At 73.4% G+C, this 56460-nt stretch carries 52 protein-coding genes and 1 pseudogene (1 of these 53 only partly in view); 22 read left to right on the plus strand and 31 right to left on the minus strand.

The window, feature by feature from the left end; genetic code table 11:
* From ACYVG5_RS09260 to crcB, 8 genes are all read right to left on the minus strand, one after another.
* A partial coding sequence (locus tag ACYVG5_RS09260) for an MCP four helix bundle domain-containing protein (protein WP_460683120.1) occupies window positions 1-940 on the minus strand: 940 nt, incomplete at its 3' end.
* Between the two features lie 64 nt (window positions 941-1004).
* Window positions 1005-2645 (minus strand): methyl-accepting chemotaxis protein, encoded by a 1641-nt coding sequence (locus ACYVG5_RS09265; RefSeq protein ID WP_222048269.1) that lies wholly within the window; start codon window positions 2643-2645, stop codon window positions 1005-1007.
* Window positions 2646-2688: 43 nt separating this feature from the next.
* Window positions 2689-3132: a chemotaxis protein CheW gene (locus tag ACYVG5_RS09270; RefSeq protein ID WP_460683121.1), complete on the minus strand. Its 444-nt coding sequence runs from the start codon at window positions 3130-3132 to the stop codon at window positions 2689-2691.
* A 1-nt stretch (window position 3133) separates the two neighbouring features.
* Window positions 3134-5656 (minus strand): chemotaxis protein CheA, encoded by a 2523-nt coding sequence (locus ACYVG5_RS09275; RefSeq protein WP_222048271.1) that lies wholly within the window; start codon window positions 5654-5656, stop codon window positions 3134-3136.
* 347 nt (window positions 5657-6003) lie between these two features.
* On the minus strand, window positions 6004-6762 hold the full coding sequence (gene otsB / locus ACYVG5_RS09280) for a trehalose-phosphatase (RefSeq protein ID WP_246630183.1): 759 nt from the start codon (window positions 6760-6762) through the stop codon (window positions 6004-6006).
* Between the two features lie 70 nt (window positions 6763-6832).
* Window positions 6833-8251, minus strand: coding sequence for an alpha,alpha-trehalose-phosphate synthase (UDP-forming) (locus tag ACYVG5_RS09285; RefSeq protein ID WP_222048273.1), 1419 nt, complete (start codon window positions 8249-8251; stop codon window positions 6833-6835).
* 29 nt (window positions 8252-8280) lie between these two features.
* On the minus strand, window positions 8281-8637 hold the full coding sequence (locus tag ACYVG5_RS09290; RefSeq protein WP_222048275.1) for a fluoride efflux transporter FluC: 357 nt from the start codon (window positions 8635-8637) through the stop codon (window positions 8281-8283).
* On the minus strand, window positions 8634-9041 hold the full coding sequence (gene crcB / locus ACYVG5_RS09295) for a fluoride efflux transporter CrcB (RefSeq protein WP_460683122.1): 408 nt from the start codon (window positions 9039-9041) through the stop codon (window positions 8634-8636). Before crcB ends, ACYVG5_RS09290 begins: the two co-directional genes overlap by 4 nt.
* On the opposite strand from crcB, the gene ACYVG5_RS09300 reads away from it, so the two are divergent.
* Window positions 9034-10146: a CaiB/BaiF CoA transferase family protein gene (locus ACYVG5_RS09300; protein WP_460683123.1), complete on the plus strand. Its 1113-nt coding sequence runs from the start codon at window positions 9034-9036 to the stop codon at window positions 10144-10146. The genes crcB and ACYVG5_RS09300 overlap by 8 nt on opposite strands.
* Before the next feature lie 26 nt (window positions 10147-10172).
* Here the strand turns inward: ACYVG5_RS09300 and ACYVG5_RS09305 are convergent, their stop codons facing one another.
* The 4 genes from ACYVG5_RS09305 to ACYVG5_RS09320 all read right to left on the minus strand — a co-directional run bounded on the left by ACYVG5_RS09305 (window position 10173) and on the right by ACYVG5_RS09320 (window position 14022).
* The gene (locus ACYVG5_RS09305; protein WP_222048279.1) at window positions 10173-10931 is read right to left on the minus strand and encodes an iron ABC transporter ATP-binding protein; all 759 of its coding nucleotides are present in this window, start codon (window positions 10929-10931) and stop codon (window positions 10173-10175) included.
* Window positions 10928-11956 carry an iron chelate uptake ABC transporter family permease subunit gene (locus ACYVG5_RS09310; protein ID WP_222048281.1) on the minus strand — a complete coding sequence of 343 codons (1029 nt, stop codon included), beginning with the start codon at window positions 11954-11956 and terminating at the stop codon, window positions 10928-10930. The genes ACYVG5_RS09305 and ACYVG5_RS09310 overlap by 4 nt, the downstream gene beginning before the upstream one ends.
* A complete protein-coding gene (locus ACYVG5_RS09315) occupies window positions 11946-12923 on the minus strand; it encodes an ABC transporter permease (protein WP_460683124.1) in 978 nt (325 codons plus the stop codon). The genes ACYVG5_RS09310 and ACYVG5_RS09315 overlap by 11 nt, the downstream gene beginning before the upstream one ends.
* A gap of 79 nt (window positions 12924-13002) precedes the next feature.
* Complete coding sequence (locus tag ACYVG5_RS09320; protein ID WP_222048285.1) at window positions 13003-14022, minus strand: siderophore ABC transporter substrate-binding protein; 1020 nt, start codon at window positions 14020-14022, stop codon at window positions 13003-13005.
* A 197-nt stretch (window positions 14023-14219) separates the two neighbouring features.
* Here ACYVG5_RS09320 and ACYVG5_RS09325 point away from each other — a divergent pair, with 197 nt between their 5' ends.
* Window positions 14220-14585, plus strand: a complete 366-nt coding sequence (locus tag ACYVG5_RS09325; protein ID WP_222048286.1) for a hypothetical protein — start codon at window positions 14220-14222, stop codon at window positions 14583-14585.
* Window positions 14578-14988, plus strand: coding sequence for a hypothetical protein (locus ACYVG5_RS09330; RefSeq protein ID WP_222048289.1), 411 nt, complete (start codon window positions 14578-14580; stop codon window positions 14986-14988). The genes ACYVG5_RS09325 and ACYVG5_RS09330 overlap by 8 nt, the downstream gene beginning before the upstream one ends.
* Here the strand turns inward: ACYVG5_RS09330 and ACYVG5_RS09335 are convergent.
* The 6 genes from ACYVG5_RS09335 to ACYVG5_RS09360 all read right to left on the minus strand — a co-directional run bounded on the left by ACYVG5_RS09335 (window position 14970) and on the right by ACYVG5_RS09360 (window position 21513).
* The gene (locus tag ACYVG5_RS09335) at window positions 14970-15473 is read right to left on the minus strand and encodes a flavin reductase family protein (protein WP_222048291.1); all 504 of its coding nucleotides are present in this window, start codon (window positions 15471-15473) and stop codon (window positions 14970-14972) included. The genes ACYVG5_RS09330 and ACYVG5_RS09335 overlap by 19 nt on opposite strands.
* Window positions 15470-16423 (minus strand): hydroxymethylglutaryl-CoA lyase, encoded by a 954-nt coding sequence (locus tag ACYVG5_RS09340; RefSeq protein ID WP_222048292.1) that lies wholly within the window; start codon window positions 16421-16423, stop codon window positions 15470-15472. Before ACYVG5_RS09340 ends, ACYVG5_RS09335 begins: the two co-directional genes overlap by 4 nt.
* A 56-nt stretch (window positions 16424-16479) precedes the next feature.
* Window positions 16480-16689 carry a hypothetical protein gene (locus tag ACYVG5_RS09345; RefSeq protein ID WP_222048294.1) on the minus strand — a complete coding sequence of 70 codons (210 nt, stop codon included), beginning with the start codon at window positions 16687-16689 and terminating at the stop codon, window positions 16480-16482.
* A 42-nt stretch (window positions 16690-16731) separates the two neighbouring features.
* Window positions 16732-18972, minus strand: coding sequence for an MMPL family transporter (locus ACYVG5_RS09350; protein ID WP_222048296.1), 2241 nt, complete (start codon window positions 18970-18972; stop codon window positions 16732-16734).
* 1 nt (window position 18973) lies between these two features.
* Complete coding sequence (locus ACYVG5_RS09355) at window positions 18974-19612, minus strand: TetR/AcrR family transcriptional regulator (RefSeq protein WP_246630210.1); 639 nt, start codon at window positions 19610-19612, stop codon at window positions 18974-18976.
* Between the two features lie 170 nt (window positions 19613-19782).
* Window positions 19783-21513, minus strand: a complete 1731-nt coding sequence (locus tag ACYVG5_RS09360) for a glycerol-3-phosphate dehydrogenase/oxidase (protein ID WP_222048300.1) — start codon at window positions 21511-21513, stop codon at window positions 19783-19785.
* Between the two features lie 73 nt (window positions 21514-21586).
* Between ACYVG5_RS09360 and glpK the strand changes: the two genes are divergently transcribed.
* Both glpK and ACYVG5_RS09370 read left to right on the plus strand, forming a co-directional pair.
* Window positions 21587-23119, plus strand: a complete 1533-nt coding sequence (gene glpK, locus ACYVG5_RS09365; RefSeq protein WP_222048302.1) for a glycerol kinase GlpK — start codon at window positions 21587-21589, stop codon at window positions 23117-23119.
* A gap of 98 nt (window positions 23120-23217) precedes the next feature.
* Window positions 23218-24084, plus strand: a complete 867-nt coding sequence (locus ACYVG5_RS09370) for a DUF559 domain-containing protein (RefSeq protein ID WP_222048304.1) — start codon at window positions 23218-23220, stop codon at window positions 24082-24084.
* Window positions 24085-24135: 51 nt separating this feature from the next.
* Here ACYVG5_RS09370 and pgm read toward each other — a convergent pair whose 3' ends face one another.
* Window positions 24136-25770, minus strand: coding sequence for a phosphoglucomutase (alpha-D-glucose-1,6-bisphosphate-dependent) (pgm, locus tag ACYVG5_RS09375; protein ID WP_222048306.1), 1635 nt, complete (start codon window positions 25768-25770; stop codon window positions 24136-24138).
* Between the two features lie 76 nt (window positions 25771-25846).
* On the opposite strand from pgm, the gene ACYVG5_RS09380 reads away from it, so the two are divergent.
* From ACYVG5_RS09380 to ACYVG5_RS09390, 3 genes are read left to right on the plus strand one after another with little or no spacing between them, the layout of a single operon-like run.
* Window positions 25847-29104, plus strand: coding sequence for a DEAD/DEAH box helicase (locus ACYVG5_RS09380; RefSeq protein ID WP_222048308.1), 3258 nt, complete (start codon window positions 25847-25849; stop codon window positions 29102-29104).
* Between the two features lie 35 nt (window positions 29105-29139).
* Window positions 29140-29376, plus strand: a complete 237-nt coding sequence (locus ACYVG5_RS09385; protein ID WP_222048309.1) for an AbrB/MazE/SpoVT family DNA-binding domain-containing protein — start codon at window positions 29140-29142, stop codon at window positions 29374-29376.
* The gene (locus ACYVG5_RS09390; protein ID WP_222048310.1) at window positions 29373-29786 is read left to right on the plus strand and encodes a type II toxin-antitoxin system VapC family toxin; all 414 of its coding nucleotides are present in this window, start codon (window positions 29373-29375) and stop codon (window positions 29784-29786) included. Before ACYVG5_RS09385 ends, ACYVG5_RS09390 begins: the two co-directional genes overlap by 4 nt.
* Before the next feature lie 19 nt (window positions 29787-29805).
* Here the strand turns inward: ACYVG5_RS09390 and ACYVG5_RS09395 are convergent, their stop codons facing one another.
* The 3 genes from ACYVG5_RS09395 to ACYVG5_RS09405 form a co-directional block, all read right to left on the minus strand.
* Window positions 29806-30153 (minus strand): DUF4190 domain-containing protein, encoded by a 348-nt coding sequence (locus tag ACYVG5_RS09395; RefSeq protein WP_222048311.1) that lies wholly within the window; start codon window positions 30151-30153, stop codon window positions 29806-29808.
* A gap of 62 nt (window positions 30154-30215) precedes the next feature.
* Window positions 30216-31085 carry an alpha/beta fold hydrolase gene (locus tag ACYVG5_RS09400; protein WP_222048312.1) on the minus strand — a complete coding sequence of 290 codons (870 nt, stop codon included), beginning with the start codon at window positions 31083-31085 and terminating at the stop codon, window positions 30216-30218.
* Between the two features lie 13 nt (window positions 31086-31098).
* Window positions 31099-31875, minus strand: a complete 777-nt coding sequence (locus tag ACYVG5_RS09405; protein WP_222048314.1) for a polyprenol monophosphomannose synthase — start codon at window positions 31873-31875, stop codon at window positions 31099-31101.
* A 157-nt stretch (window positions 31876-32032) separates the two neighbouring features.
* Here ACYVG5_RS09405 and ACYVG5_RS09410 point away from each other — a divergent pair, with 157 nt between their 5' ends.
* Window positions 32033-32302, plus strand: a complete 270-nt coding sequence (locus ACYVG5_RS09410) for a hypothetical protein (RefSeq protein WP_222048316.1) — start codon at window positions 32033-32035, stop codon at window positions 32300-32302.
* A 4-nt stretch (window positions 32303-32306) separates the two neighbouring features.
* Window positions 32307-33731 (plus strand): phospholipid carrier-dependent glycosyltransferase, encoded by a 1425-nt coding sequence (locus ACYVG5_RS09415; RefSeq protein WP_222048318.1) that lies wholly within the window; start codon window positions 32307-32309, stop codon window positions 33729-33731.
* Between the two features lie 264 nt (window positions 33732-33995).
* Here ACYVG5_RS09415 and ACYVG5_RS09420 read toward each other — a convergent pair.
* Window positions 33996-34895 (minus strand): annotated as a pseudogene (locus ACYVG5_RS09420) (glycosyltransferase 87 family protein); the annotation flags it as partial.
* Between the two features lie 242 nt (window positions 34896-35137).
* Between ACYVG5_RS09420 and ACYVG5_RS09425 the strand changes: the two are divergent.
* Window positions 35138-36751 carry a DEAD/DEAH box helicase family protein gene (locus ACYVG5_RS09425; protein ID WP_460683125.1) on the plus strand — a complete coding sequence of 538 codons (1614 nt, stop codon included), beginning with the start codon at window positions 35138-35140 and terminating at the stop codon, window positions 36749-36751.
* Here ACYVG5_RS09425 and ACYVG5_RS09430 read toward each other — a convergent pair.
* The 5 genes from ACYVG5_RS09430 to ACYVG5_RS09450 form a co-directional block, all read right to left on the minus strand.
* Complete coding sequence (locus ACYVG5_RS09430; RefSeq protein WP_460683126.1) at window positions 36734-37192, minus strand: GNAT family N-acetyltransferase; 459 nt, start codon at window positions 37190-37192, stop codon at window positions 36734-36736. The genes ACYVG5_RS09425 and ACYVG5_RS09430 overlap by 18 nt on opposite strands.
* 35 nt (window positions 37193-37227) lie before the next feature.
* Window positions 37228-38772, minus strand: a complete 1545-nt coding sequence (locus tag ACYVG5_RS09435; RefSeq protein WP_222048320.1) for a flotillin family protein — start codon at window positions 38770-38772, stop codon at window positions 37228-37230.
* Window positions 38769-39320, minus strand: a complete 552-nt coding sequence (locus ACYVG5_RS09440) for a hypothetical protein (protein ID WP_222048322.1) — start codon at window positions 39318-39320, stop codon at window positions 38769-38771. Before ACYVG5_RS09440 ends, ACYVG5_RS09435 begins: the two co-directional genes overlap by 4 nt.
* A gap of 81 nt (window positions 39321-39401) precedes the next feature.
* On the minus strand, window positions 39402-40766 hold the full coding sequence (locus tag ACYVG5_RS09445; protein ID WP_222048323.1) for a LamG-like jellyroll fold domain-containing protein: 1365 nt from the start codon (window positions 40764-40766) through the stop codon (window positions 39402-39404).
* A complete protein-coding gene (locus ACYVG5_RS09450) occupies window positions 40763-41368 on the minus strand; it encodes a hypothetical protein (protein WP_222048325.1) in 606 nt (201 codons plus the stop codon). Before ACYVG5_RS09450 ends, ACYVG5_RS09445 begins: the two co-directional genes overlap by 4 nt.
* 76 nt (window positions 41369-41444) lie before the next feature.
* Here ACYVG5_RS09450 and thiM point away from each other — a divergent pair, with 76 nt between their 5' ends.
* Genes thiM through thiD form a run of 3 tightly spaced genes read left to right on the plus strand, consistent with a single transcriptional unit; the run spans window position 41445 to window position 43710 of the window.
* Complete coding sequence (thiM, locus tag ACYVG5_RS09455) at window positions 41445-42251, plus strand: hydroxyethylthiazole kinase (protein ID WP_222048327.1); 807 nt, start codon at window positions 41445-41447, stop codon at window positions 42249-42251.
* Window positions 42248-42889, plus strand: coding sequence for a thiamine phosphate synthase (thiE, locus tag ACYVG5_RS09460; protein WP_222048328.1), 642 nt, complete (start codon window positions 42248-42250; stop codon window positions 42887-42889). Before thiM ends, thiE begins: the two co-directional genes overlap by 4 nt.
* Window positions 42886-43710 carry a bifunctional hydroxymethylpyrimidine kinase/phosphomethylpyrimidine kinase gene (gene thiD, locus ACYVG5_RS09465; protein ID WP_222048329.1) on the plus strand — a complete coding sequence of 275 codons (825 nt, stop codon included), beginning with the start codon at window positions 42886-42888 and terminating at the stop codon, window positions 43708-43710. Before thiE ends, thiD begins: the two co-directional genes overlap by 4 nt.
* 12 nt (window positions 43711-43722) lie before the next feature.
* Here the strand turns inward: thiD and ACYVG5_RS09470 are convergent, their stop codons facing one another.
* Both ACYVG5_RS09470 and ACYVG5_RS09475 read right to left on the minus strand, forming a co-directional pair.
* On the minus strand, window positions 43723-44418 hold the full coding sequence (locus tag ACYVG5_RS09470; protein WP_222048330.1) for a tetratricopeptide repeat protein: 696 nt from the start codon (window positions 44416-44418) through the stop codon (window positions 43723-43725).
* Between the two features lie 66 nt (window positions 44419-44484).
* Complete coding sequence (locus ACYVG5_RS09475) at window positions 44485-45810, minus strand: DNA polymerase IV (protein WP_222048331.1); 1326 nt, start codon at window positions 45808-45810, stop codon at window positions 44485-44487.
* 63 nt (window positions 45811-45873) lie between these two features.
* Here ACYVG5_RS09475 and ACYVG5_RS09480 point away from each other — a divergent pair, with 63 nt between their 5' ends.
* The 8 genes from ACYVG5_RS09480 to ACYVG5_RS09515 all read left to right on the plus strand — a co-directional run bounded on the left by ACYVG5_RS09480 (window position 45874) and on the right by ACYVG5_RS09515 (window position 56231).
* Complete coding sequence (locus ACYVG5_RS09480) at window positions 45874-46473, plus strand: class I SAM-dependent methyltransferase (protein WP_222048333.1); 600 nt, start codon at window positions 45874-45876, stop codon at window positions 46471-46473.
* A complete protein-coding gene (locus ACYVG5_RS09485) occupies window positions 46470-46928 on the plus strand; it encodes a cupin domain-containing protein (RefSeq protein WP_222048335.1) in 459 nt (152 codons plus the stop codon). The genes ACYVG5_RS09480 and ACYVG5_RS09485 overlap by 4 nt, the downstream gene beginning before the upstream one ends.
* A 6-nt stretch (window positions 46929-46934) precedes the next feature.
* The gene (locus tag ACYVG5_RS09490; RefSeq protein WP_222048337.1) at window positions 46935-47477 is read left to right on the plus strand and encodes a DUF488 domain-containing protein; all 543 of its coding nucleotides are present in this window, start codon (window positions 46935-46937) and stop codon (window positions 47475-47477) included.
* Window positions 47474-48994, plus strand: coding sequence for a type I restriction-modification system subunit M (locus ACYVG5_RS09495; RefSeq protein ID WP_222048339.1), 1521 nt, complete (start codon window positions 47474-47476; stop codon window positions 48992-48994). The genes ACYVG5_RS09490 and ACYVG5_RS09495 overlap by 4 nt, the downstream gene beginning before the upstream one ends.
* Window positions 48991-50163 (plus strand): restriction endonuclease subunit S, encoded by a 1173-nt coding sequence (locus ACYVG5_RS09500; RefSeq protein ID WP_222048341.1) that lies wholly within the window; start codon window positions 48991-48993, stop codon window positions 50161-50163. Before ACYVG5_RS09495 ends, ACYVG5_RS09500 begins: the two co-directional genes overlap by 4 nt.
* Window positions 50160-51062, plus strand: coding sequence for a restriction endonuclease (locus ACYVG5_RS09505; RefSeq protein WP_222048343.1), 903 nt, complete (start codon window positions 50160-50162; stop codon window positions 51060-51062). Before ACYVG5_RS09500 ends, ACYVG5_RS09505 begins: the two co-directional genes overlap by 4 nt.
* Window positions 51063-51109: 47 nt before the next feature.
* Complete coding sequence (locus tag ACYVG5_RS09510; RefSeq protein ID WP_222048346.1) at window positions 51110-52681, plus strand: HNH endonuclease signature motif containing protein; 1572 nt, start codon at window positions 51110-51112, stop codon at window positions 52679-52681.
* 115 nt (window positions 52682-52796) lie between these two features.
* Complete coding sequence (locus ACYVG5_RS09515) at window positions 52797-56231, plus strand: DEAD/DEAH box helicase family protein (protein ID WP_222048348.1); 3435 nt, start codon at window positions 52797-52799, stop codon at window positions 56229-56231.
* Window positions 56232-56250: 19 nt separating this feature from the next.
* On the opposite strand, the gene ACYVG5_RS09520 is transcribed toward ACYVG5_RS09515, so the two are convergent.
* Window positions 56251-56460, minus strand: the final stretch of a protein-coding gene (locus ACYVG5_RS09520; RefSeq protein ID WP_222048350.1) for a GmrSD restriction endonuclease domain-containing protein. Its footprint extends 621 nt past the window's final position; only the last 210 of its 831 coding nucleotides appear in the window; its start codon lies off the right edge, out of view; the stop codon is at window positions 56251-56253.

A 56460-nucleotide genomic window follows, 5' to 3' on the forward strand; every position in this document is an offset into this window, starting at 1 on the left:
CCTCCTCCGCCGCCGCCGACACCACACCCGACTGCGCGCTCGTCTCCTCCGCCGACGCCGAGATCTGCGCCGACGACGCCGACAACTCCTCCGACGACGCCGCCACCGCATCCGCCGACGCGGCGACCGTCGAGAGGACGCCACGCAGGCTCTCCTGCGCCTCGGCCAGTGACTGCGCCATCCGGCCGACCTCGTCGCTGTCCCGGGCCTCGGGCACCACCGTGAGGTCGCCGGCGGCCATCGCCTCGACCGAGGACTGCACCGATCGGACGGTCGACATGATCCGGCGGACGACCCAGAAGGTGAGCGCACCGGCGACCAGGACGGCGGCGATGGCCGTGCCCAGGAGGACCTTGATCGCGCGGTCGGCCATGGCAGCCGCCTCGGCGTTGCGGGCGGCAGCCTGCTCGGCCTGGGCGACGCCCTCGGCCTCGAGCCCGTCGGCCATGATCTGCAGCAGCGGCTGCAGCATCACCGACTGCACGCCCGCGAAGCCCGCGAAGTCCCCGCGGTCGGCGGCCGGGAACAGGTCCGTCGTCAGCAGGGTGAGGAACTGGTCCCGGGCGGACAGGAAGTTGTCCATGGCGGCCGGGTTGACGATGAACTGCTCGTAAGCCTCGTAGCCGGCCTGGAGGTCGGCGTTCTTCTCCTCCATCTGCTCGACGAGCTCGGCGCGCCGCTCCGGCGAGGAGACGGCGTACTCCAGCGTCCGGGCCCGGTGCGCGGCGTTGGCCCGCTGCACCTCGGCCAGGGCGGTCTGCGACTGCAGGTTCTCGGTGTAGATGGTCTCCTGGCCCGCGCGGAGCTCGGTGATGCGGGTGACGGCCAGCAGGTTGGTGCCGAGGACGACGACGGCGAGCAGCGCGATGACCGCGCCGATCTTGACGCCGATCGGTCGGTCGGTGAACCAACCGGCTCGCTGGCGGGGGGCGGTGCTCATGGCTTGTCTCCTGGGAGCGGGCGGTGGGGGAGCGGGCTGACGAGCGGTTGGTGCCGAGCGTGGATCAGTAGGTGAAGCGGGCGACCGTGGTGCGCAGGTCGCTGGCCATCCGGGACAGCTCGTCCACGGCGACGCGGGTCTGGCTGAGGGCCTGGGTGGTCGAGTCGGCCGCCGTGGAGACGCCGGTGATGTTCGAGGCGATCTCGGTGGACCCGCTGGCTGCTTCCTGGACCGACCGGGACATCTCGTTGGTCGTGGCGGTCTGCTCCTCCACCGCCGAGGCGATGGTCAGCTGGAAGTCGTTGATCGACCCGATGATCTCCGAGATCCGGCCGATGGCGTCCACCGCACCGGAGGTGTCGCCCTGGATGGCCTCCACCCGCCGGGCGATGTCCTCCGTCGCCCGCGCCGTCTCCTGCGCCAGCTCCTTGACCTCGTTGGCGACCACCGCGAAGCCCTTGCCGGCCTCCCCGGCCCGCGCCGCCTCGATCGTGGCGTTCAGCGCCAGCAGGTTCGTCTGCTCCGCGATCGAGGTGATCGCCTTGACCACCGCACCGATCTCCTGCGACGAGATACCCAGCTGGGTGATGGTCACCGTGGTGGCCTCCGCCTCGGCGACCGCGGTCGCGGCCACCCGGGCCGCCTCGTTGGCGTTCTGGCTGATCTCCCGGATCGAGGCGCCCATCTCCTCCGCACCCGCGGCGACGGTGCCCACGTTGCGGGACACCTCCTCGGCCGCCGAGGACACCACCCCGGACTGGACCGAGGTCTCCTCCGCCGACGCCGAGATCTGCGACGACGACGCCGACAACTCCTCCGACGACGCCGCCACCGCATCCGCCGACGCGGCGACCGAGGTCATGAGGCCCCGCAGGCTGTCCACCGCCCCGTCCAGCGACGCACCCATCCGGCCGAGCTCGTCCCGGGTGGTCAGGCCACTGCTCCGGGTCAGGTCGCCGGCGGCGAGACCCTCCGTGACGTCCTGCACCCGGCGGACGCCGCGGGCCAGGCCGGTGGCGACGAACAGCCCGATCGCCACCGCCACGGCGAGGCCGATCGCGAGGACGACGAGGGCGGTGGTCCGCTGGGCGACGGCCCCGGCCGCGGCGGCCACAGCCGCCTCCGCGGCCTCGGCCTTCTCCAGCTGCACGAGCGCGTTGACCTGCTCCTCGGTCTGGCTGGCCAGCGGCCCCACCACGGTCTCGTTCGCCACGATCCAGCCGGGGTAGTCCTTCACGGCGGCCAGCGGGCCGAGCACGGTGGTCCCGGCCTGGAGATAGGCCTGGAACTGCTCGTCCGCGGCCTCCACCAGCTCCAGCTTGTCCGCGCGCAGGCCGATGTCGGTGTACAGGTCCCGGGCCTCCTCGAAGCGGGCCGCGGCGGCGCTGGCCGCGTCCTGCGTCGCCACGGTCTCCTGCGGGGTGGCCGCCAGCAGCACGTCCCGGGTGGCGACCCGGACGTCCTTGAGCGCGCCGCGCATCGCGGCGGCGTGGGCCACCCCGTTGACGTTCTCCTCGTACATCCGCTGGGTGTCGGATGCGGCGGCGTTCATCGCCTGGATGCCCATCACACCCACTCCGCCGGCCACCAGGGCGGCCGCGGCAACCGCGGTCAGGACCTTCGTCTTGACCCCGCGGTCGCCCCACCAGGCGGTGGAGTCGTGATCGGTCCGAGCAGTGCTGGTGGTGCGGGTCGGGACGGGCATGGCTGGTGCTCCTGGGGCCTGGTGCGGGGAAGGGAAGGAAGGATCAGGTGCCGACGGCGCGGTTGACGTCCAGCGCGAGGAGCAGCTGACCGTCGAGCTTGTAGGCCCCGCGGATCAGGTCCCGGGCGCTGCCGTCGAGGGTGTCCGGCGGGGCCTCGAAGTCGCGGAGGTGGACGTCGACGACGTCGGCGATGCTGTCGACCAGCAGGCTCACGGCCTCACCGTGCAGCCGGACCACGATGACGACGGCCTCGGTGCCGGCCGGCCGGGCCGGGCGGCCGAGCCGCTCGCGCAGCTCGATGGCGGTGACCACCTGGCCGCGCAGGTTGATCAGGCCGGCGACGGCCGGCGGGGCCAGCGGCACCCGGGTGATGCTCTGGCTGCGGAGCACCTCCTGGACGTGCTCGACCTCCACGCCGTAGAGGTCGCCGTCCAGCCAGAAGGTGGCCAGCTGGCTGGTGGCCGGCATCGTCGTCGCGGTGATCACGTCAGACCTCCAGGAGGGGGGACGGCGCGCCGTCGAGCTCGCGCTCGAAGGCGGGGGACGGGAGAGGGGAGACGCCGGACGCCGCGAGGTCGGCGGCGTGCGGCAGGGCGGTGGGGGCCGCGTAGAAGGCCGGGTCGGCGGCGAGGATCGCGGCCCGCACGTCGAGCAGCTCGGTCACCCGCTCGCCGATGACGGCCGAGCCGAGCAGGCCCAGGTCGTCGATGTCGCTGTGCACCGAGGCCTCGCCGTCGACGATGTCGAGGATCTCCTCGACCACGATGGCGACGCTGCGGCCGTGGTCGGCGTAGACGATGACCTCGAGGACCTCGCGGTCGGTCTCCCCGTAGGCGCCCAGGTGCCGGTCCAGCCGGACGATCGGCAGGATCTGGCCGCGGTACTGCACGACCTCCCGGGAGCCGACCCGCTCGACGGTGTCGCTGCGCACCTGCTCCAGGCGGGTGACGGTGTCCAGCGGGATCGCGACCCGCCGGCCGCCGCCGATGGCGGCCAGCAGCATCCGCTGGCGTTCCTGCACGGCGGCGGCGGTCCGCGCGGCGGTCCGGCTCTCCTGTCGTTCGGCGGTCTCCGGGCGCAGGGCGCGCCGGGCCAGTGCCTGGACGTCGAGGATCAGGGCGACGGCGCCGTCACCCAGCACCGTGGCGCCGGAGTACAGGCCGATGGCCTTGAGCTGGCCGCCCACTGCCTTGACCACGATCTCCTCGGTGTTGATCACCCGGTCGACGACCAGGCCGAACCGGCGACCCTCGGAGCGCAGCACGGCGATGACGACGTGACCGTCGTGCCGGTCGGAGGTCAGGCCCAGGACGTCGGCCAGGTGCACCAGCGGCAGCAGCTCGCCACGCAGGCGGTAGACCGACGCACCGCCGACCTCCTCGACCGCCGCGGCGGCCTTCTCCGCGTCCAGGGCGACCAGTTCCTGCAGGCTGATCTGCGGGATGGCGTAGCGGTCACCGGCGCACTCGATGGTCAGCGCCGGGACGATCGCCAGGGTCAGCGGGATGCGCAGCCGGGTGCAGGTGCCCTTGCCGGGAACCGACTCGACCTCGATGGTGCCGCCGATGGCCTCGATGTTGGTCTTCACCACGTCCATGCCGACGCCACGGCCGGACACGTTGGTGACGGCCGCCGCGGTCGAGAAGCCGGGCAGGAAGATCATCTGCAGCACGTCGGCCGGGCTCATCCTGGACAGCGCGTCCGGGGTGACCAGGCCGCGCTCGACCGCCTTGGTGCCGATCCGCGTGGGGTCGATGCCGGCGCCGTCGTCGACGACCTCGACCACGACCTGGCCGCTCTCGTGCCGGGCCCGCAGGGTGAGCACGCCCTCGCCGGCCTTGCCGGCCGTCACCCGGGCGGCGGAGGTCTCGATGCCGTGGTCGACGGAGTTGCGCACCAGGTGCGTCAGCGGGTCCTTGACGGCCTCGAGCAGTGTCTTGTCCAGCTCGGTCTCCCGGCCCTCCATCTCCAGGCGGACCGACTTGCCGCACTGCAGCCCCAGGTCGCGGACGACGCGCGGCAGCTTGGACCAGATGTGGTCGATCGGCTGCATGCGCGTCTTCATGACGCCCTCCTGCAGCTCGCTGGCGATCAGGTTGAGCCGCTGCGACGCACGGACCAGGTCGGGGTCGGTCACCCGGCCCACGTACTGGACGATCTGGTTGCGCGTGAGCACCAGCTCGCCGACGAGCAGCATCAGGTTGTCGAGCAGGTCGACGTCGACGCGGATGGTGCTGTCGGCGACGGCCCGGCGACCGGGCTGCTGGCCCTTGCCGTCGGTCTCGACCACGCCGTCGACGGGCTCGGCCGGCGCGGTCGCCGGCCCGGCGACCGCCGGGGCCGGGGTCGGGGTCGGCGGAGTGGCCGCGGGCTTCTCCATCGGGACCTCCATCGGGGCGGGCACCTCGAGTACGGGTGCGGGTACGGGTGCGGGCGCGGGTGCCGGGGCTGCGGGGGCCTTCTTGGCCACCGCCCGCTTGGCGGGGGCCTTCCTGGGCGCCGCGGGCCGGGCGGGGGTCTTCTTGGCCGGGACGGGCGCGGGGGCCAGCTCGGCGCGCGGTGCCGGGACCGCGGGGGCCTCCTCCACGACCGGGACCTCGACCGGGGCCTCGACCGCGAGGGTGTCCTCCAGGGCCGCGCTGAGCACCGCGACGGTGGACGCCACGTCGACGGCGGTGCCCTCCCCGCCGTTGGCCTCGATGGCCGCGAGCAGTGCCCGGACGCAGTCGACCATCTGGAGCAGGGCGTCGGTGCGGTGCGGGGTCAGCTCCAGCGCGCCGTCCCGCAGCCGGGACAGCAGGTTCTCCCCGACGTGCGCGACCTCCTCGAGCCGGTTGAAGGCGAGGAACCCGCTCGTGCCCTTGATGGTGTGGATCGTCCGGAAGATGCTGGACAGGCGGTCCCGCGAGCGGGGGTCCTGCTCCAGCGCGACCAGGTCCTGGTCCAGCTGGTCGAGGTTCTCGTGACTCTCCACGAGAAACTCCTCGACGATGTCGTCCAGACCTTCCACGCCTGCCTCTTCCCCACGGTGTGCCACCGGGCCTGCCCCGGACTCGCTGGGTCTTTCGGCACGGCGACTCACACCTTGAGGTGAATTCTCGGCTCCGCACGCATTTCTTCGAATGGCCGGGGAATGCCTCTGAGTCGCCGTCGACCGGCGCCGGATAGCCATTTCCCAACATGTCGACAAAATGCGCACGGTGACCGTTCCCGCAGGTGAGGGTCCGTGACGCCCATGTGATCTGAGCAATCGGCAGGCGCGGCGGGGATGGTGACCGCAGGAGCGGACCGTTGATTACCGCATGTGGGGCGGCCGTGCGGGAAATGGCCCGGTGGGGCCGATGTGCCGGGTGGGACTCAGGCCGCGAGGCCGGCGACCAACCGGGCCAGGACCGCCTGCACGCCGGCCAGGTCGGCGACCCGGTGCCGGGCGGCCGTCCCACCCTCCCCGACCTTCACCGTCACACCGTCGGGCAGCGCACGGAAGGCATCTTCGTCAGTGACGTCATCGCCGAGGTAGAGCACGCCGGCCGCCCGCAGCTCGGCTGCCAGCCGCACCAGCGCCGAGCCCTTGTCGGCGTCGGTGACGGCCAGCTCGAGCACGTCCTTGCCGGGCTTGGCGGTGAGCGCGGGGTCCGCGCCGGGACCGGCGGCGACCTCGGCGAGCAGCCGGTTGCCGGCCGCGGGATCGGCGGCCGTGCGCACGTGCACCGCGACGCTGGCCGGTTTGACCTCCAGCCGGGCCCCGGGGACGGCGTCCACGAGCGGCTGCAGCGCGGCGGCCAGGGCGTCCCGGCGGCCGGCCAGCTCGGGAACGATCGGCCCGTCGAACTCGGCCCCGTGGCTGCCCACCCAGCGGAACGGGCCGGTCAGGCCGCTCGTCGTCCGGAGGTCCTCGACGCCCCGGCCGCTGACCAGCGCGACCGTGACCCCCTCGGCCGCGGCCAGCCGGGACAGCAGCGGGGCCGTCCCGGGCTCCGGGACGGCAGCGGCCGGATCGTCGCGCAGCCGGGCCAGCACCCCGTCGTAGTCACTGGCCAGCAGCAGCGGCCGGCGGCCGCACAGCTCGTCGAGCGCGGCGGCCAGCCCGTCGTGCAGCGCGCTCATGCCGTCCATGGTTCGATTCCGGGCTCGATCCGCTCCTCGGTCGCTGGCGCTCCCTGCGATGCTCCCTCGCCCGTCATCTTCACGCCTGTGCCTTCAGCGAGTCGAAGAACGAGTTCGCCCAGTGGTCGAGGTCGTGCCTGAACAGGTGCCGGCGCATCGCCCGCATCCGCTTGGCCGCGTCGGCCGGCTCGATCCGCAGCGCCCGCACCAGCTGCGCCTTCACCCCGGCGATGTCGTGCGGGTTGACCAGGAACGCCTGCTTGAGCTCGGCGGCCGCCCCGGCGAACTCGCTGAGCACCAGCGCACCGCCGAGGTCGCCGCGGGCGGCGACGTACTCCTTGGCCACCAGGTTCATGCCGTCCCGGTACGGGGTCACGAGCATGACGTCGGCCGCCCGGTAGAGCGCGGCCAGCTCCTCGCGCGGCATCGACTGGTTGAAGTACTGCACGGCCGCACCGGCCATCGAGCCGTAGACGCCGTTGATGTGGCCGACCTGCTGCTCGATCGTCTCCCGCATCGTCACGTAGTGCTCGACCCGCTCGCGGCTGGGCGTGGCCACCTGGACGAACACGGTGGACGGCGCCTCGAGCACGCCGTCCTCCAGCAGCTCCTCGAAGGCCTCCAGCCGGACGCCGATGCCCTTGGTGTAGTCGAGCCGGTCGACACCGAGCACGATCTTGTCCGGCCGGCCGAGCTCCTCGCGGATCTCCGCGGCCCGGGCCAGCACCTCCGGTGAGCGGGCCAGCTCGTCGAAGGCGGCGACGTCGATCGAGATCGGGAACGCCCTGGCGGTGACCGTGCGGCCCTCGTAGCTGATCGTGCTGCCCTTGGTGGGCAGATCGTGCAGCCGCCGGGCCAGGGCGACGAAGTTCGATGCCGCGCTGGGCATCTGGAAGCCGATCAGGTCGGCGCCCAGCAGGCCCTCGACGATCGCCGAGCGCCACGGCAGCTGGGTGAACAACTCGTAGGGCGGGAACGGGATGTGCAGGAAGAAGCCGATCGTGAGGTCGGGGCGCTGCTGGCGGAGCAGCGCCGGGACCAGTTGCAGCTGGTAGTCGTGCACCCAGACGATCGCGCCCTCGGCGGCGACCTCCGCGGCCCGGTCGGCGAACCGCTTGTTGACCTGGACGTAGGTGTCCCACCAGGCGCGGTGGTACTCCGGCTTCTCGACGACGTCGTGGTAGAGCGGCCACAGCGAGGCGTTGGAGAAGCCCTCGTAGTAGCGGTCCACCTCGTCCTCGGTGAGCGGCACCGGGACCAGGTGCATGCCGCCGGAGTCGAAGGGATCGGGCGCGTCACCGGCCGAACCGGACCACCCCACCCAGGCACCGCCGCGGCCGGCCACGAACGGTTCCAGCGCCGTGACCAGCCCGCCCGGGCTGCGCTGCCACCGCGTGCTGCCGTCGGGATCGGTGACCTGGTCGACGGGCAGCCGGTTGGCGACGACGACCACCGGGCTGTCGGCGTCGGACCCTGGACCGTGCGTGTCGTCTCCCATACCGGCTCCGACCCTACTGACCCGGCCGGTCAGCCGCGAACCAGCAGGTAGCCGGCCGCGGCCGACCCGAGGCCCAGCACCAGCGTCGCCGTGACGTACCCGGCGGCCCGCAACACGGCCCGCTCCTCCACCAGCCGGACGACGTCCCAGCCGAAGGAGGAGAAGGTGGTCAGGGTGCCGCAGAAGCCGGTGCCCACCAGCGCGAGCACGGCCGGGGGGACCTCGCGCAGCCCCAGCAGCACGCCCAGGACGGCGCTGCCGACGACGTTGACCGCCAGCGTGCCCGCCACGCTTCCCGGGCCGCGCCGGGCGACGGCGACCCGGTCGGCCAGCAGCCGCAGCGGAGCGCCGACCAGCGCGCCGAGGGCGACGAGCAGCGGCGTCACCGGTCCGCGACCGCGCGGCCCAGCAGCAGCCCGGCGGCCACCGCCAGCACGCCGCCGACCACCGAGGCCAGCACGTAGCCGGCCGCGGCTCCCCAGGCGCCGGCCTCGGCGAGCCGGACGGTGTCCACGGCGAAGGCCGAGTAGGTCGTCCAGCCGCCCAGCAGGCCGGTGGCGAGCAGGGGCCGCAGCCACGGGTGCGCCGGGTACCGGGGGAGCAGCACGGCGAGCAGGACGCCCAGCAGCAGGCAGCCGGTGAGGTTGACCAGCAGCGTCGCGGCCGGCCACGCACCGGCGGGGGAGGTCAGCGCCGCACCCAGACCCCAGCGGGCCAGCGCGCCGAGCGCCCCGCCGACCGCGGCGGCGAGGTAGCCGATCACGTCGGGCAGCATGCCACCCGTGGTCACCGGAACAGGGCCCCTGCGGGGCGTGCGGGTGCTCGAGTTCGCCGGGCTGGGCCCCGGGCCGTTCTGCGGGATGCTGCTGGCCGATCTGGGCGCCGACGTGGTGCGGGTCGACCGGCGGGGCAGCCGCGGCGGGCTGCTGGGCGCGCTGGGCGGCACGTCGCTGCTGGACCGCGGCAAGCGCTCCATCGCCCTGGACCTGAAGGACGCCGACGACCTCGCCGTCGTCCGGGCGCTGGCGGCGCGCGCCGACGTGCTGCTGGAGGGCTTCCGGCCCGGGGTGATGGAGCGCCTCGGCCTGGGGCCGGAGCCGCTGCTGGCGGCGCACCCGGCCCTGGTCTACGGCCGGATGACCGGCTGGGGGCAGACCGGGCCGCTGGCGCCGACCGCCGGCCACGACATCGGCTACGTCGCCCTCACCGGTGCGCTGGGCGCCGGCGGCCGCGCGGACGAGCGGCCGGCGCCGCCGGCCAACCTGCTCGGCGACTTCGGCGGCGGCGGGATGTTCCTGGCCCTGGGGGCGCTGGCCGCGCTGCTGCACGCCCGGGCGACGGGGGAGGGGCAGGTGGTCGACGCGGCGATCGTCGACGGCACCGCCGTCCTGACCACCATGCTGCACGGGATGCTGGCCACCGGCGCCTGGACCGACCGGCGCGGGGCGAACCTGCTCGACACCGGCGCGCCGTTCTACGACGTCTACCGCTGCGCCGACGGGCGCTTCCTGGCCGTCGGCGCGCTCGAGGAGCAGTTCTACGCGGCGCTGCTCGCCGGCCTCGGGCTGGCCGGCGACCCGGCGCTGCCCGACCGGGCCGACCCGTCGTCCTGGCCGCGGCTGCGCGAGCGGTTCACCGCCGTGTTCGCCACCCGCAGCCGGGCCGAGTGGTGGGCGGTGTTCGCCGGCACCGACGCCTGCGTCGCCCCGGTCTGGTCGCTGGCCGAGGCCCCGGCCGATCCGCACAACCGGGCGCGCGGCGTCTTCACCGAGGTGGGCGGCGTCGTCCAGCCGGCCGTGGCGCCGCGGTTCTCCGCGACGCCGGGCACCGTGGGCGCGGTGCCGCGGGTCGGGGAGCACGACGCTGAGATCCGGGCCGAGCTCGGCCGCTGCTGACCCCTCGTTCCACGTGGAACGGGGGGTCAGCCGTAGTACAGCGCGACCGGCTTGCCGTCGATCTCGCGGACGTCGACGGGCGTGTCGTAGACGGCGGCGAGCACGTCGGGGCGCATGACCTCGCGCGCGGAGGCGTCGGCCACGACGATGCCGTTCCGCATCGCGACGATCCGATCGGCGTAGGTGGCCGCGAAGTTGATGTCGTGCAGCACGATGACCACCCGCTTGCCGAGCTCGTCGGCCATCCTCCGGATGAGCCGCATGATCTCGGTCATGTGCCGCAGGTCGAGGTTGTTCAGCGGCTCGTCGAGCAGGACGTACTTGGTGTCCTGCGCGAGCACCATGGCGACGAAGGCCCGCTGGCGCTGGCCGCCGGAGAGCTCGTCGAGGAACCGGTCCCGATAGGGCTCGAGTTCGAGGTACCCGATCGCGTTCTCGATGTGCTCGCGGTCGTGCAGCGTGAGCCGCCCCCGCGAGTGCGGGAAGCGACCGAACTCCACGAGGTCGTGCACGGTCAGCCGCGCCGCGATGTGGTTGTCCTGGCGCAGCACCGCGAGGATCTTGGCGAGCTCGCTGGACGACGTCGACGCGACGTCCATCCCATCCACGACGATCCGGCCGGCCTCGGCCTGCAGCAGGCGGCCGACGAGGCCGAAGAGCGTCGACTTCCCGGCTCCGTTCGGACCGATGAGCGCCGTCACGCCCTCCCCGCCGAACGCGATCGAGACCTCGTCGACGACCGTCTGACGGCCGTAGCGCTTGGTGACCTTCTCGAGCGCGATCATCGCGCCCCCTTCCGCAGCACGAGGTACAGGAAGAACAGGCCGCCGGCGAAGTCGATGACCGTGGACAGGGTGCCGCCGAAGCCGAACAGCCGTTCGAGGACCAGCTGGCCGCCCAGCAGGCAGATCATGCCGATGAGCACGGCGGCGGGCAGCGTCCACACGTGGCGGAAGGACCCCGCGTAGGAGTAGGCGAGATTGGCGACGATGAGGCCGAAGAACAAGATCGGTCCCACCAGCGCCGTCGAGGCGGCGACCATGATCGAGACACCCGCGAAGAGGGCCATCACCACGCGCTTGTGGTCCACCCCCAGACCGACGGCGGCCGGCTCGCCCAGGGTGAGGACGTCGAGGGTGCGCAGCAGCGGCACGATGACGGCGCAGCCCAGGGCGACGAGGCCGGCGGTGAGCGCCAGCAACGTCTCGTCGGGCCGCGTGAGGGAGGCGAACATGGCGTCCGACAGCACCTGGAAGTCCAGCGGGTCGAGCATCCGCTGCATCCACTCGGTGAAGCTGCGGAAGAACGTGCCCAGCACGATGCCGACCAGCAGCATGAGGTGGATGGAGCGTCGCTTCCCCCCGAACAGCCAGGTGAACAGCAGCACGCTGAACGCCACCATCACCACCACCTGGACGAGCCACAGCGTGAGCTGGTCGAACGCCAGGAAGGCCGCCGATCCGGAGAAGAACACGATGACGGTGGAGATCAGCACGTAGAACGCGTCGAACCCCATGATCGAGGGGGTGAGGATCCGGTTCTGCGTGATCGTGTGGAACACCACCGTGGAGACGCCGACCGCCGTCGCGACGACGAGCATCGCGAGCACCGTGAGGCCGCGGATCTTCAGCGCGAAGGCGAGCGACCCGGGGACGTCGGTGAACAGGTAGCCGGCGGTCAGGGCCAGGACGACCGCGCCGAGCACGGCGAGCCGGACCCGCGGGCTCGCCCAGGAGGTGGCGAGCCGGGTGCGGTGCAGGCCGACGGTGGTCAGGGCACCGGACTCCGTGGGAACGGGGTCAGTGAGCACGGCTCCGCCTCCGCAGCAGCAGCCAGAGGAACAGCGCCGCCCCGACGATGCCGACGATGACCGACAGCGGGATCTCGTAGGGGAAGCGCACCACCCGGGCGATCAGGTCGCAGGCGAGGACGAACACGGCCCCGAGGCCCGCGACCCACGGAATCGCCCGGCGCACGTTGTCCCCGATGATGAGGCTGACGACGTTCGGGACGACGAGCCCCAGGAACGGGATCATGCCCGCCGTGACGAGGACGGCGGCCGTGATCACCGCGATGATCACCATGCCGACGGCGACGATCCGCCGGTAGTTCAGCCCGAGGTTGGTGGCGAACTCCTCGCCGAGACCGATCACGCTGAACCGGTCGGCGGCGAACCAGGCGATCACGACCATGAGCCCCGCGATCCAGAGGAACTCGTACCGGCCCTGCATGACCGTGGCGAAGCTGCCCTGCGACCACTGCCCCAGGGACTGCAGGAGGTCCAGGCGGTAGGCGAAGAACGTCGTGACGGCGCCCACGATGCCGCCGAGCATGATGCCGACCAGGGGGACGAGCACCAGCTGGCGAACGGGCACCACCCGGACCACCCGCAGGAACACCCAGGTGCCGAACAGGCCGAAGACCGCGGCCACGCCCATCTTCCCGACGACCGCCAGGCCGGGGAGGAAGACCATCGTGACGAGCATGCCGAGCGTCGCGAACTCGCTGACCCCGGTGGTGCCCGGCTCCACGAACTTGTTGCGCACCAGCATCTGCATGATCAGGCCGGCGATGCCCAGCGAGGCGCCGACGAGGACCACGGCGACCGTCCGCGGGATCCGGCTGGCGACCAGCAGGAAGGCGGCGTTCCCGTCCGCGCCGCCGCCGAGGACCGAGGTGGGGGACACGTCGGAGACGCCGACGAACAGGCTGGTGAGCGCCAGGACGACGCACAGGACGCCGATGAGCACCCCCACCCAGGTGCGGCGGGGCCGCACCGGGGCGAGGGTGCTCGTCGGCGTCCGGTCGAGCACCGTCAACGGGAGCCGCGAGGTCGCTCGGTGCGGGTCGGCACGGTCACTCCGCGATCTGCAGGACGTCGTCGATCATGATCTGCGCCGTCTCGATGCCGCCGAACACGACGTACCAGGCGGTCGGGTCCAGGTAGTGGATCTGGTCCTGCTGCGCAGCGGTCGTCTGCCGGACGATCTCGTTGTCCAGCACCGCGGCGGCCGCCTGCGCGCCCTCGGCGTTGATGGCGGCGTCCCGGTCGACGACCCAGAGGTGGTCGGGGTTGGTCTCGAGCAGGTACTCGAAGGAGACCGGCTCGCCGTGCGTGGCTGCCTGGATGTCCTCCACCACGGGCTGCACCCCGAAGGTGTCGTAGATCAGACCGCCGCGCGCACCGCGGCCGGAGGCGTCCGCGCCCGCCGGGGCCAGCGCGCTGAGCTCGCCGCCCGAGACCATGAGACCCAGGCCGGTGCCCGCGTCGGCGGTGACCTGCCGGGCCTCCTCGATGCCTGCCTCGATCTCGTCGACGGCTGCGGCCGCCTCGTCCTCGGCGCCGAGCACCTCGCCCAGGAAGGTGGCGTTGCGCTCCAGGGTCTCGGTGAACGAGCCGCGCATGCTCAGGTCGACGGTCGGCGCGATCTCGCTCAGGTCCTCGTACAGCGCGGCGGACCGCCCGCCGATGACGATGAGGTCGGGCTGCTGCGCCTCGATCTCGACGAGGTCGGCCTCGAAGAGCGTGCCCGCGTTGAAGGCGTCCGCTGCCAGGCTGTCCTGGAGGTACCCGGGCACCGAGTCGAGCGGGGCGCCCGCGACCTCGCCGCCCAGCGCACCGATGGTGTCGAGGCTGGCCATGTCGAAGACCACGATGTTCTCGGGGTTCTTGGGGACCTCGACCGTGGTCTCCTCGAGTTCCGGGTCGGCGTCCTCCTGGGCGGCGTTGACGTTGCGGTCCCAGGTGAAGCTGACGGTGCCGGCCTCGGCCGCGGCCGCGGTGTCGGTGGCGACCTCCCCGCCACCGCAGGCGCTGAGGGCGAGGACGGTCAGGGAGAGAGCGGCCACTCCGGTGGCACGGGACGTACGGCGCATCAGGACTCCATCGTCGGGCGTCGAGGCAGGAAAGGCTTGCCTCACTTAGCTGCGCCTAACCTTGCAGGCCGCCCGGCCACTGTCGCGGAACCGTGACCGTTTCGTTATGTGACGTGGGCCACGGTCGAGCCACCGTCGGCCCCCACCGGCGGCAGGGACACTGGGCGGGTGCCCGCCCTCCCTCCCGCGCAGCGCCGGTGACCCCCGGGCTGGTCGTCGCGGCCACGGTCGCCGCCGCCGCCGTGGCCGCCCTCGGCGTGCTGTCGACGGTCCTGGGACGGCGCATCGGCCTGGCCCACCTCGTCGGCGCGGGCGCACTGGAGCTGGTGCTCGTCGTCCAGGCCGTCGTCGCCGGGCTCGCGCTGGCCGGCGGGCACCGGCCGGCCGAGCTGCCGACCTTCGTGGCGTACCTGAGCAGCGTCGTGCTGCTGCCGGTGGCCGGCGTGCTGTGGGCACGGACCGAGCCCACCCGCTGGGCCGGGACCGTGCTGGCCGTGGCCGCCGCCGCCGTGGGCGTGATGCTCTGGCGGCTGCTCCAGCTGTGGGAGGCCACCGGTGGCTGAGGAACGCGGGAACACCGCGCACGGTCCCGGGCGCGTGCTGGTCGCCCTGTACGGCGTGTTCGCCCTGGCCGCCAGCGCGCGGGCCGCCGTCCAGCTGGCCACCCGGTTCGACCAGGCGCCGCTGGCCTACCTGCTGTCGGCGCTGGCCGCCGTGGTCTACGTGGTCGCGACCGTGGGGCTGGTGCGCGGTGGCCGGCAGGGCCGGCGCACCGCGCTCGTCGCCTGCGCCCTCGAGCTGGCCGGCGTGCTGGCCGTCGGCACCCTGTCGCTCGCCGACCCGGCCGCCTTCCCCGACGAGACGGTGTGGTCCGGCTTCGGCCGCGGCTACCTCTACATCCCGCTGGTGCTGCCGGTGCTCGGCCTGCTCTGGCTGCGCCGCCGACCCTACGGCTGGATGCCGTAGCCGCCGCGGTGGAACACCAGCGGGCTGCGCTCGGGGTCGGCACCGAGGTCGAGCACCCGGCCGACGACGATGGTGTGATCGCCCCCCTGGTACTCGGCCCACACCTCGCTGTCGATCCAGGCGACGACGCCGTCGAGCATCGGGCTGCCGTGCGGGCTGGCCGCCCAGGGAACCCCGGCGTACTTGTCGGTGCCCGAGCGGGCGAATGCCTGCGACAGGTCGCTCTGGTCGTCGGCCAGCACGTTGACGCAGAACCGGCCCACGTTCCGCAGCCGCGGCCAGGTGGTCGAGTTCCGCGACGGGGCGAAGGTGATCAGCGGCGGGTCCAGCGAGAGCGAGCTGAAGGACTGGCAGGTGAAGCCGATCGGCCCGTCGGGCCCCATCGCCGTCACCACGGTCACACCGGAGGCGAAGTGCCCGAGCACGTCGCGCATCACGCGGGGGTCCACCACGGGGGGCGGCACGTCCGCCGTTTCTGCCGTCATGGCTGCATCCCATCACGCGTCCCGAACGGCCCGCGCGGGGCGTTCGGGCCGCCGGCCCGGTACAGCGAGCTGGGCAGTGCGTGGCCGACGGCGCGTTCGGTGGCCGCCGCGGCGGTGAGGACGGCGTCCAGGTCGATCCCGGTGCCGACGCCGGCGTCGGCGAGCCAGTAGACGAGCTCCTCGGTGGCGATGTTCCCGCTGGCCCCCGGCGCGAACGGGCAGCCGCCCAGCCCACCCACCGAGGCGTCCAGCTGGGTGACCCCGGCCTGCAGCGCCACCAGCGCGTTGGCCTGTCCGGTGCCCCGGGTGTCGTGGAAGTGCACCCCCAGCGGGGTGCCCGGGCAGGCCCGCCGGACGGCGTCGAGCAGCTGGACGACCCGCACCGGGGTGGTCGTGCCGATGGTGTCGCCCAGGCAGAGGGCGTCCGCGCCGGCGGTCACGGCGGCCCGGGTCACGTCGACGGTGCGGGCGACCGGGGTGCGCCCGTCGAACGGGCAGTCCCAGGCGGTCGCGACGATGACCTCCAGCGAGCCCCCGGCACCGGAGGCGAGCGCGGCGATCTCCCCGATCGCACCGACCGCGTCGGCGGTGGAGCGCCCGGCGTTCGCCCGGCTGTGCGAGTCCGACGCCGAGACCACGTACTCGAGGTGCGCGATCCCGGCGTCCACCGCCCGTTGCGCGCCGCGTGGGTTGGCCACCAGCGCGGAGAAGTGGACGCCGTCGAACCGGTGCAGCTGCGCGGCCACCTCGTCGGCATCGGCCAGCGCCGGCACCGCCTTCGGTGACACGAACGAGGTGACCTCGATCCGCCGCACGCCGGTGGCGACCAGCGCCTCCAGCATCGCCAGCTTTCCGGCCAGCGGCACCGGATCCTCCAGCTGCAGCCCGTCGCGCATCCCGACCTCGCGGACGTCGACGGCGGTGGGCAGCACCAGATCGAACTCGCTCACGTCGGACCTCCTCGTCCCCCGCACGATGCCGCCCGTTCCACGTGGAACGGGCGCACTCAGACGCCGTACCGGCAGGCCGGGCAGAGCCCGGTGTCATCGGGCACCTCCTCGGCGCCGACGACCTGCACCCACTCCCCGCACAGCGCCTGCACGTCCTGGTGCCCGGCCTGGGCGGCCCGCCCGGCGTCGGCCTCCACCGCGTGCAGCGGACCGCGCCCCGGCCCGGCCGCATCCCCGCCCACTCGGAGCCCCACCATGTTCGGCATGCCCCCAGCCTGCCCGACCGGGGCCGGTTCCGCGCCGGCCGCTCAGCCGGCGACCGGCTCCGGCGCCCGTTCGGTCGCGGCCCGCTCGGTCAGCCGGGCCCCCTCGACGTCCAGGTCGGGCAGCGCCCGGTCCAGCCAGCGCGGCAGCCACCAGGCCGACCGGCCCACCAGCGCGAGCACCGCGGGCACCAGCGTCATCCGGACGACGAATGCGTCGATCAGCACGCCGAAGGCCAGGCCGAAGGCGATCGCCTTGACGATGACGTCGTCGATGGTCACGAAGCTGGCGAACACCGAGAACATGATCAACGCGGCGGCGACGACGACCCGGGCGGCGTGCCGCATGCCGGCCACGACCGATGCCGTCGGCGCCCCGCCGTGCACGTACTCCTCGCGCATCCGGGACACCAGGAAGACCTCGTAGTCCATGGCCAGGCCGAACAGCACGGCCATCAGGATGATCGGCATGAAGCTGATCACCGGGCCGGTGGTCGGCACCCCGAGGAGCCCGGACAGCCAGCCCCACTGGAACACCGCGACGACGGCGCCGAACGAGGCGCCCACCGAGAGCAGGAAGCCCAGCGCGGCCTTGAGCGGCACCAGGATCGAGCGGAAGACCAGCAGCAGCAGGATCAGGGCCAGCCCGACGACGACCAGCGCGAAGGGCAGCAGCGCGTCGGCCAGCCGGTCGGAGACGTCGATCGCCACCGCGGTCTGGCCGGTCACCGCGATGTCGGCGCCGATCTGCGTCTCGAGCTCGGGGGCCAGGTCGCGGATGTCGCCGACCAGTGCGCTGGTCGCCTCCTCCTGGGGGCCGCTGGCCGGCACCACCTGGACGATCGCCGTCGTCCCGTCCGGCAGCAGCTGCGGGGCGGCGTAGGCCACGTCGTCCAGCCCGCCGGTGAACTCGCCCGGCTGACCGGTCGGCGTGCCGCCGATGGCGGCCGCCACCGCACCGGCGGACTGCTGGGCCGTCGCCGGCTCCAGCCCGTCGAGCAGCACGAGCAGCGGGCCGTTGAGCCCCGGGCCGAAGAACTCGCTGACCGCGTCGTAGGCCTGTCGCTCGGCCGTCTCCGGTGCCGCGGTGCCGTTGTCCGGCAGCGCCAGCCGCAGCTGCAGCGCCGGGATCGACATCACCAGCAGCCCGAGCACGGTCACCGCGACCACCAGCCCGGGGCGGCGGGTGACGAACTGGCCCCACCGGGCGCCGCCGGTGCGCGCGGGGGCGCCGGCGTGCTCGGCCAACGCCTCCTCGCGACGGGCGGCCTTCGAGTGCGCCGGCGGGCGCAGCCGGCGTCCGGCGAAGCCCATCAGGGCGGGCAGCAGGGTCAGCGCGACGAGGACCGCGACCAGCACGGTGCCCGCGGCGCCCAGGCCCATGACGGTGAGGAAGGGGATGCCGACCACCGACAGCCCGGCCAGCGCGATCACCACGGTCAGCCCGGCGAAGACCACCGCGGAGCCGGCCGTGCCGGTGGCCCGCCCCGCGGACTCCGCCGGGTCCATGCCCTCGACCAGCTGCGACCGGTGCCGGGACAGGATGAACAGCGCGTAGTCGATGCCGACCGCCAGGCCGATCATCAGCGCCAGCGTGGGCGCGGTCGAGGACAGCGTGATCGCCCCGGAGACGGCGAGCAGACCGCCCAGGCCGACGCCGATGCCCACCACGGCGGTCAGCAGGTTCATCCCGGCGGCCAGCAGCGAGCCGAAGGTCAGCACCAGGACCAGCACCGCGACGCCGACGCCGATGAACTCCATCGGGCCGATGGTCACCGCGGTCGTGGCGAAGGCGTTGCCGCCCACCTCGACCCGCAGGCCGGCGTCCTGGGCCGCCGCCGTCGACGCCTGGAGCTGCTCCAGGGCGTCCTCGGCCAGGCCGATGGCCTCGGTCTCGTACTGCACGCTGGCCAGGGCGGCCCGGCCGTCGGCGCTGATCGCCTGGCTCTGGAAGGGGTCGAGGACGGCGCCGACCGAGTCGACCTCGCCGGCCGCGGCCACCGTCTCGGTGATCGCCCGGGCGTACTGCGGAGCGGTGACCGCCTCCCCCTCGGGAGCGACGAAGACCAGCTGGGCGCTGGCGCCCGCGGCGGCGGGGGATGCCTCGCGCAGCCGGTCCAGGGCGATCTGGGACTCGGAGCCGGGGATGGTGAACTCGTCGTCGAACTGGCCGCCGACGGTGACCATCAGGGTCACCACGGCGGCCAGCACGACGAGCCACGTGGCGGAGACGAGGCCGCGCCGCCGGAAGCAGGCGCGGCCGAGCCGGTAGAGCAGGGTGGACATCTCAGTTCTCCGACTCACTGGGGGTGGCGGGGCGGGCAGACGACTCGGGGGCGGCGACCGCGCCGCGCAGCAGCAGCAGGAGCGCCGGCCGTTCGATCTCGGGGGTGCAGGGCTGGGAGAGGGTCAGCAGGCTGACCCCGTCGTGCAGGGCGGCGATGGTGCGGGCGAGCTGGCCGGCCGGGACGGCGAGCCGCACCCCGGCCCCCGCGGCGGCGCGCTCGATCAGGCCGGTGACCTGGGTGTAGAGCTCCTCCCGGTGGCGCTGGAGCAACTCGGCGGCGTCCGGGTGGCGGGCGGCGTGCAGGGCGTACTCGGTCGCCACGAGGGTCCAGGTGCGGTCGGTGCGGAAGGCGCTGAGGCAGCGGTCGACCGCCGCGGTCACCGGGTCGGGCTCGTCGGCCAGGCCGGCGAGCAGCTGCTCCACCCGGGTCATCTCCCGGCCGAGCTCGCGCCGGAACAGGGCGGCGAACAGCTCGTCCTTGGTCCGGAAGCTGGAGTAGAAGGCGCCCCGGGTGAAGCCGCCGCGGCTGCACACGTCCTCGACGCTGGCCGCCGCGAACCCCTGCTCGGCGAAGGTGTCCAGCGCGGCGTCCAGCAGGCGCTCGACGGTGACCTCGCGGCGCCGCTTGGGCCGCTCCATGCCGGTCACGATGCAGCACTGTATTGGATGCACGGATGTATTGGAAATCCGACGCGGCAGCGTTGTGCGATCGGACGAGGGGGGCCGGAGGCTCGCCGAGGAGGAGCGCGGAACGGCTCAACGCCGGCCGGCTGGCACCTGACCGCGGTCGGAGCCCGGAGGGCGACAGTTCAACGGAGCGCGCGCCCCACCGCGACGGCCCGGATGTCGGGGGCCGCGACCCGGGCCGCGTCGGCCTCCTGGTCGTCGGCCGCGGCCTGCGAGCGGCGCTCGGCGTCGACCCGGGCGGTGTAGCCGGCCACCTCGCCGGCGACCCGCTCCTCGTCCCACCCCAGGATGCCGGCCACCGCGCGGGCCACCGGCCCGGCCGATTCCACCCCGCGGTGGTCGGTCTCGATGGAGATCCGGGTGCGCCGGGCGAGCAGGTCGTCCAGGTGCAGCGCGGCCTCGTGCCCGGCCGCCCACACCATCTCGACCATCAGGTACCCCTCGGCACCGGGAACCGGCTGCAGCAGGTCCCGGTTCTCGCCGGCCAGCGCGAGCACGTCGGGGGCGAGCGAGCCGAACCGGTTGAGCAGGTGCTCGGCGCGGAACCGGGCGATGCCCCACCGCTGCGCCAGCAGCTCGAGCTGGTTGACCATCGCCGCGTACCCCTCGGCGCCGACCAGCGGCACGTTCTCGGTGACGCTGGCCGGCACCCGGCGGGTCACGTCCGCGGCGACGGCGTCCACCGCGTCGGCGGCCATCGGCCGGTAGGTCGTGTACTTGCCGCCGGCGACGGCGATGACCCCCGGCATGGGCCGGGCCACCGCGTGCTCCCGGGAGAGCTGGCTGGTCTCCTCGTCCTCCCCGGCCAGCAGGGGGCGCAACCCGGCGTAGACGCCGGTGATGTCCTCGGCGGTCAGCGGCACGTTGAGCACCGCGTTGACGTGGTCGAGGACGTAGTCGATGTCGGCCCGGCTGGCCGCCGGGTGCGCCTTGTCCAGCGACCACTCGGTGTCCGTCGTCCCGATGATCCAGTGCGCGCCCCACGGGATGACGAAGAGCACCGACTTCTCGGTGCGCAGGATGAGCCCGGCCTCGCCGTTGATCCGGTCGCGCGGCACCACCACGTGCACGCCCTTGCTGGCCCGCACGTGGAACCGGCCCCGGCCACCGAGCAGCGTCTGCAGGTCGTCGGTCCAGACGCCGGTCGCGTTGACCACGACCTCGCTGCGGACGTCGACCTCCGCGCCGGTCTCCACGTCGCGCACCCGGGCCCCGACGACCCGGCCGCCGGCCCTGGTGAAGCCCACCACCTCGGCGGAGTTGAGCACGGTGGCGCCGTAGTGCGCGGCGGTGCGGACGACGGTCAGGGTGTGCCGGGCGTCGTCGGCCTGCGCGTCGTAGTACCGGACGGCGCCGACCAGCGCGTCGGGGCGCAGCGCGGGGAACAGCTGCCGGGCGCCGGTGCGGGTGAGGTGCTTCTGCCGGGGCATCGGCTCGGCCAGCGCGCCGAGCCGGGCGAGGCCGTCGTAGAGCGCCAGCCCGGCGGCGACGTAGGGCCGCTCCCAGACCCGGTGGGTGAGCGGGTAGAGGAAGGGCACCGGCTTCACCAGGTGCGGGGCGATCCGGTTCACGCTCAGGTCGCGTTCGTGCAGCGCCTCGCGGACCAGGCCGAGGTCGAACTGCTCCAGGTAGCGCAGCCCGCCGTGGAAGAGCTTGGACGACCGGGACGACGTGCCGCTGGCGAAGTCGCGCGCCTCGACCAGCGCCGTCCGCAGCCCCCGGGTCGCCGCGTCCAGTGCCACCCCGGCACCGGTGACGCCGCCGCCGACGACCAGCACCTCGAAGTCGCCCGCGGCCAGCTCGGCCCAGGCCCGCGCGCGCTGCTCGGGGCCCAACGGCGGAACTGCGGTCATCGGGGCTCCTCCTCGTGGTTGGCTTCACCATCCCAGGCCCGGCGCCACCCGGCCGACCGAGAGGAAAACCGCTGTGACGGAACTTGTCGCCGCCATCGATCAGGGCACCACCAGCACCCGCTGCATGCTGCTCGACGCCGCCGGCTCGGTGGTGGCGGTCGGCCAGAAGGAGCACCGGCAGGTGTTCCCGCGCGCCGGCTGGGTCGAGCACGATCCGCGCGAGCTGTGGGCGAACACCCGGGAGGTGGTCGGCCAGGCGCTCGCCCGCGGGAACGTCGCGACGGCGGACGTCGTCGCCGTCGGCCTCACCAACCAGCGCGAGACCACCGTCGTCTGGGACCACCGCACCGGGGAGCCGGTGTACAACGCGATCGTCTGGCAGGACACCCGGACCGGGCGGATCTGCGACGAGCTCGGCGCGCTGGGCGGCGGCGCCGACCGGTACTCCGACACCGTCGGGCTGCCGCTGGCCACCTACTTCGCCGGGCCGAAGGTCCGCTGGATCCTGGACAACGTCGACGGCGTCCGGGAGCGGGCCGGCCGCGGCGAGCTGCTGATGGGCACCGTCGACTCCTGGCTGATCTGGAACATGACCGGCGGACCCGACGGCGGCCGGCACCTCACCGACGTCACCAACGCCTCGCGCACGATGCTGATGGACTACCGGACGTTGCAGTGGGATCTCGCCATCGCCGAGGAGATGGGCATCCCGGCCTCGATGCTGCCGGAGATCCGGTCGAACTCGGAGGAGTACGGCCGCGGACGGCGTGCGGGCTTCCTGGCCGGGGTCCCGATCGCCGGGTCGCTGGGCGACCAGCAGGCGGCCACGTTCGGGCAGGTCTGCTTCTCCCGGGGGATGGCCAAGAACACCTACGGCACGGGCAACTTCATGCTGCTCAACACCGGGGAGGACGCCGTCCCCTCGCAGCACGGCCTGCTCACCACGCTGTGCTACCAGCTCGGTGACGCCCGGCCGGTGTACGCGCTGGAGGGGTCGATCGCCGTCACCGGGTCGCTGGTCCAGTGGGTGCGGGACAACCTGGGCCTGATCTCCTCCGCCGCCGAGATCGAGCCGCTGGCCCGCTCGGTGGAGGACAACGGCGGCGCCTACGTCGTCCCGGCGTTCTCCGGGCTGTTCGCCCCGCACTGGCGGGCCGACGCCCGCGGCGCCGTCGTGGGCCTGACCCGGTTCGTCACCAAGGGTCATCTGGCGCGCGCCGTCCTGGAGGCGACCGCCTTCCAGACCCGCGAGGTGCTGGACGCGATGAACGCCGACATCGCCGCCTCCCAGGGATCCGCCGCCCTGACCGAGTTGCGCGTCGACGGCGGGATGGTCGGCAACGAGCTGCTCATGCAGTTCCAGGCCGACCTGCTCGACGTGCCGGTGATCCGGCCGCGGATCGCCGAGACCACGGCACTGGGTGCCGCCTACGCCGCCGGGCTCGCCGTCGGATTCTGGTCGGGGCTGGACGAGCTGACCGCGCTGTGGGCCGAGGACCGCCGCTGGGAGCCGGCGATGTCGGCCGCGGAGCGGGACCGGACCTACCGTCTCTGGCAGAAAGCGGTGACCAAGAGCCTGGACTGGGTGGACGACGACACCCGCTGATCGCGCCCCCTGTTCCGCCAAAATGGCCGTTTTGGCGGAACAAGTCAGGGCTGTGGACGACGGCTGGGCCTCGCCGTTCACCGGGCCACGCTGTGCGGGTGCAGCGACGCGATCGTCACCTCAGCGGGGTCTTCATCGGCAGCCACGCCATCGCCGAGGGCCGGCTGAGTCGAGAGCAGCTCCGCACGCTCGGCTACCGGCGCCTGGTGCAGGGCGTCTATGCCGATCCAGCGCTCCCGTTCGACCACCAGCTGCGGTGTCGCGGCGTCGCACTACTGCTACCGAAGGGCGCGGCCATCGGCGGCCACTCGGCGGCCGCCTGGCACGGCGCCCCCTTCGCCGGGGTCCGCGACCCGGTGACCGTCGTCCGACCGGCGGACGTCGAATGGAAGGGACCGCGCGAGGTCCGGGTGCACCGCAGCGACCTACGCCCCTCCGACATCGACCTGGTCGACGACGTCCCGGTCACCACGGCCGTCCGGACGGCGTGGGACGTCGCCGCCCTGGAGTCGCTGGGCACGGCGGTGGCGGCGCTGGACGCCATGGTCCGTGCCGAGTGCGTGACCCAGCAGCAGCTCGTCGCGATGGCCGAACGCGGCACCGGCCACTGGGGCATCACCAAGGTGCGGCGCGCCATCCCGCTCGTCGACCCGCGTGCCGAGTCCGCCCCGGAGTCCCGTGTCCGGGTCGCCCTCGTGCTGGCCGGGCTCGGCCCGATTCCCCAGTTCGAGGTCCGCCACGAAGGTGTTGAGCTCGCCCGGGTGGACCTCGGCTTCCCCGAGGCGCGGCTGGCGGTGGAGTACGAGGGCGCGTACCACTTCGACGCCGACCAGATCGTCCGGGACGACGCCCGCTACGCGCGCTTGCGCGCCGTCGGCTGGCGGATCATCCGCCTGGCCGCGTCCGATCTCCGTGACCTGGACGGCGTGGTCGCCCGCGTCCGCGCTGCCCTGCTGGCGGCCTGATTCCACCTCCCCCGCCTCCACCAAAATGGCCATTTTGGTGGAGGCCGGCGGTCAGGCGCCGAGGGCGGCGGAGACGACGGCCTTGGCCTCCTCCTGCACCTGCGCGAGGTGGTCGGGGCCGCGGAAGGACTCCGCGTAAATCTTGTAGACGTCCTCGGTGCCCGAGGGCCGGGCGGCGAACCAGGCGTTCTCCGTGGTGACCTTCAGCCCGCCGATGGCGGCGTCGTTGCCGGGCGCCCGGGTGAGCTTGGCGGTGATCGGCTCCCCGGCCAGCTCGGTGGCGGTGACCGCCTCGGGCGCGAGCTTGCCCAGCCTCGCCTTCTCCTCCCGGCTGGCCGCCGCGTCGATCCGGGCGTAGGCCGACGGGCCGAACCGGGTGGTCAGCTCGGCGTGCAGCTGGGACGGCGAACGCCCGGTGACGGCCTGGATCTCGGCGGCCAGCAGGGCAAGCAGCAGGCCGTCCTTGTCCGTCGTCCACACGCTGCCGTCGCGGCGCAGGAACGACGCACCGGCGGACTCCTCCCCGCCGAAGCCGACCGACCCGTCGAGCAGACCGGGCACGAACCACTTGAACCCGACCGGCACCTCGACCAGCCGGCGCCCGAGGTCGGTGACCACCCGATCGATCAGCGACGAGGACACCAGCGTCTTGCCCACCGCGGTGTCCGCGGCCCACTCCGGCCGGTGGCTGAACAGGTAGGAGATCGCCACCGCCAGGAAGTGGTTGGGATTCATCAACCCGCCGTCGGGGGTGACGATGCCGTGCCGGTCGGCGTCGGCGTCGTTGCCGGTGGCGATCTGGTAGTCGTCCTTGGCGCCGATGAGGGACGCCATCGCCGACGGCGAGGAGCAGTCCATCCGGATCTTTCCGTCCCAGTCCAGCGTCATGAACCGCCAGGTGGGGTCGACCAGCGGGTTCACCACAGTGAGGTCGAGCCGATGCCGTTCGGCGATCGCCCCCCAGTAGTCGACACTGGCGCCGCCCAGCGGGTCGGCCCCGATCCGGACGCCGGCCCCGCGGATCGCGTCCAGGTCGAGCACGGTGGGCAGGTCGTCGACGTAGCTGCCGAGGAAGTCGTAGGACTGCGCCGCCGCCCGGGCGCGAGCGAACGGGATGCGCCGGACGCCGTCCAGCCCGGCGGCGAGCAGCTCGTTGGCGCGGCGGGCGATCCAGCCGGTCGCGTCGGTGTCGGCCGGGCCGCCCGACGGCGGGTTGTACTTGAAGCCGCCGTCCCGGGGCGGGTTGTGCGACGGGGTGACGACGATGCCGTCGGCCGGCCCGCCGGCCTTTCCCCGGTTGGCGGTGAGGATGGCGTGGCTGACCGCCGGCGTGGGCGTGAACCGGTCGGCGGAGTCGACCAGCACGGTCACGTCGTTGGCGGCCAGCACCTCCAGCGCGCTGACCCAGGCCGGCTCGCTGAGCCCGTGGGTGTCCCGGCCGAGGAACAGCGGGCCGTCGTACCCCTGACCGGCCCGGTACTCGCAGATGGCCTGCGTCGTCGCGAGGATGTGCGCCTCGTTGAACGCGCCGTCCAGCGAGGAGCCCCGGTGCCCCGACGTGCCGAACGCGACCTGCTGGGCCGGGTCCTCGATGTCGGGCTCGACGGCGTAGTAGGCCGTCACCAGGTGCGGGACGTCGACCAGGTCGCTGGGCTGGGCGGGCTGTCCGGCCCGGGGGTCGCTCATGGCCTGATCCTGACCCCGCACCGCCCGGCCGCGCGACCCGGGCCACCGTGTCGGTGCCCGGCCGTAGCCTGACCGGGTGCTCGGCGACTGGCGGGAGATGGTCACCGACGCGGCGTTGACCGACGCCGTCGGGCCGGAGGTCCTCCGCCGGGCCCAGCCGTACGTGGCGCGGAGCGTGCTCGACGTCCGGCAGGCCGACGACGCACGCCGGCTCACCGGCCTGGTGCAGGGAGCCGCCCCCGAGCCCTACCGGACGACCGTCGTGCGCACCGACGGCGGCCGGGTGGGCTGGGCCGGTGCGTGCACGTGCCCGGTGGGTGACGACTGCAAGCACGCCGTGGCCGTCCTGCTGTCGTTGCGGTCGGCCATCCAGCGCGCACCGGGCGGTGCGGGAGCCGGCACGTGGGAGCAGCAGCTGGCGGAGCTGGTGGCCGCGGCCGCCGACCGGATGCCGGGCACCGCGGTGCCGATCGGGCTGCAGTTCGAGCTGGTCGCCCCGGAGCCCGGGCGGGGGCGGAACTCGGTCGCCACCCCGGGCACCCGGCAGCGGCTGGTGCGGCTGCGGCCGGTGGTGCCGGGCAAGCGGGGGCAGTGGGTGCGCACCGGGGTGTCCTGGCGGCAGCTGCAGTACGACAGCAGCCGCTCCGACTGGAACCCGGCGCACGTGGCCGCGATGCGCGCGCTGTACGCGACCCACCAGGCCGCGCGCAACCAGTACTACTCCTACGCCCCGGTCGACGTGTACCTGCACGAGTTCGGTCCGGGGCTGTGGCGGCTGCTGGCTGAGGCGGTGAGCGACGGCGTCCCGCTGGTGACGGCCGACCGGCCGCCCCGGCCGGTGGTGCTCGCGGAGACCCCGGCGGACGTGGCCGTCGATCTCCGCCGGGCCGGCGACCGCACCGACCTGTCCGCCGTGCTGCGGGTGGACGGGCGGCCGGTCGATCCCGCGCGGATCGGCTTCCTCGGCATGCCCCCGCACGGGGTCACCGTGGACGGGGCCGCCGACACTGGGCCCGCGCTGGTGCTCGCCCGCCTGGACTCCCCGGCGCCGCCGGCGCTGGCCGGCCTGGTGGCCCGCGGCGGGGCGATCGGCATCCCGGCCGGGGACGTCGACCGGTTCCTGCGCGACTGGTACCCGGGGCTGGCGCAGGCGGTGCCGGTGATCTCGGCCGACGGGTCGATGGAGCTGCCCGACGTCCCCCCGCCCCGGCTGGCCGCCGAGGTCCGCTACCCCGGGGACGGCGGGGTCTGCGTGACCTGGTCGGTGCGCTACGGCCCCGACCGGTCGTTCCCTCCGGGCGCGCCGGCCGGCCCGGGCGACGGTCGCGATCCGGCCGCGGAGCAGCTGCTGGTCGAGGCGCTGCCCGGCCCGGTCGGCGGGCTGCCGGAACTCTGGACGCCGGAGCGCCGGCTGGCCGAGCGCGCCGAGCTGACCGGCATGGAGGCGCTGGAGTTCACCACCGAGGTGCTCCCGGCCCTGCGCGCCGACCCGGACGTCGACGTCATCGTGGTGGGCACCCCGACGGCGTACCGGCAGACCACCTCGGCGCCGCAGATCAGCTTCACCGCCCGGGACACCCCGGAGTCCGACTGGTTCGACCTCGGGGTCACCGTGACCATGGACGGCCAGCACGTGCCGTTCAGCACCCTCTTCTCCGCGCTGGCCGCCGGGCGCACCCGGCTGGTGCTGATCAGCGGCACCTGGTTCTCCCTGCAGCGGCCGGAGTTCGAGCAGCTGCGGCTGCTGATCGAGGAGGCCCGGGAGCTGCGGGACCTGCCCGGGGACGGCGTGCAGGTCAGCCGCTTCTCCGCCGGGCTGTGGGAGCAGCTGCTCGGCCTGGGCGTGATCGAGGAGCAGAGCGCGCGCTGGACCCGCGAGGTGCGCGGGCTGATCGACGCCAAGCACGCCGAACCGCCGCCGGTACCGGCCGGGCTGACCGCCGACCTGCGCCCCTACCAGCGGGAGGGCTACGGCTGGCTGGCGTTCCTGTGGGACCACCGGCTGGGCGGGGTGCTCGCCGACGACATGGGGCTGGGCAAGACGCTGCAGACCCTGGCCCTGCTGTGCCGGGCGCACGAGGCCGGCGAGCTGGACGCGGCCCCGGTGCTGGTCGTGGCGCCGACCAGCGTGGTCTCCACCTGGACCCGGGAGGCCGCGCGGTTCGCCCCCGGGCTGCGGGTGGTCGCGGTGACCGAGACCGAACGGCGGCGCGGCACGCCGGTGGCCGTCCAGGTGGCCGGCGCGCACGTCGTCCTGACCTCGTACGCGCTGTTCCGGATCGACGCCGAGTCGTGGACCGCACTGCCCTGGGCCGGGCTGGTGCTGGACGAGGCGCAGTTCGTGAAGAACCACCAGGCCCGCACCTACCAGTGCGCGCGCCGGCTGGAGGCGCCGGTCAAGCTGGCACTGACCGGGACCCCGCTGGAGAACAGCGTGATGGACCTCTGGGCGCTGATGTCGATCGTCGCGCCCGGGCTGTTCCCCGACCCGCAGCGGTTCACCGAGTCCTACCGGATCCCGATCGAGCGGGACGGGGACGCCGAACGGCTGGCCGTGCTGCGCCGGCGGATCCGCCCGCTGGTGCTCCGGCGCACCAAGGAGCTGGTCGCCGCGGACCTGCCGGCCAAGCAGGAGCAGGTGCTCGAGGTGGTGCTCCACCCGCGGCACGAGAAGCTGTACCAGACCCACCTGCAGCGGGAGCGGAGCAAGGTCCTCGGCCTGGTCGAGGACATGCAGAAGAACCGGATGACCATCTTCCGGTCGCTGACCCTGCTGCGGCAGCTGAGCCTGGACCCGGCACTGGTCGACCCGGCCTACGCCGACGTCCCCGCCAGCAAGGCCGACGCGTTCCTGGAGCAGCTGCGCGAGGTCGTCGCCGAGGGGCACCGGGTGCTGGTGTTCAGCCAGTTCACCCGGTTCCTGCGCACCATCCGCGACCGGCTGGACGCCGAGGGCCTGGCCTGGGTGTACCTGGACGGCCGGACGCGGGACCGGGACGCCCGGATCGAGGAGTTCCGCACCGGAACGGCCCCGGTGTTCCTGATCAGCCTCAAGGCCGGTGGCTTCGGGCTGACGCTCACCGAGGCCGACTACGTCTTCGTGCTCGACCCGTGGTGGAACCCGGCGAGCGAGGCGCAGGCCGTCGACCGGGCGCACCGGATCGGCCAGGACAAGACGGTGATCGTCTACCGGCTGGTGGCGGTCGGCACCATCGAGGAGAAGGTGATGGAGCTCAAGGCCCGCAAGCAGGCGTTGTTCTCCCGCGTCGTCGACGGCGGGGCGCTCGCGTCCGGCGCGCTGACCGCCGACGACGTCCGCGGCCTGTTCAGCTGACCGCTTACTGGGAAACGACTGGTAGCGTCGCCCCAGTGGAGATCACCGTCGATTCGGTCGGTCGGATCGTGCTGCCCAAGCCCCTCCGGGAGGCGCTGGGTCTGCGGCCCGGGTCCACGGTGGACATCTCCCGCTACGGCGCCGGACTGCAGCTGGTGCCCACCGGACGCACGGCCCGGCTCGTCGAGGAGTCCGGCGCGCTCGTCGCAACCGGCGAGACCCGGATCGATGACGACACCGTCTTCGGGCTCATCGACTCCGGCCGGCGGTGAGCGCCCCCGTCGCCCTGGACACCAGCGTCGCCGTACCGCTGCTCGTGCAGACCCATGGGGCGCACGACGCGGTCGTCCGCTGGTGGGCGGGCCGGAACATCGCGCTCCCGGGCCACGCGCTGGCCGAGACGTACTCGGTTCTCACCCGACTGCCCGGAGATCTCCGGTTGGCACCCGCCGACGCCGCCCGCCTGCTCGACGAGCGGTTCGGCCCGGCCCTCGTCCTGGGTCCAGAGACCGCTGGGCGACTTCCCCAGGTGCTCAGCGGCCTGGGAATCGCGGGCGGGGCCGTCTACGACGCGCTGGTTGCGCTGGCCGCAGCGGAGCACGGGTGCGAGCTGGCCACTCGCGATGCCCGGGCCAAGGTGACCTACGAGGCGGTCGGCGTCCGGGTCGCGATCGCCGGATGAGCTCGCGGCCGACGGAGAGCTAGACGCTGACGGCGATCGCCAGCAGGAACCTGAGGGCGAGGAAGCCAACGCCCACCCAGCCGAGCACGATGCCCGCGGTCGCCATGCCGCCGCCGGCGTCGCCCCGCTCGCGGATCTGCTTCTTCGCGACGTAGCCGAACACCAGCGCGAGGATGCTGCCGATCCAGAACAGCCAGACGATGCCCAGGACCAACGAGGCGATGGCGAGCCCGTTGGTGCGCTGCGGCGGCGCGTACGGGTAGCCGTAGGGCGGCGGCTGCCCGTACGCCGGCGGCGGCCCGTAGGGCTGGCCGTACGAGGCCGGGCCCTGGCCGCCCGGGTACTGCTGGCCGTCGCTCTGCGTCATGAGCAGCACACTATGAGGCCGCCGCCCGCGCAACCAGCAGCGCCACTCCGGTCGGGTGAGGCTCAGGGCTCGACCTGCTGCAGGCCATGCCGTTGCTCGACTGCGTCGAGGAAGAGCCGCACCGTCTCCAGGAACACCTCCGGCTGCTCGGAGTGCACCCAGTGCCCGGCGTGCTTGATCCGCACCAGCCGGGTGGCCGGGAACAGCTCGTCCATCCGGGGCCGGTCGCGGTCGAGCACGTAGCTGGAGCCGGCACCGGCCACCCACAGCACCGGCCCGTCGAACGTGGCGCCGGGCGGGGGGTCGGGGAAGCGGCGCAGCTCGCCGAGGTCGCGGGCCAGGGTCGCGAGGTTCAGCCGCCAGCGCCAGCCGCCGCCGGCACCGGTGCCCTCCCGGACCAGGCTCTGCAGCAGGAAGCCGCGCACCATGTCGCTCGGGACGGCGGCCGCCAGCGCGCGGTCGGCGTCCTCCCGGCTGTCCAGTCCGGTGAGGTCGATCTGCTGCATGGCGGCGATGAACGCCGCGAAGGGAGAGGCCTCCTCGTCGGGGTCGTCGGTGCGGCCACCGGTCTCGGGGTAGTCGGTGGGGGCGATGTCGACGACGACGAGCGCCCGCAGCACCTCGGGCCGGCGCAGCGCCAGCTGCATGGCCACCTTCCCGCCCATCGAGTGCCCGACCAGCGTGGCCGGCTGCCCGAAGGACGCGAGCTCGGCGGCCACCAGCTCGGCCATGTCCACGTAGTCGACCCGGTCGGTCCACGGCGAGTGCCCGTGGTTGGGGAGGTCGAGCAGGGTCACCCGCCGGCCCTCCTCGGCCAGCCGGCGGGCGATCGTCGCCCAGTTCTTGCCCTGGCCGAACAGCCCGTGGACGAAGACCACCCGGGGGCCCGCATCGCCGATGGTGCGGGCATGCAGCCGGATCGCCTCGGTCATGGGCCCGATCCCATCAGACCGAGCGACCCGGGAGGACGCCGGCGACGGGCAGCCGCACCCGGTGGCGCGCCGGCCGGAGCGAGGCCAGCCACCAGCCGGTGACGCGTACCAGGGCCTCCCGCACGATGCGTCCGGTCATCTTGCTCTGACCGAGTTCCCGGTCGACGAACACGATCGGCACCTCGGCCACGTGCAACCCGCGGCCGCACAGCTGACGGGCGACGTCGATCTGGAAACAGTAGCCCTGGCACTGCACCGACCCCAGCTCGACCGTCTCCAGCGCCCGCCGCCGGAAGGCACGGAAGCCGCCCGTCGCGTCCCCCAGGGGCAGCCGCAGCAGGGCCCGCACGTACCGGTTGGCCGCACGGCTGAGCAGTTCCCGGTGGCGCGGCCAGTTCCGGACGGCGCCGCCCGGGACCCACCGGGATCCGAGGACGGCGTCGGTGCCGGCGTCGTCCAGAGCGGCAATGAGCCGGGGCAGGTCCGCCGGCCGGTGGGAGCCGTCGGCGTCCATCTGCGCGATGACCGGGAACCCCTGCTCGAGGGCCCAGCGGAATCCCGCCACGTACGCGGGCCCGAGGCCCTGCTTCCCGGGGCGATGCAGGACGTGCATGCGGGTGTCGTCGGCGGCCAGCTGGTCGGCGAGCTCGCCGGTGCCGTCCGGGCTGTTGTCGTCGATGACCAGGACGTGGGCGTCGGGGACCTCCCGCAGGACTCCGGCGAGGGTGCGGGGGAGGCTGTCCCGCTCCTGGTACGTGGGGATGCAGACGCACACGGTGGGTGGGGGCACCGTCGATCGGTGCCCCGGTACCGACCGCCTGACACTGCGGTGACGTTGCCGTCTTGCGAGCAGTTCCGTCATGGAATCGAGACGTGCGTTCCCGTGTAGGCGGTGGTGACCCGGGACACCGGGTGGGCGACCGCAATGTCCACGACAGGGGAAGACCATGAACCGAATCGCCCGTGGCGTCGCCGCCGCCTCCGCCTCCGCCCTGATCGCCCTGGGCCTGGGTGCCTGCGCCGGTGAGAACGAGGACGACGACGGCACCGTGCAGGTCACCGAGGAGGTCACCGAGACGGAGGAGGTGGAGACCGAGGTCACCGAGACGCTCGCGCCCACCGAGACCGAGACCGAGGAAGAGGTCGTCGAGACCGAGACCGAGGTCGTCGAGACCGAGACCGAGACCGAGTTCGAGCCCACTGAGGGCAACAACTGACCCGGTGAGCACCGCCGCACCGCCGGTGGAGCAGTCGACAGCGGGCGGCGCCTCCGGGCGCCGCCCGCTGTCGACGTGGGTGGCCCCCCTCGCCGTGTTCTGCCTGGCCGCCGCCCTGCGGTTGTGGGACCTCGGCGACCCGGACCGGCTGTACTTCGACGAGCGCTACTACGTGCCGGACGCCCTGGAGTACCTGAGCCGGGGCGTCGAGGAGGACCGGCCGGCCCATCCGCCGCTGGGCAAGTGGATCATCGCCCTGGGCATCTGGATCTTCGGCTCCGATCCGTTCGGCTGGCGGATCGGGGTCGCGCTGGCCGGGTCGCTGACCGTGCTGCTGGTCCACCTCAGCGCCCTGCGGCTGTTCCGCCACCGCTGGGCCGCCGCCCTCGCCGCACTGCTGGTCGCCCTGGATGGCCTGGCCGTCACCTCCAGCCGCATCGCCATGCTCGACGCCTTCCTCGGGCTGTTCGTCATGGCGGCCTTCTGGCTGGTGCTGCTCGACCGGGACGCGCGCCGCCGGGCCCGGGGAGCCGGGGAGCCGCTGCGCCGGTCGCTGCTCGGTTCCCGGTACCGCTGGCTGGCCGGGTTGGCGCTCGGGCTGGCCGTCGCGACGAAGTGGTCCGGGTTGCTGGCCATCGGCGCCGCGGGGTTGCTGGTGCTCGGCACCGAGCTGTCCGCCCGGGGCGAGGGGGTGCGCCGGACCGTGCAGCGGGGGCTCGCCGTCGCCGGGGGCGCGGCGCTGAGCCTGTTGGTCCTCCCCGCAGCCGTCTACCTCGCGAGCTTCGCGGGGTGGTTCGCCAACTACGCCGAGAGCTCTGCCGGTGCGGCCGCGTGTGGTGACGGGGTCTGCGCGGCCTCCCCGGCCGAACGGCTGGGCACCTGGTGGGACAGCCAGGTCGACCTGGTCGGCTACCACCAGCGGCTCGAGGCCACCCATCCGTACCGCTCCGACCCCCTGGGCTGGCCGTGGCTCGAACGGCCGGTGCTCGCCTACGCCGAGAGCTGCACCACCGCCCAGCAGGAGGAGGGCGGGTGCCAGGTCCCGCCGGGGACGCGCGCCCGGATCGTTCTGCTGGGCAGCCCCGCGCTCTGGTGGCCGGCCCTGGTCGCCTATCCGGTGCTGCTCTGGCGGGCCGTCGCCCGCCGCGACGGGATCGCCGCGACCATCCTGGTTCCGCTGGCCCTGCTGTGGGCACCGTGGCTGGCCGCCGGCAAGCCCGGCTACTTCTTCTACATGGTCCCGGTGGTGCCCTTCCTGGCCCTAGGGCTCGTGCGGGCCGTCCAGCACAGCCGACGACCGCGGCTGCTCGGCGGCGCGCTGCTCGCGCTGTCCACCGCGGCCTTCGCCTTCTTCGCGCCGATCTGGCTGGGTCTGCCGATCGACTCCGACGCGCTCGACCTGCGCTTTTGGCTGTCCTCCTGGCGGTGAGGGCGGCCGACGGAGCACCTCCACCGCCACCCACACCAGGACCGCTGCCCGCAGCGCGACCGCGGCCCCGAGCACCGGGTAGGGGAGTCCGTCGCCGAAGCCGGCCCGGCCGCCCAGGACCGGGAACTCCACCGCGTGCACCAGCACGTCGGCCGCCACCACCGCGAGGAACGGCGCCACCCGGGGGAGGACCAGCGCCATCAGCGGCAGCAGCCACAGCGTGTACTGCGGCGAGTAGACCTTGTTGGCCAGCAGGAAGACCACCAGCACGGGCAGCAGCAGCTGCCACCAGTCCTCGGGGCGTCGGCGGCGGACGCCGAGGGCGACGGTTGCCGTCGCACCGACGGCGAACACCGTCAGGCTCGCCGCACTCAGCGCGGACGGCGACAGGTCCGGCCCACCCAGCTCCGCGAGCAGGTACCAGAGGCTGTCGACGTGCATGCCGCGGGCGCTGCTCAGCTCGTAGAACCGGTCCCAGCCCTGCGGCGCCGCCAGGTACGCCACCACCTGCACCCCGACGAAGACGAGCAGCGCGGCGGCCCCGTGCAGCAGCGCGGCCCGCGGCCGCCGCTGGGCGAGCAGGGCCAGCACCACCAGGGGCACGAGCAGGCCGGGGAACACCTTCGCCGCCGCGCCCAGTCCGGCGAGCGCGCCGGAGGCCGTGTGGTGCCCCCGCCGGTGCAGCAGCAGCGCCCCCACCAGCAGCGCGATCGGCAGGGTGTCCCAGTTGTAGAAGGCGTAGAGGAACAGCGGTGGTGCTGCGGCCCACCACAGCAGCCGGGCCGGGGGCAGGCCCAGCCGCCGCAGCAACGCGAGGGTGACGAGGACCTCCACCACGACCAGCAGGCCGTTCGTGACGAAGAAGAGCAGCATCGTCGGGTCGTCGGACAGCAGGTGCGCCACGGCCGCGGGCAGCCAGATCCGGACGGCGAGCACGGGCGGGTACTCGAGGGGGTCCGCACCGTACGGCCCGGCACCGTCGTCGAGACCGCGCCCGAACCACAACGGCGCCACGTCGTTGTAGCAGTACTGGGAGTACTGCAGCCCCGCGGCCCAGGCCCCGATGTCCAGGCAGCGGGCCTTGGCCCACCAGCCGACCGCCAGGACCACCAGACAGAGACCGACCACCGCCCGGTGGCCGAGGCGTGCGACGTGGCCGGTCATGGTCAGCAGTGTCCCCGGGACACGCCGGTGGGCGACGCCGGACCGTCGGCACCCGGCCGTACCGTCGCCCGGTGCCCCCACGCCGCCGCACCCGGACCACTGCCCGCCGGTCAGCGGCCCCGAAGGCGGCCCCGAAGGCGGCCCCGAGGAAGGCGGCCCCGAAGAAGGCGGCCCCGAGAAAGGCCAGCGGCAGAAAGGCAGCGCCCGAGGTCCCGGTTGCCGGGCCGGGGGAGCGGGTGTGGGTGCTCGCCGTCCCGTTCCGCGCGCCGGCGCCCGGTGCCGGCTGGCACGCCGGCCTGCAGGCCCACGTGTACGTCGGCCCGGCGCTGCCGCCCGCGCTGCGCCCGTACCAGCCGGGCCCGTACACGTTCGAGCGGTTCCTGGAGGACGAGCTCAACGGCGAGCCGCGGCCGGTGCCGGCCGGCCGGCCGATGCAGCCCCGCGCCGAGCAGCGCACCGGCGCCGCGGCGATCGCGGCCGCAGCCGCGGCCGGCCGCCGGATGTTCCTGCTCGGCGACGACCCGGGGGTGGGCAAGACGGGGACCGCCGTCCTGGCCGTCCAGCAGATCGCGACCCAGCGGGCCGGCAGCGCGCGACCGGTGCGCACCGTGCTCGTCGTCGCCGACCGGCCCGCGGCGATCACCGTGCCGCACTGGACCCGGTCGATCGCCGCGTTCGGGGGCGCTGCAGCCGAGGGGCAGGGAGTGCGCTGGTGCGTCACCACCTGGGACCGGCTGGGCAAGGTGACCAAGCTCGGGTTCGACATCGTGATCGCCGACGAGGCGCACATGGTGCGGCACACGACCACCCAGCGGTGGAAGAACTGGAAGGCGGTGTCCGGCGCGGGCCGGGTGAAGGACGCCCCGTTCGTGCTGCTGGCCACCGCGACGCCGGCCCACAGCCCGCTCGAGCTGCCCTACCTGGCCCCGCACTTCGCCGCCGTCCACGACGAGCCGCTGCGCAGCTGGTCCGACCTGCCCGGCCGGCTGGCCGCGCACGGGTTCCACGTGGAACGTGGCCGCTACGGCTGGGTCTGGACCGAGGACGCCGACGAGCGCCGCGCCGATCTGGCCCGGCTGCGCAGCTGGCTGGCCGACACCGAACCGGCGGCCACCCTGCACCGCCCGGCACCCTGGGGGCCGGTCTCGGTGACCGGCACGGCGGTGGAGCTGACCCCGGCCGAGCGCGGGCAGTACGAGGCCGAGTGGTCGGAGTTCCGGGCCGAGATGCAGCTGGCCCGGCGGAAGAAGGAGACCGCCCGGGGCAGGGCGGCGCTGATGCGCTTCCGGCAGAAGGCCGGGCTGATCCGGGCGGGGGCCACCGTCGACTGGGTGACGGCGCAGGTGGAGGCCGACCGGCAGGTCGCGGTGTCGGTGGAGTTCGTCGAGACGGCGGCCGACCCGATCCGCGAGGCCCTGCTGGACGGCGGCATCGCCGTCGCGGGCATCTACGGGCGCGACCGGTTCGACGTGGAGGCCGAGCGGCTCCGGTTCCAGACCGGCGAGGCACCGGTCTGCGTGTTCACCGTGACCGCGTCGATCAGCCTGCACGCCGGCGAGCAGCTACCCGGTGACCTGGCCGCGTCCACCACCCCGCGGGTCGGGCTGTTCCACCAGCCCCGGTTCTCCGGGATCGCCGCCCGTCAGGTCACCGGCCGCACCCACCGCGACCACCAGGTGTCGCCCTGGCGGATCGCCTTCGCCGCGGACACCGTGGAGGAGCAGGTGGCCCGGGTGATGGTGGAGCGGCTGGCGGTCACCGGCTCGACCGCCGGCGGCGACACGGCGAGCCTGCAGGAGATCGCCGAGCTGCTCGACGCCGACTGGCTGCCCGCCGCCTCACTGACCGGGGACTAACCCCACCAACCGCATCGGCAGGTGCGGGATGCCGTCCTCGACGTAGTCCGGACCGGACCGGCGGAAGCCGAAGCGTTCGTACCAGCCCTCCAGGTAGGCCTGCGCGCCGATGTCGACGGTGCGACCGCCGCACAGCTGGATGCCGCGCTCGATCAGCCGTGCGGAGAGCCCGCGACCTCGGGCGGAGACGGCCGTCGCGACCCGGCCGATGGCCCGGTCCGCGCCGTTCTCCAGCACCCGGATGGTGGCCAGCACGGTGCCGTCCTCGTCGGCGAACCAGAGGTGCACGGTGCCGGGCTCGGTGTCCCGGCCGTCCAGCTCGGGATAGGGGCAGTGCTGCTCGACGACGAAGACGTCCACGCGCAGCCGGAGGAGCCCGTACAACTCGGCGGGAGCGAGCTCGGCGAAGCGAGCCTCGCGCAGCGGAAGTGCCCCGGTCACCAGGAGATCGTGCCCTGACGTTCCCAGCGGGAACGTCAGGAGCGGTCCGGGTCCGCGCCGTGCCCGTCCAGCGGCACCCGGGTCACGGCGGGTGCGGAACCGGCCTCGACGTCGTCCGAAGCGCCCTTGCCCAGCCGGCGCAGCATCGCCCCGACGTCCAGGCCGGTGAGGTCACCGGACAGCTGCAGCCCCTGGGCGACGTTCGCCGCGACCGAGCGGCCCAGCGCGCCGGCGCCGTCGGCGGAGATGACCGTCATCTTGTCCACGCCGGCCAGCGGTGCCGACGCCGCGGCCACGACCTCGGGCAGCACCTTGACCAGCAGGTCCAGGATCGCCGCCTCGCCGTACGTGGCGAAGGCGTCGGCCCGGGCGTCCATCGCCTGCGCCTCGGCCTGCCCGCGCGCCAGGATCGCCGCCGCGTCCGCGGCACCCTCCCGCTCGACGGCGTCGGCGATCGCCTGGCGGCGCAGCTTCTCCGCCTCGCCCCGCTTGGCGCCCTCGATGGCCTCGGCCTCGGCGAGCGCCGACCGGCGGGCCCGCTCGCCCTCACCGGACAGCTTCGCCTGCTCGGCGGCGGCCTGAGCGGCCGCGATGGTCGCCTGCCGCTGGGCCTCCGCGGTCAGGATCGCCGAGTTCTTGCGCCCCTCGGCCTCCTGCTCGACCCGGTACCGCTCGGCGTCGGCCGGCCGGCGCACCTGGGTGTCCAGCTGGGCCTGGGTCAACGATGCCGTCCGCGCCGCGACCTTCTCCTGCTCGGCGAGCACCTGCTGGTCCTGCGCGGCCTGGGCGAGCGGCCCGGCCGCCGCGGCGCGGGCCTTCGCCGCATCGATCTCGGCGTCGATCTCGGCCTGCTTGAGCTGGAGCTGTCGCTGGGAGACCGCGATCGCCTCGTCGGCCAGCAGCTGCTCCTGCTGGGCGGCCTGCCGGGCGCGCGCCTCGGCGATCGACGCCTCCTTGAGCACCCGCGCGGCCTCCGGGCGCCCCAGGTCGGCGAGGTAGGTGCCCTCGGCCTGGATGTCCTGCAGCTGGAAGGTGTCGAGCACCAGGCCCTGCCCGGTGAGCGAGGACTCGGCCTCCTCGGCGACGGCGGAGGCGAAGGCGGCGCGGTCCCGGATGATCTCCTCGATGGTCAGCCGGCCCACGATCGAGCGCAGCGCACCGGCGAGCACCTCCGAGGTGAAGGTGTCGATGCCGTCCTGCTGGGCGAGGAAGCGCTGGGCGGCGGCCCGGATCGCACCCTCGTTGCCGCCGACCTTCACGATCGCGACGCCCTCGAGGTCGCACTTGACGCCCTGCTTGGACACCGCGCCGCGGATGCCGACCGGGATCCGCCGGCTGGACAGGTCGATCGAGTGCAGCTTCTGGACCACCGGCAGCACGAACACGCTGGCGCCCATCACGACCTTCTGACCCGACATGTCCCGGCTGACGGCGCCGTCGGAGCTGGTCACCGAGCGGCCCTGCCGGCCGGTGACCAGGAAGGCCTGGTTCGGCCCGGCCACCTTGATCCGGGACAACACGAGGAGCACCAGCAGGACGACCAGGGCGGCGATGCCGCCGATCGCGATGAGCAGGGTCATGGGGTGGTTCCTCCGAGGCTGAGAGGCGGGTCGGGAGCTGTGGAGACGACCTGCACGGACGTCTCGGTCGGGGTGTCGACGACGTAGACCGGCGTGCCGGTGGGCAACGGGACGTCGCTGCGGGCGTGGTACTTGAGCTGCTGGCCGGCGACGGTCAGCCGCACCTCGCCCAGGCCGCCGGCCGGAACCCGTGAAACGACGACGCCCTGGGCGCCGAGCAGGTGGGCGCGGGTGAGCGTCGGCTCGGTGGGCATGTCGCGGAACGCGGCGGACAGCCGGACGGCGCCGGCGGCCAGCGGCAGGGCGACGACCAGCCCGCCGGCGAGCGAGCCGAGGACGGTCACCACCCCCGGCAGATCGGGCAGCAGCGCGCTCACCGCGGCCCCGCCGAATCCGGTGCCGCCGACGAAGGCGGCGATCGCGGGCAGCGAGAACGGGCCGTCGCCGTCGGCGTCACCGAGGTCGGCACCGCCGAGCACGAGCGCGAGCAGCAGCACGACCAGGCCCACGCCGCCGACGGCGAGGAAGGCCGTCGCGATCGGGTCCATGGGCCCCCCTGGCGGTAACGGGTGGCAACCGTCGCAGTTCAGAGCCTCGTGATCAAGATGCGTTCGGCAACTCTGACCCGTTCAGGTACCCATCGCGTACTGCTGCGCGACCTGGCCCTGCCCGAGCACGGAGTCGAAGATGCCCACGTGCGCCATGGCGCCGGCGAACCAGCCGTTGGCCGGCTGGTCGGGCCAGGCGCCGCTGATGGTGTCGTAGCCGATCCGCCAGTACCCGGTGGTGTTCTCCGCCGACGACGCCCACGTCGTCCCGATGTGCGTCCGGTCCACGTACAGCCGCATGCCGGTGCCCGGCGAGAACGTGGCGGTGACCAGGTGCCAGCGGTTGTCGTTGTAGGAGCCCGGCGTGGTGACCGTGTGGTAGTTGCCGTTGTAGATGCCGAAGATCAGCTTGCCGGCGTTGGTCATGTAGACGTGCCGGTCGTACTGGCCGGAGGCCGCGCCGGCGGTCCCGTTGCCGAAGCCGATCAGCTTGCCGCCGTTCCACGTGGAGGTCCGGAACCAGGCCTGGACGGAGAACGTCTGCGGGCCGGGCACCGCCTGGGTGGTCCACATGGCGCCGGTGCTGCCGTCGAAGGAGACCGCGCGGTCGAAGTCGTCCCCGCAGGCCGGCCCGGCGACCCGGTAGGTCACGCCGCCGGCGCTGAACGTGCCATCGGCCGACCGGCCGGCCGAGCCGGTGTTGTCCGCCGTCCGCCCGCGCGACTCCTGCAGGTCGTAGAACCGGGCGGCGTTCGCGCCGGTGGACAGGCTGACGTCGGGGCAGTTCCACCACTTCGCCATCGGGATGGTGACGCCGGGGGTGCTCGTGGAGCTGGTGAAGCGGGCGGATGCGCCGGGCAGCGCCACCGCGGCCAGCAGGACGGCGACGAGTGCCGTCGCCCGCCGCGCGGAACGGGGCCGGTCGTCCTCCCGGCGGTGGAGCAGGGCGAGCGCGATCAGGACGGCCAGGGCCGCGGCCGTGCCGGCGAGCGGCGCGGCGCGGCCGCTGTCGGCCCACACCGCCGGCAGCCCGATGGCCGGGAGCCGGACGGTGCCCACCCCGTGCACGGCTGCGGGGTCGACCAGGGAGCCGTCCGCGGTGGCGTTGGCGTCGCCGCGGAGCCGGAGCCCGCCGTCCTCGACCGCGATCAGCCGGTGCAACCGCAACTCGCCGGGGGCGTCGGGGTCGTCGACCAGCAGGACCTGCCCGGGCTCCAGCTCGGCGGCCGGCACCGGGCGGACGACGGCGACGTCACCGGGCACCAGTTCCGGGCGCATCGAGCCGGAGAGCACGACCGTGGACTGCCAGCCGATCAGCGCCGGCAGCACGGAGACGAGCAGGAGCAGCACGAGCGTGGCGAGCACGGCGCGGGCGGTCACGGTGAACGCCAGCACCGGGCGGCTGGACCGCCAGTGCACGGGCTGCTGGTTCGGGACGGCGGTCATCGGGTCTGCGCCTCCCAGACGAAGGTGACCGACACGGTGCCGCCCTTGGTGCTGGTCGGCGCGTTGCCGGAGACCGAGTACGTCAACTGGTAGGTCCGGTTCTCCCCGGCGGGATTGCCGGCCAGCGTCCAGGGCAGCACGCCGCGGGACCAGCTGGTCGGGAAGGAGGAGAGGGTGGAGGTGGTGGTGGGGCCGCTGGGCACGAACCCGTCGCACTCCCCGTACTGGCCCCCGCCGGTGCCGGCGACCATGCGCAGCGAGATGTACCTGTCCAGGTCCCGGGTGTCGGACTTGTCGTCGCTGTAGAGCCGGACCTCGGCCGGGACGGACCCGGTGGACCGGACGGCGATGCAGGCGGTGGAGCTCTCGCCGGGCAGGACCTCGTCGAGGGAGAGGGCGGCACCGAACATCGAGATGCTGTTGGTCAGCTCGACCGTGCCGGTGCCCACCGACGTGGTGAGCGGCCCGGCGCTGTTCCCGAAACCGGCGTACGAGGACTGCCACACCAGCGCGGTGGCCAGCACGAGGGCGACTGCGCCCGGCAGGAGCAGCCATCGCCGCACACGACGGCGCGGCGGGCGCACGACCTCCGGAACTCCCATGACAGGTGCATCGGCCCGTCCGGGCCGGACGTTGAGCGGCCGGTTCACCCGTTCGGGTGGTGTTAGCGTCCTGCCGATGGACGCCGCTTCCCCCGCCGCATCCCTCGCCGCGGCCCGCACCGCACTGCGCGAGACCGCCCCCCTGGTGCACTGCCTCACCAACACCGTCGTCCAGACGATCACCGCGAACGCGCTGCTGGCCGGAGGGGCCGCCCCGGCCATGGTGGACGCCCCCGAGGAGGCCGGTGAGTTCGCCGCCGTCGCCTCCGCGGTGCTGGTCAACGTGGGCACCGTGCACGCCCGCACCGCCGAGGCGATGCGGATCGCCGCGCGGGCGGCGGGCGGGGCCGGCACCCCCTGGGTGCTCGACCCGGTGGCCGTCGGCGGGCTGGCATTCCGCACCGACCTGGCCGCCGAGCTGGTCGCGCTGCGCCCGACCGTGGTGCGCGGCAACGCCTCGGAGGTGCTGGCCCTGGCCGGCGCCGGGTCCGGTGGCCGCGGCGTGGACAGCACCGCGACGGCGGACGACGCGCTCGCCGCCGCCGGGGAGCTCGCCCACCGCACCGGTGGCGTGGTCGCGGTCAGCGGGGCGGTCGACGTCGTCACCGACGGAACCCGCACCGTGCGGATCGGCGGCGGGTCGGTGCTGTTGACCCGCACCACCGGCGCCGGTTGCGCGCTCGGCGCGCTGGTCGCCGCCTACGTCGCGGCCACCGGCGATCCGCTGACCGGCACGGTCGCCGCGCACGCCCACGTGGCACTCGCCGCGGAGATCGCCGCCCGCCTCGCCGAGGGCCCGGGGACGTTCGCCGCCCACTGGCTGGACGCGCTCGACGCCCTGGACGGCGACGCGCTGGCCCGGGCCGACGTGCGCAGCTCATGAGATCCGGCTTCGACCCGCGCCTCTACCTGGTCACCGACACCGCGCTGTGCGCGCCGCGGTCGGTGCCCGAGGTCGTCGCGGCCGCGGTCGCCGGCGGGGTGACCGCCGTCCAGGTGCGGGACAAGACCGCCGGCCGGCGCGAGCTGCTGGCCCTCACCCGCGCCGTGCAGGCGGTGCTCGCCGACCGGCCGGACGTGCAGGTGGTGGTCGACGACGCCGTCGACGTCGCCCTGCTGACCGGCGCCGGCGTGCACGTCGGGCAGCAGGACCTGCCCGCCGCCGAGGTCCGCGCGCTGCTGGGGCCCGGACCGCTGGTCGGGGTGTCGGTCGGGAACACCGCCGAGCTGGCCGGGGTGCTGGCGCTACCGGCCGGCACGGTGGACCTGGTGGGGCTGAGCCCGGTGTGGTCCACCCCGACCAAACCCGACGCCGGCGCCGGGCTCGGGCTCGACGGCGTCCGCACGCTGGCCGCGGCCGCCCGGGCCGGTGGGCTCCTGGCGGTGGCGATCGGCGGGATCTCCGCCGGGAACGCGGCCGCCGTGGCCGCGACCGGGGTCGACGGCATCTGCGTGGTCTCCGGCATCTGCGCCGCCGCCGACCCGGCCGCGGCCGCCCGGACGCTGCGGGCCGCGTCGTGACGGCCGCCGTGGCCCTGACGGTGGCCGGCAGCGACCCGAGCGGCGGCGCCGGCATCCAGGCGGACCTGAAGACCTTCAGCGCGCTGGGTGTCTACGGCACCGCGGTGCTGACCGCGCTGACGGCGCAGAACACCCGGGGCGTGACCGGGGTGCACGCCGTTCCGGCGGAGTTCGTCGGCGACCAGCTGCGCACCCTGTTCGACGACGTGACGGTGCACGCCACCAAGCTGGGCATGCTCGGCTCGGCGGACGTGGTCCGCGAGGTCGCCCGGGTGCTCGCCGACCGGCCCGGCGGCCCGGTGGTGTGCGACCCGGTGATGGTGGCGACCAGCGGTGACCGGCTGATCAGCGAGGAGGCGGTGGACGCCGTCCGCGGCGTGCTGCTGCCGGTCACCGACCTGCTCACCCCGAACGTCCCCGAGGCCGCCGCGCTGCTGGACGTCGCGCCGGCGACCCGGGCCGCGGAGCTGGCGGACCAGGCCACCGCGCTGCTGGCGCTGGGGCCGGGCGCGGTGCTGCTCAAGGGTGGCCACCTGGGCGGGGACGAGAGCGTCGACGTGCTGGTGACGCCGGCGGGGGTGGTGGTGACCCGGCGGCCGCGGGTGGCGACGACGGCGACGCACGGCACCGGCTGCACCCTGTCCGCGGCGATCGCCGCGCTGGCCGCGCGGGTGCGGCCGGCCGAGCCCGGCGCACCGCGGGACTGGACGCCGCTGGTTGAGGGCGCGCGGAACTACCTGCAGGCGGCGCTGGAGGGCGGCGCGGCGCTGGGGATCGGCTCCGGGCACGGCCCGGTGCACCACTTCACCGGCTGGTGGTGAACCGCTGAGCGGTCACTCGTCGAGCAGCTCGCGGAGGTGGATGGCGGCCAGCTCGTCGCCGTCCTCGGCCGCGATCGACAGATGCCGGACGGCGCCGGCCAGGTCGCCGCGCTCGCGGAACAGCATCCCCAGGTTGGTGTGGGCGAGGACGTCCCCGCCGTCGATGGCAGCCCGGTAGGCCGCCTCCGCGGCGACGTCGTCCTCGAACTCGACCAGGCAGAGATCGCCCAGCGGCAGCCAGCTGTCCAGCTCGTCCCGCAGCGCGCCGGCCTCCAGCACCGCGCGGGCCTCCTCGACCCGGCCGTCGGTGCGCATCAGGTCGGCGAGGGCCACCCGGGCCGGCGGGTGGTCCGTGGTGCCGGCCCGCAGGTCCGCCTCCAGGGCCGGGTCGCGGGTCAGCTCCCACCGCCAGCAGGCCAGGACGGCGGCTGCCTGGGGGTCGTCCCCGGCATCGGCGGACCGCTGCCGCCAGGCCCACGCGTCGTCGGCGGAGCCGAGCTCGGCGGCCCGCTGGAACGCCGACCCGGCCTCGTCCCAGCGGTGCAGCTCACCGAGGCTCGTGCCCAGGCCCAGCCAGGCCAGGACGCACCCCAGCTCGGCCGCCCGGCGGAAGGCCGCCACCGCCTGCTCGTGGTCGCCGGCCTCGGCCAGGTCGAAGCCCCGGTCGTACAGGTCGTCGGCGTCCTCGGGGGAGTCTGGGCGGGCCACGGCGGCATCGTGCCCCGAGGTGGGGTGCGCCGGTGCGGGTTCCCGGCGTGGTGACACTCCACCGGGTCAGGTCCAGTCGGGTGGGTCGGCGGGTTGCAGGGCCGGGTCGTCGGCGGCGAGGGTGCGCACCGGCCCGGGCGCCGTCCGCGGGCCCTCGAAGCGCACCGTGACCCGGTTGAGCCCGCTGCCCCACACCCAGCCCGCACCGCGCTCGGCGTGGACGACGTCCTGGCCGGGGTACCAGGCCACCACGGAGGGGCCGGGCCGCGGGTCGCCGGGTACGGCGTCGGGGAGCTCGTCCACCGGCTGCGCATCGTCCGGCTCGGCGAACAGGTCGCCCTGCACGTAGGTCGACAGCCCCGAGACACCGACGCCCAGCAGCCGCAGGCCGCCGGACCGGTCGACCGCCGCGAGCAGCCGGCGGGCCACGGCGGCGATCTGCCGCGGGTCGTCGACCGGCTGGGCGAGGGTCTGCGAGCGGGTCAGCGTGCTGAAGTCGTAGCGGCGGACCTTGAGGGTGACCGTTCGCCCGGAGGTGCCCGAGCGCTGCAGCCGGCTGCCCACCCGGGCGGCGAGGGCGTCGATCTCGGCGGTCAGCCGGGCCGGATCGGTGACGTCGCGGGCGAAGGTCTCCTCGGCGCTCACCGACTTGGCCTCGCGGTCGGTGACCACCGGGCGGTCGTCGTCGGCCCGGGCGAGCCGGTAGAGACCGGCGCCGTGCGCCTGGCCGACCAGGGTGGTGAGGTCGATGAGGGAGAGCCGGTGCAGGTCGCCGACGGTCGCCACCTTGACCTGGGCCAGCCGCTCGGCGGTCGCCGGGCCGACGCCGCCGAGGCTGCGCACCGGCAGCGGGTGCAGCACGGCCAGCTCCTCACCCGCCGGGACGACGGTCAGCCCGTCGGGCTTGCGCAGCTCGGAGCCGATCTTGGCCAGCGACTTGGAGGTGCCCACCCCGACCGAGCCGGTGACCCCGCCGGTGGCCGCCGCGATGGTGTCCTTGAGCCGGGTGGCCAGGGCGGTCACGCCGGCGACGCTCAGGTCGTGGCCCCCGGCGGCCAGGTCGACGTAGGCCTCGTCGACCGAGACCTGCTCGACCAGTGGCGACAGCTCCCGCAGCGCCGCCATGACCACCTCGGCGGTGCGCTGGTAGGCGGCGAAGCGGGGGCCGAGGAACGCGGTGCCGGGCGGGCAGATCCGCCGGGCCTCGGGGGTCGGCATCGCGCTGCGCGCACCGAACGCGCGGGCCTCGTAGGAGGCGGTGGAGACGACCCCACGCCCCCCGGTACCGCCGACGACGACGGGCCGGCCGCGCAGCGAGGGCTTGTCGCGCTGCTCGACGGCGGCGAAGAAGGCATCGAGGTCGAGGTGCATGATGCTCGGCTCGCGCCGCATGCGTCGTCCCCCGTCCTGTGCCCTGACCGGCGGCGTCGCCGGCGTCTCAGCGATGATGCCCGGATGGTCGAGCAGAGCGCGTGGACGCAGATCACGCAGCAGGACCCGGGGCACTCGGCTGCCTACGTACAGCGGTTCCGGACGATGGCCGAGCAGGGGAAGGACCTGGCCGGGGAGGCCCGGCTGGTCGACGCCATGCTGCCCCGCGGGGCGCGGGTGCTGGACGCCGGGTGCGGCCCGGGGCGGGTGGGGGCGTTCCTGGCCGACGCCGGCCACGAGGTCGTCGGGGTGGACGGCGACCCGGTGCTGATCGCCGCCGCGGAGGAGGACCACCCGGGGCCGCGGTGGATCGTCGGCGACCTGGCCGAGCTGGACCTCCCCGCGCACGGCATCACCGAGCCGTTCGACGCGATCGTGTGCGCGGGCAACGTGATGACGTTCCTGGCGCCGGGCACCCGGGTCGAGGTGCTGCGCCGGCTGCGCGGCCACCTGGCGCCCGGCGGACGGGCGGCGATCGGGTTCGGGGCCGGCCGCGGGTACCCGTTCGAGGAGTTCCTGGCCGATGCGCAGGCCGCGGGGCTGGTACCGGACCTGATGCTGTCGACCTGGGACCTGCGGCCGTTCACCCCGGACGCGGACTTCCTGGTGGCGGTGCTGCGGTGACGTACCTGCCGGACCCGGCGACGTTCTCGCGCCGGGCGGACCAGCGCTCGGCCGGGCGCACCCGGTTCGTCGCCACCGGCAGCCAGACCCGCGGCGACTTCGGGCTGTTCGAGGTGACGATGGCGCCGGGCGGCAGCGGGCCCGGCCCGCACCTGCACCGCACGTTCAGCGAGTCGTTCCACGTGCTGGAGGGGTCGCTGGCGGTGCTGAGCGGCGCGGAGTGGACGACGGCGCACGCCGGCGACCTGATCTACGTCCCGCGCTCGGGGGTGCACGGCTTCCGGGCGGCCGGGCCGGACGTCGGCGCCCGGTTCCTGATCCTGTTCACCCCGGGCATCCCGCGCGAGCGGTACTTCGAGGGCCTGGTCGAGCTGCACGCCGGCGGGCGGACGCCGTCGACCGAGGAGATCGACGAGTTCGCGCTCCGGCACGACCAGCTGAACCTGCGGGACTGACGCCGGATGCCCCTGCTCACCGTCGGGCACGGCACCGACGACCGGGGACGGCTCGGCGACCGGCTGGGCGCGGCCGGTATCGAGGACCTGGTCGACGTCCGGCGCTTTCCGGGGAGCCGCCGCAACCCGGACGTCGGCCGGGACGCCCTCGCCGAGTGGCTCCCCGGGCTCGGCATCACCTACCGCTGGGCGGAACCGCTCGGCGGCCGCCGCCGGCTGCCGGCCGGGAAGCCGGTGGTGGACGACTGGTGGACCGTGGCGCAGTTCGCCGCGTATGCCGCGCACACCCGGAGCCCCGAGTTCGCCGGTGCGCTGGCCGAGGTGCTCGGGGCCGCCCGGGACCGGACCGTCGCGGTGATGTGCAGCGAGTACGTGTGGTGGCGGTGCCACCGGCGGCTGATCGCCGATGTCGCCGTGCTGACCGCGGACACGCCGGTCGACCACCTGATGCCCGACGGCCGGCGCACCGCCCACCGCCCGTCCGCGGGAGCCGTGCTCGGCGCGGACGGGGTGGTCCGCTGGCCGGCCGCGGATAGTCTCGGAGGGTGATCACGGGGACGCTGAAGAGCGATATCGACCGCGTCTGGGACGCCTTCTGGTCCGGCGGGATCGCCAACCCGCTGGAGGTGATCGAGCAGATCACCTACCTGCTGTTCGTCCGGCGGCTGGACGACCTGCAGACGGTCGCCGAGAACAAGGCCCGGCGCACCGGCCGACCGCTGGAGCGCCGGATCTTCCCCGAGGACGGCGGCAACGTCCTGCGCTGGTCGCGATTCAAGGACACCGACCCCACGTCGATGTACGAGACGGTCAGCAACGGGGTCTTCCCGTTCCTGCGCACGCTCGGCGCCGAGGAGTCGACCTACTCCCACCACATGAAGGACGCCCGGTTCACCATCCCGTCCCCGGCGCTGCTGTCGCGGGTCGTCGACATGCTGGACAAGGTCCCGATGGACAACCGGGACACCAACGGCGACCTGTACGAGTACATGCTCGCCAAGATCGCCAGCGCCGGGCAGAACGGCCAGTTCCGGACGCCGCGGCACGTCATCCAGCTGATGGTCGAGATGACCGCGCCGACGCCGGCCGACGAGATCTGCGATCCGGCGTGCGGGACGGCGGGCTTCCTGGTGGCCGCCGGCGAGTTCGTGCGGCGCGAGCACGGTGACGCCCTGCTCGAGGTGGCCCGGGACCGGCACTTCAACGAGAGCATGTTCCACGGGTACGACTTCGACTCCACGATGCTGCGGATCGGCAGCATGAACATGTTGCTGCACGGGGTCGAGCAGCCCGACATCCGCTACCGCGACTCGCTGTCCGACGGTGCGAGCGGCGAGTCGGAGCTGTACTCGCTGGTGCTGGCCAACCCGCCGTTCGCCGGGTCGCTGGACTACGAGTCGGTGGCCAAGGACCTCCAGCAGGTGGTGAAGACCAAGAAGACGGAGCTGCTGTTCCTGGCGCTGTTCCTCCGGCTGCTGAAGGTCGGTGGACGCGCGGCGGTGATCGTGCCGGACGGCGTGCTGTTCGGGTCCTCCAAGGCGCACAAGGAGCTGCGCCGGACGCTGGTCGAGGACCACAAGCTCGACGGCATCGTGAAGCTGCCCAGCGGGGTGTTCAAGCCCTACGCCGGGGTGTCGACGGCGATCCTGCTGTTCACCAAGACCGGCGTCGGCGGCACCGACGACGTCTGGTTCTACGAGGTGACCGCGGACGGCTGGTCACTGGACGACAAGCGCGCGCCCCTGCTGAGCGAGGACAAGCTCGGCCCGCGGCCCGAGACGTCACTGACGGAAGGCGAGCACGCCCGGAACAACCTGCCCGACGCGCTGGCCCGGTGGTTCGACCGCGACGGCGACGAGCGGAAGCGCGAGCGGACGGAGCAGAGCTTCTGCGTACCCCGCGAGGAGATCGCCGCCAACGGCTACGACCTCTCGCTCAATCGGTACAAGGAGGTCGTGCACGAAGAGGTCGAGCACCGCCCGCCGCTGGAGATCATCGCGGAGCTGGAGGCGCTGGAGGCGGAGATCCAGCAGGGGCTTGCCGAGCTGAAGGCGATGCTCGCGTGAACGCCCCGACCGTCCGGCTGGCGGACGTAGCCGAGATCAACCCGCGTCTCAAGGTGCGACCAGCCGCAGACGAACCCGTCGCATTCCTGGGTATGGCCGATGTCGACGCCACCGATGGCAAGACGACGCCCGGCGGGAAGCGACCCTTCGCGTCCGTCGCCAAGGGGTACACGCCATTCCTCGACGGCGACCTACTGGTCGCGAAGATCACCCCTTGCTTCGAGAACGGCAAGATCGCCCAGGCGAACCTCCACCTCCCCGTCGGGATGGGCTCCACCGAGTTCCACGTGATCCGTCCCAAGCCAGGTGTGCTGGACGCTAGATATGCGCTACAGCTACTGCGCACCCCTGCAGTCCGAGCTGCTGGCGAGCGCAGGATGACCGGTAGCGGCGGGCAACGGCGCGTCCCGGCAAACTTTCTCCAGTCACTGCCAGTCTCCCTGCCGAGTCTGGACGAGCAGCGGCGAATCGCGGACATCCTCGACCGCGCCGACGCCCTCCGCACCAGGCGGCGCCAGACCAGCGACTTGCTGGACGACCTCGCCGCGTCCGTGCACATCGACATGTTCGGAGACCCGCACACCAATCCAATGGGATGGCTCTCCGCGCCGCTCGGTGACCTAGCAAGGGTGATTCGGGGCGCATCACCACGGCCAGCGGGAGATCCCCGATATTTCGGTGGCCCAATACCCTGGCTCAAGATTTCTGACATCACCGCGTCACCCGGACTCACCGTCTCCCATATCAAGGAGGGGGTCACCGAAGCCGGTCGCGACCGGAGCGTCCTACTCAAGACCGGCAGTCTGATCCTCACCAACAGTGCAACCGTAGGTATCCCGAAGTTCCTGGGCGTTGACGCTTGCATCCATGACGGCTTCCTCGCCCTGCTTGATCTGGACCCTCGGGTGAACTCGGTCTTTCTCTACTTCTCACTCCTTCTCCGTCGAAAGCACCTCGCTGCCATGGCACCGCAAGGCACCCAGAAGAACCTCAATACTGGTATTGCGAAAGCGCTGAGCATCTCGGTGCCGCCACGGCACGCGCAGGACGCATTCGTCACCACCATGGAGAGGCTCGGTGTTGCCCGACGCAGTGCAGAGCTGCACCGCTCACAAACAGATGCGTTGATTGCCGCGCTACAGCACCGGGCGTTCCGGGGGGAGCTGTGACCGCGCCGGACACCATGCCGACGTGGGAAGAGTTCCTCGTCCCCGTCCTACAGGTGCTCAGCGAAGGGCAGCAGCGCGGCAGGCGGGAGATGTTCCACCTCGCTGCGGTACAGGCCGGCCTGACCGACGAGCAACTGTCCGAAGTGCTCGCATCTGGCCAGACCAAGGCGAGCAACCGGATCGGCTGGGCGCTGTCCGCCCTCGCCCGGTCCCATGCCATCGACCGACCCACCCGCGGCCAGTACCTCATCAACGAGCGCGGCCGCGCACTGCTCGCCGACCACCCCGAGGGGCTCACCCAGCGGCTACTCTTCCCGCAGGGTCGCCCTTCCGGCAAGACCACCGTGCCGGCGGATGCAGTTGTCGATGGAGCAGACACCGAGCTGGATCCCGTCGAGCAGATCGACGAGGGCGTCACCCGCTTCAACGCCGACGTCGCCGTCCAGCTGATCGACCGCATCCGCGCCCAGGACCCGGCCTTCCTAGAGCAAGCCGTCCTCGACCTGCTGGTGGCCATGGGCTACGGCGGCGCGGAGAAGCAGGCCCGTCGCGTCGGCGGATCCGGTGACGGCGGCATCGACGGCATCATCGACCAGGACGCACTCGGACTCGACCGGGTCTACGTGCAGGCCAAGCGCTACGCCGCGGACCGGCCCATCGGTTCGGAGACGCTCCAGGCGTTCGTCGGCGCAATCCACGGCCGGCACGCCAGCCGCGGCATCTTCATCACCACCAGCCGCTTCACCCAGCAGGCCATCGACTATGTCTTGAGCATCCAGACTCGGGTGATCCTGATCGACGGCGACCGGCTGGCCCGGCTGATGATCCAGTACGGCGTCGGCGTCCAGACCCGGCACACCTATCGCCTGGTCGAGGTCGACGAGGACTTCTTCGAGTAGGTCGCCGGATCCCGAAACTGTCAGACCCCCTCGCCATACTCGTACACATGTTCGAGGGTGGCGACTACGGCGTCGGGGTGACGGTGACCCCGCTCGTCGCCGCGCCATGGCCCGCGGACCTGACCCCACCCGGGGTGACGTCGCATCCGGCACGGTTGGGCGAGCTCCTCCCGGTGGCTTCCCGCACGGATGACGAGCTGGCCGCCGAGCTGCAGCGGGTCGTCCGGCTCGAGAGCATGCTCGCCGCCTACAAGGCCGAGCTCGTCACGACCTTCGCCGATCGCCGGCCGCTGACCCTCGACCGGTCGCCGGACGACCCCGGCGCCGCGTCACCCGGATGGCCCCCGGCCCCCGGGCAGGAGGCACCGGCCGGGGTCAGCGAGTTCTTCGCCGACGAGCTGGCCCTCGTGCTGAACTGCTCCCGCGCCGGAGCGACCACGCTCGCCGACCACTCGATGACCCTGCTGAACCGGCTGCCGGCCACCTGGGCGGCGCTGGCCGACGGCGAACTGGACTGGCCGCGGGCCCGCGGCCTCGCGGAGGAGCTCGGCTGGCCGGCCCGGGGCACCGATCCGCAGATCGTGGCGGAGGTCGAGGCGGCCGTCCTCCCGACGGCCGCCCGCCTGTCGGTCAAGGGCCTGCGCGCGGCGGCCCGCCGGGAGCTGCTGCGCCGCGATGCGGCTGCCGCCGACCGGTGCCGCGAGCGGGCCGAGCGCCTCGCCGACGTGACCGTGCGCCCGGCCGGTGACGGGATGGCTGAGCTGACCGCGTTCCTGCCGCAGCCCCTGGCCGCCGCCTGCCGGGAAACCGTCGACGCCTATGCCCGGCTGGCCAAGCAGGATGGCGATCCCCGCCCCATCGGCCAGCTCCGCGCCGGCGTCCTCACCGACCTCATCCTCCGGCCCTGGGACACCAGCCGGCCGCCGGTCACCGCACACCTCACGGTGGTCGCCCCGCTGCCAGCCCTGTCTGACGACGCAGCGACCGGGGCTGAGACCGCCGACGTCGAGGGGCAGCCGATCACCATCGGGCACGTCCGGGCGCTGCTCGAACAGCTGGACACCCTCTGCCCCGGCGGCCTCCAGGCACCCACCGGGGGAACGCTGCGCATCGCCCTCGTCGACCCCGTCACCGGCCGGCTACGCGCGACCACCGGCCGGCCGGAGCTCGAACGCATCGCCCGCCGCGGCTGCGCCACCCACGGACCGTCCGCGGAGTGCTCGTGCCCGGTCCTCGACCGGCCACCCCCGGTGGACCGGTACACGCCCACGCCGGCTCAACGCCGCTTCGTCAGGACCCGCGACCGCACGTGCCGGCATCCCGGCTGCCACGGTCGTGCGGCTTGGGCTGATCTCGACCACGTGGTGCCGCACGCGAACGACGGCCCGACCGACTGCTCGAACCTCTGCTGCCTGTGCCGCCGACACCACCGGCTCAAGACCCACGCTCCCGGTTGGCGCTTCGCCATGAGCGACGACGGGGTACTCACCGTGACCACCCCCAGCGGCGTCACGCGGATCACCAGTCCACCGTGGCTCGACGTCGATGGGCTCCCCGCGCACCTGTTGCCGCCCAGCCCCCCGGGATCACCGGTAGAGGACGATCCCCCGCCCTTCTGAACTGTGTTCGCACCGCCCCCGTCCCGTGGCATACCCGTCGTGGGGACGACGCACGGCGCTTGCCGCATTACCGTGTGCTCTGTCGGACGGGCGTCCGGAACGGGGGAGGACACGCGTGCCGAGCAACTTCTCGTTCCTGCGGGCCGAGTGGCCACAACTCGCCGATGAGGCGGGGCGCGCGGAACGCAACACCTTCGGCGACCCCCGCGCCGCCTGCTTCTACGCCCGGCGATGCCTCGAGCTCACCGTGCACTGGCTCTACGACGCAGAGCAGGCACTCGACCCTCCGTACAAGGACGACCTGTCCGCCATGCTGTTCGAGCCGAGCATGCGCACCCTGGTCGGGCCCGGCCTGCACGCCAAGATGGACGTCATCCGGCGCCAAGGCAACACCGCCGTGCACCGCACCAAGCCGGTGACGCACGCCGAGTCCCTGCCGGTCGTGCGGGAGCTGTTCCACATCTTGTTCTGGCTGGCCGACCGCTACAGCCGGCGCCCCGACCAGCGGCCCGGCGTCCTCACCTTCGACCCTGACGCGATCTCCCGCCCGATGCCCGCCAGCGTGCGCCTCCAGCGGCAGGAGGAGCTCCGCGCGCAGGCCGAGCGTTTCGCCGCCCAGGACGCCGAGCTCGCCCGCGAGCGCGAACGCAGGGATGACCTGGAACGGCAGATCACAGACCTGCAGGCGCAGGTCGCGGCCGCCGTGGCGGCCAACGAGACCCACCCGGTCGTCCACGACTACGACGAGTCGTCCACCCGTGACCTCTTCATCGACCTCCTCCTCCGGGAAGCAGGATGGCCTCTGGACCAACCGCGGGACCGCGAGTTCCCGGTCAGCGGCATGCCCAGCGGCAGCGGCACCGGCCGCGTCGACTACGTCCTGTGGGGCGAGGACGGGCGTCCCCTGGGGCTTGTCGAGGCCAAGCGCACCCGGGTGGACGCCACCGCCGGCCAGCAGCAGGCGAAGCTGTATGCCGACCGCCTGGAAGCCGCGTACGGCACCCGGCCGGTCATCTTCTACAGCAACGGCTACGAGCACTGGATGTGGGACGACGCCGAGGCGCCTCCCCGCCCCGTCCGCGGCTTCTACACCCGCGACGAGCTGGCGTTGCTCGTCGGCCGCCGCACCAGCCGACGAAAGCTGTCGGACACGGTCATCGACCAGGCGATCGTCGAGCGGCACTACCAGCAGCGCGCGATCCGCCGCATCGCCGAGACCTTCGAGGCCGACCGCCAGCGGCAGGCGCTCGTCGTGATGGCCACCGGGGCCGGGAAGACCCGGACCGTCATCGCGCTGACAGATCTCCTCATGCGGGCCAACTGGGCCAAACGCGTTCTGTTCCTCGCCGACCGGGTGGCCCTGGTCAACCAGGCGGTCAACGCCTTCAAGACGCACCTCCCCGCCGCGACGACGGTCAACCTGGTCACCGCCAAGACCGCCGAGGGACGGGTCTACGTCTCGACGTACCCGACGATGATGGGCCTGCTCAACGAGGTCGACGACGACGGCCGGCGGCGCTTCGGCCCCGGCCACTTCGACCTCATCGTCGTCGACGAAGCCCACCGGTCGATCTACGCCAAGTACAAGGCGATCTTCGAGCATCTCGACGGCCTGCTGGTCGGGCTGACGGCCACCCCCAAGGACGAGATCGACCGCAACACCTACCGCCTGTTCCACCTCGAGGACCAGGTCCCGACCGATCTCTACGAGCTGGACGACGCGGTCCGCGAGGGCTTCCTCGTGCCGCCACGCGCCGTCTCGGTGCCGCTGCGCTTCCTCCGGCACGGGATCCACTACGCCGACCTCAGCGACGAGGAGAAGGCCGCCTGGGACGAGGCCGAGTGGGACGACAGCGGAACGGCGCCGGCCGCCGTGGACGCGGCAGCGCTGAACTCATGGCTCTACAACGCGGACACGGTGGACAAGGTGCTCGCCACCCTGATGACCCAGGGCCACCGCGTGGCAGGTGGCGACCGGCTCGGCAAGACCATCATCTTCGCCAAGAGCCACGAGCACGCCCACTTCATCGCCCGCCGGTTCGACGCGCAGTATCCCGAGCACAAGGGCGACTTCGCCCGCGTCATCACCCACCAGACCGCCTACGCGCAGTCCCTCATCGATGCGTTCGCGACGCCGGACAAGGCACCGCACATCGCCATCTCGGTGGACATGCTCGACACCGGCATCGACGTGCCGGACGTGGTGAACCTGGTGTTCTTCAAGCCCGTCCGGTCGAAGACCAAGTACTGGCAGATGATCGGCCGGGGGACCCGTCTGCGCCCCGATCTCTACGGACCGGGCTTGCACAAGGCGGACTTCTACCTCTTCGACTTCTGCCAGAACATCGAGTTCTTCAACCAGCAGGTGGCCCCGCCGGGCGCAGCGCTGAGCCCCTCATTGGCCGAGCGTCTGTTCACCGCGCGGCTCGAGCTCCTGTCCAAGCTCCAGGACCGGCACAGCGGTGAGATGCCCGATGCGACGGCCCCGACCGTGGACGACGGGACGACCAGCGAGACCGGCCTGCTCGTCGACCTCTCCCTGCGCCTGCAGGAACAGGTCCGCGGCATGAACGTCGACAACGTCGTCATCCGGCCGCACCGCCGGCTCGTGGAGACCTACGCCGCGCCCGACCCCTGGCGCTCCCTCGACCCGGCTGCGGCCCACGAGGTCGCCACGCACCTCGCCGGGCTGCCCAGCGCACTCCAGGACGATGACGAGCAGGCCAAGCGCTTCGACGTCCTGATGCTCCGCATGCAACTGGCGATGATCGACGGTGGCCTCGGCTTCGACCGGATGCGCGCCCACGTGCAGCAGATCGCGGTCGCCCTCGCCGACCAGCGGCAGATCCCCGCCGTCCGGGACGAGCAGGTCCTGCTCGACGACATTGCTGACGCCGAGTGGTGGGCTGACGTAAGTCTCCCGCTGTTGGAACTCATCCGGCGTCGGCTGCGCGGGCTCGTGAAGCTCATCGAGAAGGCGCGGCGGACGATCGTCTACACCGACTTCGCCGACGAACTGGGCGAGGCGACCGAGATTCCGCTCATCGGGCTGCCGGTGGCCAGCGACTTCGAACGGTTCCTGGCCAAGGCGCGCGTCTACCTGCAAGCGAACGAGCAGCACCTGGCCCTCCAGAAGGTGCGGCGGAACCTCCCGCTCACCCCGACCGACCTCGACGAGCTCGAACGGATGCTGACCGACGCCGGCGTCGGGAGCGCCGAGGACCTGGCCCGGGCCCGCGAGCAGTCCGAGGGCCTGGGCCTGTTCATCCGCGGGTTGGTCGGGCTGGAGCGAGACACCGCCACCGAGGCGATGAACACGTTCATCGCCGGACGGACGCTGACGGCCAGCCAACTGGACTTCGTCAACCTGGTGGTCGCCGAGCTGACCGCCCACGGCGCCATGGACCCCGGCCTCCTCTACGAGTCACCCTTCACCGGTCTGGCCCCGCAGGGGCCGGAGTCCCTCTTCGACGACGCGGACATCGACTCGCTGATCGCTGTCCTGCACGCCGTCCGCTCCAGCGCCGCACCCGACCCCGCGGTCGCCTGACGTTCGTGGGAAGCGACCGTCACTCGCAGGCGACGCCGTCGCCGTCGCCGTCCATCGCGTCCGACCAGCCGGGGTCGCCGCGGTGCAGCGGCGCGGCGCCGGCCGAGCGGGCGGCGGCGCAGTTGGCGAACGGGACGGCCTGGGGTGCGGGCGGCGGCGGCGCAGCCGCAGGTACCCGCTCGGCCGGGCACCCGTCCAGGATACGGACCATCGCATCCCGCTCGGCGGC

The sequence above is a fragment of the Modestobacter lapidis genome (assembly GCF_054780755.1).

What these genes read in the sequence shown, in the direction of transcription:
- ACYVG5_RS09510 (WP_222048346.1), top strand. Translation starts at nt 51,110, where the DNA reads ATGTTCGAGGGTGGCGACTACGGCGTCGGGGTGACGGTGACCCCGCTC.
- ACYVG5_RS09320 (WP_222048285.1), bottom strand. Translation starts at nt 14,022, where the DNA reads ATGCGCCGTACGTCCCGTGCCACCGGAGTGGCCGCTCTCTCCCTGACC.
- thiM (WP_222048327.1), top strand. Translation starts at nt 41,445, where the DNA reads ATGGACGCCGCTTCCCCCGCCGCATCCCTCGCCGCGGCCCGCACCGCA.
- ACYVG5_RS09360 (WP_222048300.1), bottom strand. Translation starts at nt 21,513, where the DNA reads ATGACCGCAGTTCCGCCGTTGGGCCCCGAGCAGCGCGCGCGGGCCTGG.
- ACYVG5_RS09395 (WP_222048311.1), bottom strand. Translation starts at nt 30,153, where the DNA reads ATGACGCAGAGCGACGGCCAGCAGTACCCGGGCGGCCAGGGCCCGGCC.
- ACYVG5_RS09490 (WP_222048337.1), top strand. Translation starts at nt 46,935, where the DNA reads ATGCCCCTGCTCACCGTCGGGCACGGCACCGACGACCGGGGACGGCTC.
- ACYVG5_RS09440 (WP_222048322.1), bottom strand. Translation starts at nt 39,320, where the DNA reads ATGGACCCGATCGCGACGGCCTTCCTCGCCGTCGGCGGCGTGGGCCTG.
- ACYVG5_RS09450 (WP_222048325.1), bottom strand. Translation starts at nt 41,368, where the DNA reads ATGGGAGTTCCGGAGGTCGTGCGCCCGCCGCGCCGTCGTGTGCGGCGA.
- ACYVG5_RS09480 (WP_222048333.1), top strand. Translation starts at nt 45,874, where the DNA reads ATGGTCGAGCAGAGCGCGTGGACGCAGATCACGCAGCAGGACCCGGGG.
- ACYVG5_RS09400 (WP_222048312.1), bottom strand. Translation starts at nt 31,085, where the DNA reads ATGACCGAGGCGATCCGGCTGCATGCCCGCACCATCGGCGATGCGGGC.
- thiE (WP_222048328.1), top strand. Translation starts at nt 42,248, where the DNA reads ATGAGATCCGGCTTCGACCCGCGCCTCTACCTGGTCACCGACACCGCG.
- ACYVG5_RS09335 (WP_222048291.1), bottom strand. Translation starts at nt 15,473, where the DNA reads ATGACGGCAGAAACGGCGGACGTGCCGCCCCCCGTGGTGGACCCCCGC.
- ACYVG5_RS09355 (WP_246630210.1), bottom strand. Translation starts at nt 19,612, where the DNA reads ATGGAGCGGCCCAAGCGGCGCCGCGAGGTCACCGTCGAGCGCCTGCTG.
- otsB (WP_246630183.1), bottom strand. Translation starts at nt 6,762, where the DNA reads ATGGACGGCATGAGCGCGCTGCACGACGGGCTGGCCGCCGCGCTCGAC.
- ACYVG5_RS09265 (WP_222048269.1), bottom strand. Translation starts at nt 2,645, where the DNA reads ATGCCCGTCCCGACCCGCACCACCAGCACTGCTCGGACCGATCACGAC.
- pgm (WP_222048306.1), bottom strand. Translation starts at nt 25,770, where the DNA reads ATGAGCGACCCCCGGGCCGGACAGCCCGCCCAGCCCAGCGACCTGGTC.
- ACYVG5_RS09435 (WP_222048320.1), bottom strand. Translation starts at nt 38,772, where the DNA reads ATGACCCTGCTCATCGCGATCGGCGGCATCGCCGCCCTGGTCGTCCTG.
- ACYVG5_RS09350 (WP_222048296.1), bottom strand. Translation starts at nt 18,972, where the DNA reads ATGTCCACCCTGCTCTACCGGCTCGGCCGCGCCTGCTTCCGGCGGCGC.
- ACYVG5_RS09345 (WP_222048294.1), bottom strand. Translation starts at nt 16,689, where the DNA reads ATGCCGAACATGGTGGGGCTCCGAGTGGGCGGGGATGCGGCCGGGCCG.
- ACYVG5_RS09285 (WP_222048273.1), bottom strand. Translation starts at nt 8,251, where the DNA reads ATGGGAGACGACACGCACGGTCCAGGGTCCGACGCCGACAGCCCGGTG.
- ACYVG5_RS09445 (WP_222048323.1), bottom strand. Translation starts at nt 40,766, where the DNA reads ATGACCGCCGTCCCGAACCAGCAGCCCGTGCACTGGCGGTCCAGCCGC.
- ACYVG5_RS09410 (WP_222048316.1), top strand. Translation starts at nt 32,033, where the DNA reads ATGAACCGAATCGCCCGTGGCGTCGCCGCCGCCTCCGCCTCCGCCCTG.
- ACYVG5_RS09475 (WP_222048331.1), bottom strand. Translation starts at nt 45,810, where the DNA reads ATGCGGCGCGAGCCGAGCATCATGCACCTCGACCTCGATGCCTTCTTC.
- ACYVG5_RS09305 (WP_222048279.1), bottom strand. Translation starts at nt 10,931, where the DNA reads ATGATCGCGCTCGAGAAGGTCACCAAGCGCTACGGCCGTCAGACGGTC.